Genomic DNA, 57671 nt, shown 5'->3' with positions numbered 1-57671 from the left:
CGTCACCAAAAAGGGCCAGCCGGAGACCGAAGTTGAGTTCCAGACCGGGGCAAAAACCGGCTTTAACAGCCGCAACGACCACGATGAGAACGTATCGGCAGCCGTAAGCGGCGGCAATGACAACGCGTCCGGCCGTCTGTCGGTCTCTTATCAGCGCTACGGCGGCTGGTATGACGGCAACGGCGACGAGGTGATTATCGATAACACCCAGACCGGCCTCCAGTATTCCGACCGTATTGATGTGATGGGCACGGGCACCATCAACATTGACGATCACCAGCAGTTGCAGCTGACGACGCAGTACTACAAGAGCGAGTCCGACGGCAAGCACGGGCTGTACCTCGGGAAGAACTTCTCGGCGGTAACGGGCGATGCCACCGCGTACAACAAGGATAATCTCGACTCTGACCGCGTGCCGGGAACCGAGCGCCATCTGATTAACCTGCAGTACTCCAATACCGACTTCTGGGGCCAGGACCTGGTCGCGCAGATTTACTATCGTGACGAGAGCCTGACCTATTACCCGTTCCCGACCCTGACCAAAGGCGTGGTAACCAGCATCGGCGCGTCGCAGCAGAAAACCGATTTTTACGGCGGCAAGCTGACGCTGAACAGCAAGCCGGTGGACGATCTGACGCTGACCTGGGGTGTGGATGCCGACCACGAAACCTTCGATGCCAACCAGCAGTTCTTTAACCTGAGCAAAGCCGCAGCGAGTGGCGGCATGGAGCTGGACAACGCCTACAACGTGGGCCGCTACCCGGGCTACAGCATCACCAACCTCGCCCCGTTCCTGCAGGCGAGCTACGACATTGACGCCATCACCCTGAGCGGCGGCGTGCGTTATCAGTACACCGAAAACAAGGTGGATGACTTTGTTGGCTACACCCAGCAGCAGGCCATCGCCACCGGAAAAGCCACCTCCGCCGACGCGGTACCGGGCGGGAAAACCGATTACAACAACTTCCTGTTCAACGCCGGGATCCTTGGTCGTCTGACCGAACAGCAGCAGCTGTGGTTTAACTTCTCTCAGGGCTTTGAAATCCCTGACCTGGCGAAGTACTACGGCTCCGGCACTTACCAGCTCAGCAACGGCCACTATCGCCTGCTGAACAGCGTAAACGTCAACGACTCAACGCTGGACGGCATTAAGGTCAACGCCTACGAGCTGGGCTGGCGCTACACCGGCGACAACCTGCGCACGCAGGTCGCGGCGTATTACTCGCTCTCGGATAAAACCATTACCATCAACAAGACGGATATGACCATCAACCTCGAAGACGACAAGCGTCGTATCTACGGGGTTGAAGGCCAGGTGGACTATTTCTTCACCGACAGCGACTGGAGCACCGGCGCGAACTTTAACGCCATCAAGTCTGAAACCCGCGAAAACGGGAAATGGGAGAAGCTGACGGTCGACAGCGCCAGCCCGTCGAAAGCCAGCGCATGGGTGAACTGGGCGCCGGGCGACTGGACCCTGCGCGTGCAGAGCACGCAGACCTTTGACGTGTCTGACGCCGACGGCAAGAAGATTGATGGCTATAACACGGTCGACTTCCTGGGCAGCTACGCCCTGCCGGTGGGTAAGGTCAGCTTCAGCGTGGAAAACCTGCTGGACAAAGACTACACCACCGCCTGGGGCCAGCGCGCGCCGGGGCTGTATAGCCCAACCTACGGTGCACCGGGCCTGTATACCTATAAAGGCCGCGGTCGTACGTTTGGCCTGAACTACTCCGTACTGTTCTGATCCTGCGCGCCGCCTGCGGGCGGCGCTTTTTATTGTGCAATTTGAACGCAAATTTGCCATAAAATCAGCGATTTGCTGAAATTGTCGGCAAACGAACGAAAAGTTTAATTTCCCCCTTTGACAAGGTGAACGCAGGTCGATAATATTCGCCCCGTTCACACGATTCCTCTGTAGTTCAGTCGGTAGAACGGCGGACTGTTAATCCGTATGTCACTGGTTCGAGTCCAGTCAGAGGAGCCAAATTTGAAAAGCCTGCTTTTGAAGCAGGCTTTTTGCTTTTCTGCGTCTCTGAAGTTAACTCAGAATCGCATCCAGCCTGGCAAGCACTTCATTTACAACGGCGTCAGGTATGCGTTCCAGCCGCATGCCGTTCCGGGCAGCCATATCAATGGTTCTGGGCTGGTCACAGCGAATAACGCCCATTGTTTTTGTCCCCGCCCCTTCCAGTGAAACGGTGAAACCTGCTGTACGTGCAAAGTTTCCGCCGCTGGTGACGGGAACCACTACCGGTAGCCGGGTCAGCTTGTTAAACGATGCCTTCGATACGATGAGTACCGGACGTTTTCCACTTTGCTCGTGGCCAGCAATTGGATCCAGTGAAACAAGCCAAATTTCCCCTCTCTCCATTTACAGGATCTCCTTGCCCACCGCAGGCGCATCCATCCATTCCCGATCCTCTTCGCTCATTTCAGCGTGCGGATCGCACTGCGCCAGCAGCTCCTCAAGTGAATAATGAGGCCGTTTCTGAGGTTCGATAATCAGGCAGCCATTATTAATGGTCATGCCAACTTCGCTGTCTGTCGACAGCCCCAGCGTTTTCAGCACGGCGGGAGGAACCGTCAGCATGATGGATCCGCCGACCTTTTTAAGACGAGTTGTATACATAGAGCACCTCCGAATATTATATTTTAATATAACATTCATGGAGGGATATGCACAATTATTCATCAGATTCATGGTGATTTCCTTTTCGTAATGAAGTGGGCAGAAAGTCGTTATCCATCGAAGAACAGTGCAGGTGGGAACGAAGTGCGTAACCAGGAAGGGTGATATTAGAAAACCGTTTTTGCGGTTCAAAGGATTATGGCGGATCGGATAAACGAAATGCGAGGCGGCTTCCGCATCGGGAGAATTATGAGGTCAGTTTGGGGTTCCCCCCTCACGGCTTCATAACGATGCGGCCAAGCGGTTTCGCTGTCTCGGCGTATTCATGGGCCGCGGCGGCGTCAGCCAGGGAGAAAATGCGATCAATAACAACCCGGATGCGCCCTGCTGCTATAGCCTGCAACATCTCGTCCACGCTTGCCCGGACCTCAGGCCTTTCAAAAAGTGGCCCCATGAATACCCCCATGAGCGTCTGGTTAGACTGCATCGCCGGCCACAGGTCGGCTGTCAGGCTGCCACCGCCCGCATTACCGACGAAGACGAGGCGTCCATCCGGCGCGAGTGCAGAGAGCGAGGCAGGCAACGTCGTCCCCACCGGGTCGATGACGAGGTCAACACCGGTGCCGTGGGTGACCTGCCGGACACTGTCCACGACGTCACTCTTTGCCCGATCCACGACGTGAGCGGCACCCAGTTCAAGCAACCGGCTGCTTCGCTGCGTTCCGCTTGCCACGGCGATGACCGTCGCGCCAGCATGTGAGGCAAGCTGAACGGCCGCGAGCCCCACGCCACCCGCTGCTGCCTGAATCAGAACGGTTTCTCCGTTCCGAAGCATGCCTCGTGTGAAAAGGCAATGATGCGCGGTTCCAAAGGAGATCGGTACCGCCGCCGCTTCTGCTGCATCCACCCCGTCCGGTATAAGCCAGGTGCGTTCTGAGGGCACAGCCCAACGTTCCGCATGCGATCCCTGCATGCTAAAAGCCGTCACTCTGTCCCCAACCCTGCGGTTACGGACTTTCGATCCGACGGCAACAACTGTCCCCGCGGCCGCGTACCCGACGATCCATGAAGGAAGAGGCGGCGGAGTTGAGCGGCGATTGATCAGATCGCCCCCTTCAATCGAGATAGCCTCGACAGAAATCAGGACGTCGTCAGGCCCGGCGACCGGATCCGGGACGTCGACATACTGCAGGACGCCGGGAGCGCCTTCTACGTCATAAACCGCTGCCTTCATAAATTTTCCTCTGTCTTGTCTTTTGACCGTCGGAAAGATCCGTAACGCTCAGGGTAGCCTGGCAATCACCTTAATCTCAAACTGGAATCCGTACAGCCACGTCACGCCGATCCCGGTCAAGGTAGGGTAAGGCGCTTCCCCCCAATATTCTGGCAGGATACTCCAGATTGCGTCGAGGTTTGACTCGGGATCGACAACAAAAAGGGTAACGTCAACCACGTCATCGAACGTGCAGCCCGCAGCCGTGAGAACAGCATTAAGGTTATCGAATGCCAGCCGGATCTGCGCTTTTAGATCCTCTTCAGGCGAACCATCCTCCCGGCTACCCACCTGTCCCGAAACAAACAGGAAGCCGTTAGATTTGATGGCGGGTGAATACCGATTGCGCTCATAGAGCGCCTGGCGTCCGAAGGGAAAAACGGCTTCGCGTGTTGTCATGTTAGTACCTTTGTAATGGGGCGAAATCTGCCCGGTGAACATAGAGACACTCTAAGGTGCTAAAGCGGAGGGATAAACAGGCGACTTTGTCCATCATTGTTTGTAATATCCAAACAATCGGTGAAGTGAGAGGATGATGGATGGACCGTTTTGATGCGATGCGCGCCTTTGCTCGCGTGGTGGAGGCAGGCAGCTTCACAAAGGCTGCCCAAACGCTCCATATGAGCAAAACCACGGTGACTCAGCTGATTCAGCAACTGGAAGCGCGCCTGCGCGTCAAGCTGCTCCATCGCACCACCCGTAGGCTCGGCGTCACGCCTGATGGCGCGGTCTACTACGAGCGCGTCATCCGCCTGCTGGCGGACATGGAGGATGCTGAAAACAGCCTCTCCAGTTCGGCGATGACGCCCCGGGGACGGCTACGGGTGGATGTGCCCACGCCTCTCGCCCGCTTCGTGCTGGTGCCCGCGCTACCGGCTTTTCACGCGCGCTATCCTGATATCCAGTTCGATATGGGCGTGAGCGACCGAGTGGTGGATCTGATCGGCGACAACGTGGATTGCGTCCTGCGGGGCGGTGAAATCAGCGACCAGTCCCTGATCGCGCGCCATGTCGGCGATTTGCCAATCGGTGTTTACGTCGCACCGGGTTATGTGGAACGCCTCGGTGCCCCTGCGCATCCGCGAGAGCTGGAAAACACGGACCATCGCATCGTGGGATTCTTGTCCTCACGCACCGGTAAGATTGACCCTCTGATACTGCACCGCGAGAGTGAACGTATTGAAATCAAGGCCAGCTATGTGCTGGCAGTAGATGATGGCAATGCCTACCTCGAAGCTGGGCTAGCGGGATTAGGCGTGATTGCGCTGCCAGTCTATATGGCGGCAGCACATCAGGCTCGTGGTGACTTGATTCCGCTATTTGAACAATGGCGTATTGCTCCAATGCCCCTGTATCTGGCATTTCCGCCGAACCGCCATGTCAACGCGAGGCTGCGCGTTTTTATTGAATGGATCGTTGAATTGATGCAGCAACATGTCCCCACCACTTACAATAAGTGACGACATCCCTGCCCCCTGATTCGGTCAGCGCAGCGCTACCGGGCAAGCCAGCAGCTAAATCTGATAATCAATCGCCACTTCTTCCGGCTCCATCACCTGGCGTTTGATCTCATCCACCGACAGCCCGGCGTTGCAGAGCTCAATAAAACGCCACACATAGTTGCGCTGCAGCTGCCCGCGCTTCAGACCTAGCCATACGGTATTGGCATCAAACAGGTGACGCGTATCCAAACGCACCAGGTTCCCGTCTTCGCGTTCGCCGCTGGACTGTTCCGCCACCAGGCCAATGCCCAAACCCAGCTCGACGTAGGTTTTGATGACATCAGAATCCTGCGCACTCAGCACCACGTCCGGCGTTAGTCCTTTACGGTTGAAAGCCTCGTCTATGCGCGAACGTCCGGTGATCCCCTGGCGGTATGTGATCAGCGGCCATTTCGCAACGTCTTCCAGCGTCAGGGGAGAGACCTGATTCAGCGGATGATCGACCGGAAGCAATAAGCTGTGGTACCAGCGGAACCAGGGGAAGGCCACCAGCAGCGGGTCGTTGCTCAGGCGTTCGCTGGCAATGCCGATATCCGCCCCGCCGTTTTGCAGCAGCACTTCAATTTCCTGCGGCGTGCCCTGGATGAGCTCCAGACGGACGTCGGGGAAAAGTTCGCGGAAGGCTTTAATCACCGGCGGCAGGCTGTAGCGCGCCTGGGTGTGGGTGGTGGCGATGGTGAGTACGCCCGAGGCGTCATTGGTGAAGAGATCCGCCAGACGACGCACGTTGCTGGCCTCGTTAAGGATACGCTCAGCAATGGTCAATAACGCTTTGCCCGGCTCAGTCATGCCGAGCAGCCGCTTGCCGCGGCGGATAAAGATCTCTATGCCCAGTTCCTCCTCCAGCTCACGGATATGGCGGCTGACGCCGGACTGGGAGGTATAAAGCATATTGGCGACCTCGGTCAGGTTGTAGTCCCGCCTGGCCGCCTCACGGATAATTTTAAGCTGCTGGAAATTCACGATTCACTCCGGCACATCTGACATAGCTCTATTGTTAGAGTCAGCTGCGCTGCAGAACAAATAATAAAAACCAGCATCTTATGCTTTTATGGAATATCAGCTCACGAGCTGGAGTTCACGGTTTTCAAGCGACGGCTTGCTGACCAGCGACATCAAAATCTCTTTTACCGCCTGCGCCTGCGGCGACAGAGAACCGCGCGCGGACATGTTCAGCGACAGCGGGAGGCTCATTGACGGCGTGGTGATGCGCGCCATCCAGCCGTTCGCCGCGCTGCACAGCGAACGCGCGGCGGATTCGGGCAGTACGGTGACGCCCATTCCGCTGGCAATGGCCGCGGTCAGCGTGGAGATCGAGTCAATTTCACCGATGATTTTGGCCGTCAGGCGGCGCAGGGAAAACGCTTCGTCCACGCGCACGCGCACGGCGCTGTAGTCGCGCGGCAGATAGAGGTTCATCTCTGCCACGGCGGTGAGGTCTACGCTCTGGCCCGGACATTCGCGGGTGCCCACGAGATAGAGATCTTCCTTCAGCAACGGCTGGCTGGTGATCCCGGCGACCGGAGAGCGATCATAAAGCACCGCCATGTCCAGCTGGCCGTTCAGCAGCTTGTCATTCAGGACGGAACCGCTGTTTTCGTGCAGGTACACCAGCACCTCAGGCAGCTCAGCGCGGACGGCCTGCAGCAGCGGCATGGTAATAGAGGACGCGGCCGTTCCCGGCGCCAGGCCAATAGACACGTGTCCGCTCAGGGTCTGGCCCACGTTATTCACTGCCAGCTGCGCCTGTTCACACTGGCGAAGGATGGTGCGCGCATGGGTATAAAGGATCTTGCCTGCTTCCGTTGGCGTGACGCCGCGTTTGGTGCGGATCAGCAACTGCTGATCCATCTCGCCTTCCAGAGTAGCCACCTGCTGGCTCAGCGCGGGCTGCGCGATGTGCAGCACTTCTGCCGCTTGAGTCAGGCTGCCGATATCGACGATTTTTACGAAGTATTTCAGTCGTCTTAAGTTCATTTTGCCCCCTGTTCGAAATGCTTTGCCGGAACCGGCTGTCGTTGTTGAACAGGTTTTGCAATATGAATGCCACTTTTACCATACAGTCTGAATTGGTCGCTAAGCGCCTGAAAATAAGGAAACCTAATCATGGGGTGTGGTTTTATTACTGAAACAGCAGTTTATGATCTGCCCCATTAGAGGTATTTCCGCACCAAAGCGGTGCATTCCGCTGTCAAAAACATCACTTTGCCGATTTTGTCAGCAAACGATCAAAAGGCGTTAATCCACCCTTTGACAAGCCGAACGCAGGTCGATAATATGCGCCCCGTTCACACGATTCCTCTGTAGTTCAGTCGGTAGAACGGCGGACTGTTAATCCGTATGTCACTGGTTCGAGTCCAGTCAGAGGAGCCAAATTTGAAAAGCCTGCTTACGAGCGGGCTTTTTGCTTTTCTGTGCAAGGTAAATGCAAAACGGCAACCGGGTTGCCGTTTTTAGTGTGTGAACCCTCTCCCGTGGGAGAGGGATGGGGTGAGGGCACCAGCCCGCACAATTGCTTCACATACCAATCTTAACCGGCATCCCCGACCGCCGTTCCAGTTCGGCGCCCGCGCCCTCGTTTATCAGCTGCGTTCGCTGCGCGGCTGAAATGGGCAGAGGCACTTTCCGGGTTGACTCAAATTCCGCGCGGTTACGTGATAATGGCTCGTGAACCTCTACCCACCGGCTGCCGTCCGGCTCCGTGGTCATCTTTACGGGCCGATCGATAAGCTGCACGCGGGTGCCTACGGGAACGTTATCGAAAAGGTATTTAATGTCGTTGTTACGCAGACGAATACAGCCCTGGCTCACCCGCAGCCCGATGCCGAAATTCGAGTTTGTGCCGTGAATGGCGTACAGCCTGCCGATATAAATCGCATACAGCCCCATCGGGTTATCCGGCCCGGCGGGCACGAAGGCCGGGAGCGTTTTACCCTCTGCCGCATAGGCACGGCGCGTGTTCGGCGTCGGAGACCAGGTTGGTCCCTCCTGCTTGCGCTCAACCGCCGTCACCCAGTTACGCGGAGTCTCGCGCCCGGCCTGACCGATGCCGATGGGCAACACTTCCACCGTATTGCTGCCCGGCGGGTAATAGTAGAGACGCATTTCCGCCACGTTCACGACAATCCCCTCGCGGACGGTATCGGGTAAAATCAGCTGCTGGGGAATAGTTAAAGTCGTTCCGGCTTTTGGTAAAAAAGGATCCACGCCCGGGTTCGCTTCCAGCATGTTGCTCAGCCCCAGGCCGTGCTGCGCGGCAAAGTACTCCAGAGGCAGGGTATTTCCCTCGGGGACCACAACCGTAACGGGGTTGCCGACAAGACGACTGCCTTCAGGCGGCAGCGGGTACGTAACAGCCAGCGCACCGGGCGTTACGGCAGCAAGCATCAGCGCGAGCGAGAATAAGCGAATCATAGTTTCCCTGCGATAAAACGAATGGTCACAGGCTAACTATAACTGCCCGCTGCGAAATTTGTCAGAATAGTCACGTGGCGATAACGCTTTGCGAGAAAAACCAGCACAACATGCTGATGAAATAATGCGAGAATAGCGATACCAGACCGGGTCAGGAGGACACAATGCTGGAAAATATGAAAGCCTTCAGAATGGTCGTAGAGTGTCAGGGGTTCCGCGCCGCCGCGATGGCCATGAAACTCTCCCCGGCCATGATCAGCCGCAGAATTGAAAAGCTGGAAAGCGAGGTGAATGCGCAGCTGATTAAACGCAATTCACGTCGCATTTCTCTGACGACGGCCGGTGAGCAATTTTACCAGCGCTGCCTGCTCATTATTGATGAATATGAATCCTGCCTCAGGGATGTCAAAAGCCTCAGTAACGAAATCGGCGGAAATCTCAAAGTGGGTATCCCCCATTCCATCAGCAATCAGCACGTTATTCCGCACCTTGGCGCCTTCCTGGAACGCTATCCCAATCTGAAGCTGGATATCGTGACCGGCAATCACTGTATGGAGCTTTTCAGCCACGGCTTCGATCTGGCGCTGCAGTGTGGCCCACTGCCCGACAGCAACCTTTATTACACGCTGATTGGCTACTGGCGAAAATACACCTGTCTTTCACGCTCCTACGCGCAGCAGCACGGCATTCCCCAGCATCCTGACGATCTGCGCCAGCATACCTGTCTCCTGCATTTTGATAACCACCGCCGCAGCTGGAAGTTTGTGATTGACGATGAGCTGGTTGAAATCCGCCCTCATTACGTCTCCAGAGTGAGTAACAGCCTCGACCTGTGCAATATGGTGCATCACGGGTTAGGGATCTGTTACCTGCCGGAATTCACCGTGAGAGCGGGAATGGAATCAGGAGAAATCATCACCGCCCTTGACGCGTTTATGCCTGCCCCTCTTCCCCTGTATGTGGTGCATATCAATCCTCACCCCTCCCCCAAGGAACAGGCATTCATTGATTTCCTCCGCACGCTTAACCTGGCAACGGCCCCGGCGCCAGCATCCTGAGCGGGTTCAGCAGCGCGATCTCCTCAATGCGCGCCGCATCCAGTCCGGCCTCTCTGAACCAGCGGTGGCTGTCCTCCAGCCACTCGCCGATGTCGGGCTGGCCCGGCTGGCCCAGATCCGAGCTGTAAACCAGGTTATGCACTCCCGTCAGCACCTCACAGAGATCGTCGAGGGGCTGATAGCCTAAATAGACCGTCAGGGCGCACTGCTCCACAAAGAGCCACTCATGTTCGCCGAGCGCGCGCAGTTCCCGGGCGGTAAATCCCGTCATCGGATTCGCCGGCTGGTTCAGCATCAGCCTGCAGCCGCCCACTCGCTCAACGGCCTCAATCAGACGCAGCGTTTGGTCTTTCGTCGCATGTCCTGAGGAGATCACAATGTCATGGTGCCGGGCAAAGTGAATGAGCGTTTTTACGCCTGAACGCAGTTCACCCGCCTCATCAGCAATCGAGAGCGGCTGCCCGGCGAAATGCCGGGCGTACTCGTTGCTGAACGTTCGGGATAACCCGCTTTTATGCGTCGTTGGAACCACGGTCGGCAAGTGCACCAGCAGCCTGGGCGCACCCTCACACTGATACTGGCTCAGCGCCTGGCGGACGACGTTAAGGTTTATCCCCCCGGCGGCGGCATTCAGCACGACCGAGCCAAAGACGGGCAGACCTTGCTCCTGCATTGCCGATGCCAGCGCGCTGACGCTTCCCAGATGGTTCTTAAGCACCACGCCCCCCTGATACTGCGCGTAGCGTTCTCCGGCCTCCATGGCGGAGTAACGCCGCTGGTAGCTGTCCGGGCGCGCGTGATAGTGCACGTCCAGAAAGCGCAAACGGGACGCCCAGTAGTCAAAAAACGGCCGCGTCATGCTTTTGCTTCCCAGGGCACATGGTAGCCAAGCGTTTGTCGGGCTACGTCGAGCGAGGTGCCTTCACGAACAGCGTTGATGATTTCACGCTCCGTTTTTTCTACGTTTTCTGCCCGACGGATCACCTCCTCCAGCTGCTCAGCGGGGATCGCCAGAACGCCGTTCTCATCGCCGAAAATCCAGTCGCCAGGGCAGACCGTTACCCCTTCAATCTGCAGCGCACACTGCACCGCAGTGACCCGCGCACGGTTCTTGCCGGAAACCATATAGATATTGCTGGCGAACAGCGGGTAATTCATCTGACGAATGTCTGCAATGTCCCTGGCTGAGCCGTAGATGACGGACCCGGCGATGCCTTTAAGCACGGCTTTGGTGGTCAGAATATTGCCCCAACTGGTGCAGTCCGTACGGCCGCCATTGTCCACAACGATGACCGCGCCAGCCGGAACCCGATCGATATAGTTCCCGGCATTCATAAACTGATTTTTCTCCGCCACGCAGGCTTCATATTTTACGGTCCAGGCAGGTCCCGCCAGCTTACTGCCCCCGGCCTGCAGCTTAATGCCCGCAAGGCCTCCCGCAATGTATAAACTGTCCAGCGCGTCCGAAACGGCCGCCGTGTCCAGCGCCAGCAGGCGCGACTGAAGCGTTGATTGAATCGTCATTGTCGAATTATCCATGCTGTGTTGTCAGGGTTTTTAAGGCGCACCAGGCGGCATATTCCGGCAGGGTTTGCGCGAGCAGTGTTCTGTTCACTGGAAACGTTATCTGATGCGCCTGACCATCTTGATGACGAACCGACAGGGTCATTTTCCCCAGCCGTGCGTCGCTGTTCAGAAGCTCCGAGAACGACGGGCTGACCGTTACATCCATCTGCACCGTCGGCTCTCCCTGGCGAGGCAGGCCCCCGGCAGGCAAATACGCTGAGAGCGCTGCATCTGGCGTATGCCAGCGGATACTGCACGCATCCCGCAGTATTTCGCCCGCCGTTTTATTACGTTTGCTCACCAGATAGGGACGCAGCGCGCTGTCCAGACTTTGCCTCACCGGAAGCGGTAAAGGCCGGTGTGCAGGGGTTTCGATCTGCACAATGACGTAAGGGCTTTTCCATAAAAAATGACTGTCCCAGTCGGTGGAGGTGGCCAGCGCATTGACGATAGAACCGACCTCGCTCTCGCTGATCCCGATCAGGGTCCAGCAGTGCTTCTGCCTTTCAGGCCCGGTATCTTTGTTATTTGCTAATGCCTCTTCCAGCATCGGCAGCGCCTGGGAAGGCGGCCCGGGCAGAACCACCAGTTGGCTGCCCGCCACGCATGCGCTGAAACCTGGAGCGGTGCCGCAAGCGTTATCCAGAATGGAAGCGCCCTCGGGGAAACGCGCCTGAAGACGGTTTGAAGGATCGTTTTTCACCCCGAACGTCACGAGACGACTCTCAATGGTTTTCCACGTCTCTTCGTCGTGCACAAGCGGCTTGCTCAGAACCTGAGCAATGGCCTCGCGGGTTTTATCGTCAGAGGTTGGGCCAAGGCCGCCGCACATCACAATGAGATCGTCCTGCCCGATACGCCCTGTTACTACCGAGCTTATCTGCGGGATGTTGTCTGCGCAGGTCGCCTGAAATTTGACACGGTAGTGCGCCTCTTCAAGGCATTGACTGATAGCCTGCTGGTTCGTGTTAAGGCATTGCCCGGACAGGAGCTCATCACCAATCGCAATCACGCTGGCCGTTTTAGCGATGGCTGGCTGAACCAGGGCGTCGATTATCGCCTTTGCCATCTCCTCCGTTGTCGCCGGGCCGCCTAAATCGTAGGTCGCCACCTTCCCCTCACGAACAACACGATCGACAGCCTGCTGCAGTTTTTCCGCCTGCGCCTCAAAGCCGAGGTACGCCAGCATTAGCGCAATTGTGTAGAACATCGCACACGGATTGGCTTTTCCCTGCCCCGCCATCCCCGGCGCGCTGCCGTGTACCGGTTCAAAATAGGCCACTTCGCTGCCAATGTTGGCGCTGGGCGCCAGGCCAAGCCCGCCCATCACGCCGGCGGCCAGATCCGACAAGATATCGCCAAACATATTTTCCGCGACAATCACGCCAAACTCGTGAGGCTTACGCACCAGCCAGAGGGCAATCGCATCCACGTTGTGAATATCTGCCCGAATGTCAGGGAAGCGCGCGGCCACTTCCTGAAAGATTGTTGCCGCAAAATGACCGCTTTCGCGCATGACGTTGGGTTTATCGGCAAACGTGACACGTGAAAAGCGGTGTTGGCGGGCATAGTCAAAGGCCGTCTGAAACAGGCGCTCCAGGCCGTAGCGCGTTTGCAGACGCACTGACCATGCCGCCTCTTTCGGGCCATATTTTTCGAGATTCGGGTGTTTAAGCCAGCTGGCCACGTTCTCACCGACACCCTTAAAATCCATACCGGCGTACAGCCCCTCAGTATTTTCCCGAATCACACAGCAGCGGAAAGGACGGCGATCTCCCGTCACGTATTTCACCGGGCGGATGTTGGCATAGAGCCCAAGACGCTGACGGAGCTGAATCACCGGTGAAACATACTCAATGCCTTTCTGCTGGAGCGCGACGGGCAGCGCTTGCTGAGCCTGCACTTTCCCCTTGCTGGTGATGGCGCCCAGCAGCACCGCGTCCGCCTCAGCAATCTGTTCCCAGGTACGTGCCGGCACAGGATTGCCCTCGCGTTCCCAGCAGGACCAGCCTATTTCACCAAAGGTCAGGTTGATGGGGAGATCCAGCGCACCGATAACGGGCAGCGCAGCGTCGCAAACCTCCTGACCAATACCGTCTCCCGGCAAAACCAGAACATTTTTTTTCATAAGGTATCGATCCATTCGTTGAGCAGCGCATTCACCGCAGCGGGATTGTCATTCCACGGACGCATCCCCGCGCCGGGAATACGTTTGTAATAGTGCTGGGTTCGGGGGCTGTGGGTCTGGTTTTCCCATGAGGCCAGCTGGGATTTTTCACCCACAATCGCAAGATAGTTACCGTCATAGGCGGCAATATCTGCGCGGGCATCCATCTTTAACAGCAGTGAGAAGCCGGTGAGCATGCGCTTAATCGCCGCCATTTTCTCTGCATCTGGCAGGGAAAATTTTTCCTGCGGCGCAGGCTGACCTTCGGGCAGGACGTAGTGATGCAGAATATCCATGGCCGAACCGAGTTCACCTTTTTCAAGCAGTGCGATGAGACGCACCAGCCGATGCGTTAATTTCTCGTCGGCAAAACCGGGGGCGCTCACGCTCATGACGCCCGCTACGCCGCGCAAACGGTGTGCCAGCAACTGCACCAGCGTGCCCGCCATCGCAAACCCCACCAGCAGCCAGGGACGTTTGACATGGGCATTTAGCTTCTGGCAAAGCGCGTCAATCGCGCTCTGCGGATCGTCGTGCGTAATCAGGCTCAACGTATCGACGATGGTGACGGAAAAACCTTTTTCTTCGAGCAAGGTAACCAGCGGAGCGCAAAATGCCCCGCCGTCCCAGGCAGGCATGACCGGTGCCAGTATCACCGCATCCTGTAACTTCATGCTGCGGTCCCTGTGATCACGTTTTCAATAGCGCTGAAGACACGCTGACTCTCGGTCGTCAATGACTCTTCAACCATTTTCCGGTTCTCCACGCTGAGATTTTTCACCCCAAGGATCATATCCACTACGCTGCGGTAAGAGGCGTTGTAAAATTCCTTCGAAACCAGCTGATGCACCTGATTAAATATCCACTCCGTGTGATAACGTTCTTTGCCTTCGTTGAAATTACACAGCGACAGCCAGATTTCCATCGCCAGATTTCCCGCCCCTTTTCCCATGCCGGTCAGGGAGCTATCAATAAAGGTCGCGCCGGCCTTTACGGCTTCAATGGAGTTTGCCATTGCCAGCCCCAGGTTATCGTGGGCATGGAATCCCACCTCAAGCGGCGTTGCGCATTTAAGCAGATTAACCAGGCGGGCGGTCTGTTCAGGCCGCAGGCTGCCGTTAGAATCCGCAATGCAAATAATATCGGCCCCGGCGTTCTCACACTGCACTGCCACGTCAACAAGCGTCTTCGCGTTAATTTGGCTGGCGCGCGTAAAGTTCATGCTCACGCGCAGGCCATTTTCTTTCGCCACCTCACACAGTTCCAGCGCGGGTTGGGGATTGTCGGTTTTAATACAGAGCCGAAGCAGCGCAACGCCACATTCCCGCAGGCGAATAATATCCTGCCGGGTAATATTATGGGGGTGGGCAATGACAACTAATTTCGCTTCGGGCACGGCATCATGAATTGCCTGAATATAATTATCAGGCGACATTCCGGTTAAACCAATATCCGCGATGGGTTTAAATGAACCGTTTCGGTAACCTATTTCAATCCATTCAACGCCACTGCTCACCAGTGCGCGCACATGCTTAATTGCGTAGTCTACGGGAAAGCTGAAATTGTTTTGATACCCGCCATCCCTTAATGTGACATCTATATTATTAATCATTGATATTACTCTCTTTACTGGAGACAAATTCCATAAACCCATATTGACCAAAAACATATACAAGGAAACCAACAACGCAGACGCAGGCAATAATCAGCGCGGTCATGACGGGAGCATGGGCTGAAAGTTTGCCAATCAGGAAGGTTGCGAGCGCTGCGCTTCCGAGCTGTAAGGCTCCCATTACACCCGAAGCGGTACCCGACGCCTTCGGGTGCGCCGCGATGGCAGACGCCGTGCCCAACGGCAGCAAAAATCCATTGCCAAAGGTCAGAATGCCGATGGAGAGAATGCTGGTAAACAAAGGCACAGGGCTTAAGTACATCTGAAGTGCAAAAATAATGCCGCCGAGGACAAATATGCGATACCCAAGGCGAATGGTCTCTTCAATACCCGCCTGACGAGATCTCTTCTTAGCGATCAGATTCCCCGCCACGTAGCTTACGGATAGCAGAATATAGGTGTAACCGATATAAAGCGGCGAAAGCCCGAGTTTGCCCAGCAAAAAGGGGGACTCTACGATATAGGAAAAATAGGCTGCATAAGCAAAACAGGGAATCGCGGCATAAAACAAAAACTGCCGGTTTCTTAACACCACAAGCGTATTGACCATGGCCGCCACCGCGCTCAGCTTTTGCCTTTTCTCAGGCGGTAAGGTTTCGCGCAGTGCGGTGAGGCACAGTCCCAGCGTCATGACGATAAACAAGGTCAAAAAGATAAAACAGGATTTCCAGCCGAAGTGTTGGGTTAACACGCCGCCGATCATGGGTGCAATGGCCGGCGACATACCCACAAAGGGAAATATGACAAGATAAAGCTGAGCCGAAGACTTCTTATCCAGCATGTCATTAATAATCGCCCGGCTGACGGTGATACCAGCGCAGGAGCCGATGCCCTGTAATAAGCGTAAAATAAGCAGCTCATTAATATGAGTAGAGTAAATAACACCTACCGTCGAAACCAACCAGATTAACAGCCCCGCAATAAGCGTTTTCTTTCTCCCCAGGCTGTCGCTTAACGGCCCGTACACCAGCTGTGAAAACGCAACGCCAAATAAAAACAGGGCGATAGCATCCTGTATTTGCGCCTCCGTGACCTTATAAAATAATTGCATTTCGCTCAGTGCAGGCAAAAAGATATCGGTAGATATTAATCCGCCCACGGACAGGCATGCAATTAATACCACCAGGGGCATAGATAGCTTTTTATTCATATTCGTATAAACCAGGAATTGGGGTAATACGAATTTATCGGAAGCGCTTCACAATGAGAACAATAATAAACTAAACGGTCTGTTGCACATTAGTAAACGAACGTTTTCTGTCGATAAGATAACGGTAGCGGCGCAACCATCAACCGCATGCGGCGGAAAAGAGAAAGCCTGGGCTCAGGCTTTCTCAGTTTACGCTATCACGCCTAGGTTTTGCGCCACCGGCGCGTCAGCACTTTCTCCGCCTCGACAATAAGGAACATCACAAAACCAATCAGGAAGGTGATGACCCAGTAGCGGAACGGCAGCGCTTCGGTGCCAAACAGCATCTGCATGAAGGGTGCGTATATGATAAGAAGCTGTAGCGCCAGCAGTACGCCGCTCACGATCCAAATCCCTTTATTCGCCAGCAGGCCTTTGCTCAGCGAGAAGCCGTCATTAACGCGGCAGTTGAGCATGTAGAACCATTGCGCAGTGACCAGGGTTTGCAGCAGCACGGTGCGGATAAATTCCGCCGAGTAGCCGCGCGGCTGTAGCCAGGCTTCGAGCACGAAGGCGCTGATGGCAATCATCAGACCGACAAACACCACGCGCCAGATGGCATAGCCGTCCATCACGTGGAGATTCGCCTTGCGCGGTGGCCGGTTCATGATGTCCTTCTCACCCGCTTCAAACGCCAGGCCAAACGACAGCGTTGCCGACGTCGCCATGTTCATCCACAGGATCAGGACCGGCGTCAGGGGGATCAGATTCCCCGCCAGCAGCGCGATGATGATCAGCAGAGCCTGCGCGATGTTGCTGGGGATAACGAACAGAATGGTCTTTTTCAGGTTATCGTAAACCCGACGCCCCTCGTGCACCGCACGGGCAATGGTGGCAAAGTTGTCATCCGTTAACACCATGTCGGCGGCTTCCTTGGTGACTTCCGTCCCCTTAATCCCCATGGCGATACCCACATCCGCCCGCTTGAGCGCTGGGGCATCATTTACGCCATCCCCGGTCATGCCCACGACTTCCTGTTTACTTTGCAGGGCCTGCACCAGGCGGAATTTATCCTCCGGGCTGGTTCGGGCGAAAATATCGTACTGCTGCGCGGCGTCGCTCAGCTGACGATCGTCCATCGCCTCCAGCTCACGTCCTGTAATCGCGCTTGCGGCGTTACCAATCCCCAACATTTGCCCAATGCTCATTGCCGTTTGCGGGTGGTCGCCGGTGATCATTTTCACGCGGATCCCGGCCTGCAGACAGTCGGCAATGGCGGTAATGGCCTCCGGACGCGGCGGGTCCATCATCCCTGCAATACCCAGCAGGATCACGCCATCATGCAGGTCCGGATGATCCAGCTCGCGTTGCCCCTCGCGGGCAGGTTTCCAGGCCGCAGCCACCATGCGCAACCCTTCCCGGGCGTACTCTTCAATTTTACCTTCCCAGTAAGGCTGATCGAACGGCTGCAGTCCGTCATTCGTCTGCTGGTACTGGCAGAGGCGGAACAGGACGTCCGGCGCGCCGGTGATTAAAATCGCCTCTTCATCACCCAGCCGGTACAGCGTGGACATGTATTTATACTGCGAATCAAACGGGATTTTACTGCGCATTTCCGTCTCAAGCGGCGGGAGCGGAATTTTCGCTGCCAGCACCTTCAGCGCGCCCTCGGTTGGTCCCCCGGTGATTTTCCACAGCCCCTGCTCGTCTTTAATCAGCTGGCTGTCATTGCAGAGGTCAATGGTGCGCAGGTAGCGTTCCAGCAGGGAACCCTGCGTCACGCTGACGGGCGTCGGGTCATCTATGGGGTGAATATTCCCCACCGGTTCGTAGCTGTCGCCCTCCACGCGATAGGTCGTGTCAGCGGTAATCACCGCTTTGACCGTCATTTCATTCATCGTCAGGGTGCCGGTTTTATCCGAGCAGATGACCGTCATTGCGCCCAGCGTTTCCACCGTAGGCAGCTTGCGAATGATGGCCTTGCGACGCGCCATGGCCTGTACGCCAAGCGAAAGGATGATGGAAATGATGGCCGGCAGGCCTTCCGGCACGGCGGCAACGGCGAGGCTGATAAGCGACAGCACCAGTTCAGAAACCGGCATATCCCGGAACAGGAGGCTAAAGACAAACAGTGCCACCATCATCACCAGGATAGTGATGAAGATGGTCTTCCCGAGCTTATCCATCTGCACCATCAGCGGCGTGCGGTGCTTTTCAATGTCGGACATCATCTGATTGATGTGGCCAAGCTCGGTCTCGCCCCCGGTTGCCACCACCACGCCTTTACCGCCGCCGGAGCTGACGGTGGTACCTGAGTAGAGCAGATTATACCGGTCACCTAAAGGCAGTTCCCCGCTTAACGCATCGCTGTTTTTCTCAACAACGGTGGATTCGCCGGTCAGGATGGCCTCCTCCACACGCAGGTTATGCGCTTCAATTACTCGCAGGTCCGCAGGGATACGATCCCCGGCGCGGATCACCACGATATCGCCAGGCACCAGCGCCGTTGTAGGGATCGTTTCATGATTCCCCTGCCGTACCACCACGGCTTCGCTCGAGAGCATATTGCGAATACTCTGCAACGATTTTTCAGCATTGCTCTCCTGAATATGGCCAATCAGCGCGTTGATGATGGCAACCCCAAGGATGACAAACATGTCTACCCAGTGCCCCATAAAGAGCTTAAGCAACGCGGCCACCAGCAATACGTAAATCAATACATCGTTAAAATGCGCCAGGAAGCGCAGCCAGCCGGGTTTACCCTTTTTTTGCGGTAACGCATTCTCACCATGCTGCTGAAGGCGGGCGGATGCCTCAGTGCCGCTAAGTCCTTCCGGGGTGGAGTGGATATTAGACAAGGTTTCGTCAACGGTTTGTTGATAGTACGGACGTTCAGGTTTTCCTGTTTTCATCGTTCCTTCCTCAGGTTCTATTCAGAAATCACCTTGCTTTCATGTAATTAACGAATAACGAAAACAGGAACGTGGGCGTAACGCACAATACTTGCCGCCTCTGACCCTAACAAATGGGTTTGAATATTTGGATTTCGAGAACCGACAATAATCGCGCCAGCAGCAAGTTCGTCCGCCAGCTTAATAACCTCATCACGAACATTCCCGCTACGAACATGGAGATGAACACGTTCTTCCGGCAGATTCAATTTTTTGACCAGATCGGCCAGCTTTTCTTTCGCATTATTAATCATATATTCATCCATCTTACGCGCATCTGAAATAAACCCACGCGTCAGTTCGGCTGAAAATTTGGGCATGACGTGAAGCAAATGAACGTCACCCGATGCGCTTTGTGCCAGAAACTGTGCATGCTGCAACGCTTTATCCGCCAGGCTTGTCTCGTAGACATCCACCGGAACGAGAATGTTTTTATACATATCGAGCATCCTTTTTTATAACCAACACGAGAGTGAGTGAAGCTAAAAAACGCATTAAATGCAGGAGGTTGCCATTAATGCCAGCTACGGTAAAAAGAGATGATTGATATTAAACGTAGCACAGGAATATCAGGTTTAGCGCGCCCCCACTGATAATGGTTATTTAACATTTCGCTTTTCGCCGACTATGCTCATAGTCAGCCACCGCTTCCGGCTCATGGAGGAATTTATGTATGGTTTAAGCCTGCTCCGCCTGGGTATGTTCATTGCGCTCGCCATTATCGCCAGCACGGCGATTGGTTTATTTACCTATATGGTCGTCACTGTTCTGGCCGAATAGTGTCACCCCCTGCCCTTGCTACGGAATAAATAAAACAGTTATTTATTAGGGGAATACATTGAACCGCTACTTCTCTCTTCTACCATTCGTTTTATTAACGCTCACGGCGTGCGACCCGAAACCGGAGCAAGCCTCCCCCCTGCCGCGAATGGTAAAAGTGGCGGAGGTGGCTGTCCCCGGTCACGCCCAGCAGCGCGTCTTTCCCGCCCGCATTGAATCGGGCGATGCCACAGACCTTTCCTTCAAGCGTGCAGGTCAAATTGAAGCGCTCGATATACGCCAGGGCGCAGCCATCAAGCAGGGGCAACAGCTTGCCAGATTGAACGCCCGTGAGGCCCAGCAGCGGGTTAACGACAGACAAACGGCAGCGACGCTGGCCCAGCGGCAATTCGATCGCTTCCAGACGCTGGCGGGCCGCCAGGCGATTTCGAAAGCAGAAATGGATGTGCAGCGTGCAAACCGCGATTCGGCGAATGCGGCGCTTCAGATTGCCAGAGAGGAACTGAATCAGATGACGCTCGTCGCCCCCTTCAGCGGGACGGCAGCCAGCGTACATGTACGAAACCATCAGGTGGTGTCTGCCGGTCAGCCCATTGCTACCCTAACCCGGACCGATCTGCTGGACGTGGTGTTTAGTATTCCTGAGAACCTGTTCAAAACCCTTGATATCCGCAACGCGCAGTATCGCCCCGTGGTGAGAATTAACGCCATTCCGGATCGCGAATTTACCGCCGTCTACAAAGAACATTCGGGCAGCAGCGACAGCAATACCCTGACCTGGCAGGTGATACTTACCATGCCGCGGCCAGATGATTTTCCCGCCGTCGGCGGCGTAAGCGGTACGGTGACCATCAATTTAAGCAACCTCCCGGCGGGCGCGGATGCTCAGGCGCTGGTCGTACCGGTTGAGGCAGTCTTTAACCCGGACAACAGCCCGCGCAATGAGCCGCACGTCTGGGTCGTAACGGGCGAAGGCGACACGCTGCATCTTGAAGACCGCAAGGTCAGCGTGGGGCAAGTGAGTACCGAAGGCGTGGTGATTACCAGCGGGCTTAAGGCGGGCGAGCGCGTGGTGGCCGCAGGCGTTGGGGAGCTCCATGCTAACCAGCCGGTGCGTATCTGGACGCGTGAACGGGGACTGTAATGGATATCTCTCGTCAATTTATTAATAACCCTGTTCGCGTCTGGCTAACGATCCTGCTGCTGGGCATCGGGGGTATTTTCGCCCTGTTGAATATCGGCAGGCTGGAAGATCCCGCCTTTACCATTAAAACCGCAGTGGTGGTCACCCACTACCCCGGCGCATCCGCTCAGCAGGTTGAAGAGGAGGTGACGCTTCCGCTGGAGAATGCCCTTCAGCAGTTGCCTTATCTGGACAACGTGAGCTCCATCTCTTCAAACGGTCTGTCGCAAATCACCGTTAATATCGCTTCTCGCTATCACTCGAACGAGCTGCCGCAGATTTGGGATGAACTGCGCCGCCGCGTGGGCGATGCCTCGCGTCAGTTTCCGCCCGGCGTCGTCACGCCTTTTGTGAATGACGATTTCGGCGACGTCTTTGGCTTCTTCTTCGCCATTTCCGGAGATGAATTCAGTAATCCTGAACTGGTGAGATATGCGGAGCAGCTGCGCCGGGAGTTGATTCTGATCCCCGGCGTCGCGAAGGTCGCCATCGGCGGGGCCATTAACCAACAGGTCAACATCGATATCTCCCTGACCAAAATGGCCGCGCGGGGCATTACGCTGAACCAGCTTTCCGCCCTGCTCAGCAGGCTTAACATCGTTTCCAGTGCCGGAGAAATTACCTCCGGCACCGAATCCATTCGCCTGCACCCGACCGGTGAGTTCGAGAATCTTGATGAACTGGCGGATATCATCATCACGCCTTCCGGCACCGGGGCGGCGACGCGTCTGCGGGATATCGCCACGCTGTCGCGCGGGCTGAACGAATCGCCGGCCAGTATCTACCATGCCAACGGCAAAAAAGCCGTCACCATGGGCGTCTCGTTTATTCCCGGCGTGAACGTTATCGACGTGGGCCACGCGCTGGAGGCGAAGTTAAACCAGATGTCGGCGGAAAAACCGGCGGGCATACAGATAGACCTGTTTTACGATCAGGCCGCCGAAGTAGGCCATTCCGTTAACGGTTTTATTATTAACTTCCTGATGGCGCTGGCGATTGTCATCGGCGTGCTGCTGATCTTTATGGGCGTACGCAGCGGGATCATCATTGCGTTTTCTCTCGCGCTTAACGTGCTGGGCACGCTGCTGATTATGTATCTGTGGGGCATTGAGCTGCAGCGCATATCGCTCGGGGCGCTGATTATCGCCCTCAGCATGCTGGTGGATAACGCCATCGTGATTGTCGAAGGGGTGCTGATCGCCCGACAGCAGGGCTCCCCGCTGTTAACCGCCGTGAACAACATCATCCGCCGCTCCGCCCTGCCGCTGCTGGGGGCGACGGTGATTGCCATCCTGGCGTTTGCCCCTATCGGGCTGTCGCAGGATTCCACAGGGGAATATTGTAAATCCCTGTTCCAGGTGCTGCTGATTTCCCTGATGCTGAGCTGGTTATCGGCGCTCACCCTCACCCCGGTGCTGATTAAGTGGTGGTTGTTTAAAAACGACAGCGCGCCCGATAAAACCGACGAGTCAGATCCTTACGATAAACGACTCTACCGCGCCTACCAGCGCCTGCTTAACACGCTGCTGCACCATAAGGCACCGACGCTCATTGTCATGGCTGCGCTGCTGGCAGCGTCTGTCTGGGGCTTCGGCGCCGTGCGGCAAAATTTTTTCCCGTCGTCTAATACGCCGATTTTCTTTGTCGACCTCTGGTTACCCTACGGTACCGATATTAAATGGACCGAGAAAATGACCGGCGATATTGAAAAGACGATCAATGGCCAGCCGGGCGTGGAGACCACCGTCTCAACCATCGGTCAGGGAAGTATGCGGTTTATTCTGACCTACAGCGGGCAGCGGCAGTACGGCAACTATGCGCAGATCATGGTGCGCATGGACGACCAGCGCAACATCTCTGCCCTGACGCGCCACGTGGACGAGTACATCGCGCGAAACTATCCGCAGGTCAACGCCAGCACCAAACGGGTGATGTTTGGCCCCTCCGGCGACAGCGCCATTGAAGTGCGTATTAAAGGCCCGGATCCTGACAGGCTGCGCCTGATTGCCAGCCAGGTGGACGATATTCTGGCGCGCGACCCGGCCACGGGCAGCGTCCGGAACGACTGGCAGAACCGCAGCAAAGTGATCCGCCCGCAGTACGTCGCCGCGCTGGGACGCGAGCTTGGCGTGGATAAACAGGACGTCGACAACGCGCTGGAGATGAATTTCTCCGGCAGCCGTGCGGGGCTATATCGGGAAGGGAGTGACCTGCTTCCCGTGGTGGTGAGGCCCCCGGAAAGCGAAAGGCTGGATGCCAGTCATCTGAACAACGTGCTGGTGTGGAGCCAGACGCGGCAGCAGTATATTCCGCTGAGTAACGTCGTCAGCCGCTTCTCGCTGGAGTGGGAAGATCCGCTAATCCTTCGACGCGACCGCTCGCGGGTACTGACGGTTCAGACGGACCCGGATCCGCTGAGCCAGCAAACCTCCGGCGACATTCTCGCCCGCGTGAAGCCGCAAGTGGATGCCCTTAGCCTGCCACACGGCTACAGTATCGAGTGGGGAGGCGACGCGGAAAACTCCAGCGAAGCGCAGCAAGGGCTATTCACTACGCTGCCTCTCGGGTATCTGGTGATGTTTGTGATTACGGTTCTGATGTTCAGCTCGGTAAAAAATGCCGTCGCTATCTGGCTGACCGTACCGCTGGCGCTGATTGGCGTCACGCCGGGATTTTTAATTACCGGTATTCCCTTTGGCTTTATGGCGCTGATAGGTCTGCTGAGCCTGAGTGGCATGCTGATCCGCAACGGCATCGTGCTGGTGGAAGAAATCGAACAGCAGAAAACGCAAAAGGATCAGCACAGCGCGATCGTTTATGCCGCCACCTCGCGCCTGCGCCCTATCCTGCTCACCGCGTTCACTACCGTACTTGGCCTGGCTCCGCTACTGCTGGATGTTTTCTTCCAGAGCATGGCCGTTGTGATTATGTTTGGACTGGGGTTTGCTACAATCCTGACGCTACTGGTACTCCCCGTTATCTATGCGTGTTTCCATCGTAAGGACGAAGCCAAACAACAATGAATGCGACAGGGCTGAACATTATCAAGACGCTGGGCTGCATGACGGCGGTTACCTTCTTCACCATCTACAATACCTGGGATCATTATGATTATGACTATCACTGGATCCTGGGGTTTTTAACCTTTATCTCGACCATCGCCACGCCGCTGTTTTTTGTGGTGTCGGGCTATCTCGACGGACAATCGCGGCACGGCACCCGCTGGCAGCTGAGTAAAATTAAAAGCCTGGTGATTGTTTTTCTGTTCTGGATAACGATCTACTACCTGTGGGAGCCTTATCAGCGTGGGTATCTGATTCAGCCCTGGTTTGTGTTCGCCTTTATGGTGATTTATACCTTTCACGCGGCAGTTGAGTGGCTTAGCCAGCGGAGAGCGCTGTTCTGCGGCGCGATTGCTGCCCTGCTGCTCTTTTCCTACGGATACGATCTGCTATCGGCGCTTTATCCTGAAACGCACGTCCTTTCTCTGTCACCGCAGTATCGGCTGTGGACATGGCTGCTGTTTTATCTGACGGGGCAACTCTTTTGCGACCCGAAAATTGCCGAGTGGATTAGCCGCAAAAATGTGGTCAGGGCGGCGATTGTCGCCATCCCCTTTATCTATCTCTTCACCTGGTTTTACGAGCGCCACTTCTTCTTCGCGCTGTTCAAGGCGGACAGAAACGCCTTTATTCTCACCGGCTCTCAAATTTACATTTTGATCATCGCGCTGGTAATTGCGGCGAACGGCGTGCGCTTTCGCCGCAACGCTGAATTTAAGGAGTCCATTCTGGCCGCCATCAGCAAAACGATGACAGGCGTGTACATTGTGCACTACTCGGTGTTTCATCTGCTGACGGCGCTGATACCGGTGACCTCTCTCGGTATGAAGCTGGCACTGATTGTGCTCACTTTCATTACCTCTGTTCTCTTCTCCATGCTGGTATTGTCTAACGCCGTGGCAAAAAAGGTGATCACCCTTTAAAAGCCTAAGCGCAGCCAGGCAAAGAGCACGTTACCGTTGTTATACGTCCCGGGAATATAGGTGAACTGGACGGTAACGCGCTTATACCCGGCCGAAAACAGCGGGAAGATGAACGGTAGCGGGACATAGTTTGCAAAATCATCTCGCGCCGTGATGCCCGCCGCGGCACCGAGTCCAAGCCGGAAATCTTTGGCATTATCCAGATACCAGCCCTTCTCCCAGCCATAGCCCATCGCGGGCTGCCATTCGTTGTGCGAGTCCTTGAACATCATCGCAAACAGCGCGCTCCAGTTGCCCTCTTCGTTATAGCGGGAAACGCCCAGTCCGCCGCCCCACGGCATTTCATTGTAATTGTCGGTTTTTTCTTTGTCGTACATGAAGCGGGCATGCCAGCTCAGAAACGGCAGGTACAGATCGTAACGTTGTGGCTGAGTCCAGGTTTGCGAAACATCGTCCGTTAGCGCATTCCACCAGCCGCTGATGCGCTGTTCGCCGTAGACGCTGGGTTCCGCATGAAGCGGCGTGGCGAATAAAAACAGAACCATCAAGAGTGCCGAAAAGGTGCGTTGCATCGTGATTCCCTCAGCTTAAGTCACGCAGCGGTCACTATTACTGTAAACCATTCAGCAGGTAACGGAGCCAGGCAGACATAATTATAGCGCTGTAGGTGCAGATGAAATTTATTTATTCAGCGCCTTCCGGAAAGATAAAAACGTTTTCTCAGGCGTTCTGTCGCGGTAGTCTCATAGGTTCCGTTTACAGGACGGACGCAAAGTGAGTGACCTTTTCTTATACCAATAATTAAAAATCAGTACGGACAGGACAACTATGGACTCCACCCTCATCTCCGATCGTCCCAACGAGGAGACACCTTCGCTCAATCGCGCCCGCCGCGCCGCCCTCGGCAGCTTCGCGGGTGCCGTCGTCGACTGGTATGATTTTCTGCTTTATGGCATTACCGCCGCGCTGGTATTTAACCGCGAATTCTTCCCCCAGGTCAGCCCCGCGATGGGCACCCTCGCCGCCTTTGCCACCTTCGGCGTCGGGTTCCTGTTTCGCCCGCTCGGCGGGGTGATCTTCGGCCACTTTGGTGACCGCCTCGGCCGCAAGCGCATGCTGATGCTCACCGTCTGGATGATGGGGATCGCCACCGCGCTGATTGGCATTCTTCCTTCGTTTTCCGCCATTGGCTGGTGGGCGCCGGTGCTGCTGGTCACTCTGCGCGCCATTCAGGGCTTCGCGGTGGGCGGTGAATGGGGCGGCGCGGCGCTGTTATCTGTTGAAAGCGCGCCGAAAAACAGGAAAGCGTTTTACAGCAGCGGCGTGCAGGTGGGGTACGGCGTGGGCCTTCTCCTCTCCACAGGGCTGGTATCGTTAATCAGCCAGCTCACCACCGACGAGCAGTTCCTGAGCTGGGGCTGGCGCATTCCGTTCATCTTTAGCATCGTGCTGGTCATCGCCGCGCTGTGGATCCGCAACGGGATGGAAGAGTCCACGGAATTCGAACAGCAGCAGCGGGAAAAGCCGGTTGCGAAAAAACGGCTGCCGGTAATGGAAGCGCTGGTTCAGCATCCTGGCGCTTTTCTGAAAATTATCGCCCTGCGCCTCTGTGAACTGCTGACGATGTATATCGTCACCGCGTTTGCCCTGAACTACTCGACGCAGAACCTCGGTCTGCCGCGCGAGCTGTTCCTGAATATTGGCCTGCTGGTCGGCGGGATTAGCTGCCTGACGATTCCCTGCTTCGCCTGGCTGGCTGACCGGTTTGGCCGCCGTCGCGTCTATATCACCGGGGCGCTGATTGGCACCCTCAGCGCCTGGCCGTTCTTTATGGCGCTCGAAGCACAGTCGGTCTTCTGGATCGTCTTCTTCGCCATCATGCTCGCCAACATCGCCCACGATATGGTGGTCTGCGTGCAGCAGCCGATGTTTACCGAGCTGTTTGGCGCAAGCTATCGCTACAGCGGTGCGGGCGTGGGCTACCAGGTGGCAAGCGTGGTCGGCGGTGGATTTACGCCGTTTATTGCCGCCGCGCTGGTCACCTTCTCCGGCGGAGACTGGCACAGCGTGGCGATCTATCTGCTGGCCGGCTGCCTGCTGTCGGCGGCGACGGCGCTGCTGATGAAAGAGACGAGCCACGCCTGATCTCCCTTTTGTTTCACGGGCGTGTGACATACTATCGGGTAGAGTCGCACACCTGTGGAACAAGGAGACAGAGATGAATAATAAGGGCTCCAGCCTGACCCCGGCTCAGGCGCTGGAAAAACTCGACGCGCTGTATGAACAGTCCGTCAATGCGCTGCGCAGCGCCATTAGCGAATACATCGAAACAGGGAAACTCCCCAATCAAAAGGCCAGAAACGAGGGCCTTTTTGTTTATCCATCGCTCTCTGTGACCTGGGACGGCAGCGCCAGCACAACGCCGAAAACCCGCGCCTACGCCCGTTTTACCCACTCCGGCTGCTACAGCACCACCGTCACCCGCCCTGCACTGTTCCGCCCTTATCTTGAAGAACAGCTCACGCTGCTGTACCAGGACTACGGTGCGCATATTGCCGTTGAGCCCTCACAACATGAAATCCCGTATCCCTACGTGATTGACGGCTCGGCGTTAACGCTTGACCGCTCCATGAGCGCGGGATTGACCCGCCACTTCCCAACGACGGAACTTTCGCAGATTGGCGATGAGACGGCAGACGGGATTTATCACCCGGCAGAATTTTCTCCCCTGTCGCATTTTGACGCACGCCGCGTGGACTTCTCGCTGGCGCGCCTGCGCCACTACACCGGTACGCCAGCCGAGCATTTCCAGCCGTTTGTGCTCTTTACCAACTACACCCGCTACGTTGACGAGTTCGTCCGCTGGGGCTGCAGCCAGATCCTCGACCCGGAAAGCCCGTACATCGCGCTGTCCTGCGCGGGCGGGATCTGGATCACCGCCGAGACCGAAGCGCCCGAGCAGGCCATCTCCGATCTGGCGTGGAAAAAGCACCAGATGCCGGCCTGGCACCTTATCACCGCCGACGGTCAGGGCATCACCTTGATCAACATCGGCGTGGGTCCGTCAAATGCCAAGACCATCTGCGACCATCTGGCGGTCCTGCGCCCTGACGTGTGGCTGATGATTGGCCACTGCGGCGGCCTGCGCGAAAGCCAGCTGATTGGCGACTACGTGCTGGCCCACGCCTATCTGCGTGATGACCACGTGCTGGATGCGGTGCTGCCGCCGGATATTCCTATCCCGAGCATCGCCGAAGTGCAGCGCGCGCTGTATGACGCCACTAAAGAGGTCAGCGGCATGCCGGGTGAAGAGGTTAAACAGCGCCTGCGCACCGGTACGGTCGTCACAACGGATGACCGCAACTGGGAGCTGCGTTACTCCGCCTCCGCGCTGCGGTTCAACCTGAGCCGGGCGGTGGCGATTGATATGGAGAGCGCCACCATTGCCGCCCAGGGGTATCGCTTCCGCGTTCCTTACGGCACGCTGTTGTGCGTCTCCGATAAGCCGCTGCACGGTGAAATTAAGCTGCCGGGTCAGGCCAACCGTTTCTATGAAGGGGCAATATCCGAACATCTGCAGATTGGCATTCGGGCCATCGACCTGCTGCGAGCGGAAGGTGACAGACTGCATTCGCGCAAGCTGCGTACCTTCAACGAGCCGCCGTTCCGCTAATAGCAATAAGGAAAAAACATGCACACCCCTACACCGCTCTCTGCCCTGCGCCACTGGCTTGAGGCAAGTCATCTCGACGGGATGATTGTCCCGCGTGCGGATGCCTGGCAGAGCGAATACTGCGCGCCCTACGACGAAAAGCTGGCCTGGCTGACGGGCTTTGACGGCTCTGCCGGCGTCGCGCTGGTGCTGAAAAACAAAGCGCTGCTGTTCGTCGACGGGCGCTATCAGGTGCAGGCCCGCGTTCAGGTGAATATGGATGAGGTTGAGATCCACCATCTGCACAACGAGCCGCTGGCAGACTGGCTGGCGGCAAACGTTGAGGCGGGCACGCGTATCGGTTTTGACCCACTGCTGATGACCAACTCAGAGTTCACGCAGCTGTCAGCCACGCCGTGCGAGCTGGTGCCGCTGAATGCGTCACCGTTTGACGCCTTATGGACCGATCGCCCTGCCGCACCGGCGGGGCTTATACGTGAAATGCCGGTAGAGACAAGCGGTGAAAGCAGCGAGGACAAACGTCAGCGCATTGCCGCCGTGCTGGCCGCGAACAATGCTGACTATCTGGCCGTTACGCTGCCGGATAACATTGCGTGGCTGCTCAACGTGCGCGGCTCGGATATTCCCACCAGTCCGGTACCGCTCTCCTTTGCCCTGCTGAGTCGTGACGGTCACGTTGAGTGGTTTGTTAACGACAATAAGCTCAGCGCCCTGCCTGACGAAGTGCGCAATGCGTTCACCATTGCGCAGCAGGACACCTTTATTGAACGCTGTCAGCAGCTTGCTGAAGGGAAGCGGGTGATGGTTGATGCCGATTCCGCCCCCGTCGCCCTGCGCTTCGCCATTGAACCACGGGGAGAAATTGTCTGGCGAACCGATCCCATCACCCTGATGAAAGCTACCAAAAACCCGGTCGAGCTGGCGGGTTATCGCGCGTGTCATCACCAGGACGGGGCCGCGTGGGTCAACTTCCTCGCCTGGCTGAGCCGCGAAGTGCCGCGTCGTGCAGCGGCCGGACAACCGCTCACCGAGCTGGAAGTGCAGGCTCAGCAGCTGGCATTCCGCAAACAGCAGCCCGGTTTTATCGAGCAGAGTTTTGCGACTATCTCTGCCTCCTCCAGCAATGCGGCGATGTGTCACTACCATTCGAGCGAGGCCAGCAATAAGCCCATCGGCCATGACCATTTTTACCTGAACGATTCCGGCGGTCAGTATGCTAACGGCACCACCGACGCCACGCGCACGCTGGCGTGGGGTAAGGTCGACCCCCAGCTGCGCCTGCACTACACCGCCGTGCTGAGAGGCTTCCTGTCGCTCATTACCCTGCAGTTCCCTTCCGGGACTCAGGGGCATCAGCTGGATGCGTTTGCGCGTCGCCCGCTGTGGGAGATGGGGCTGGATTATGATCACGGCACAGGACACGGCGTGGGGCACCAGCTTCTTATCCATGAGAACCCGCATCGCATCGCCAAAAAGGTCAACCCGTGGCCGTTGGTGGCAGGCAATATCATGACGATTGAACCGGGATACTATCTGGGCGACAGCCACGGTATTCGCATTGAAAACCAGGTGGAGATTGTGGAGAGCCGCCCGGGGTTCTGCAGATTTGCCTCGCTGACGCTCATCCCGATTGATTTAAGCCAGGTGGAATTGCATCTGTTGAGCGAGCAGGAAAAGCAGTGGCTGGATGAGTATCATCAGCAGGTACGTGAGGCGCTGTCACCGCTGGTTAATAGCGAGGCGCGTTCGTGGCTGGTTGGAGCGACGGCACCGATTGGCGTGTAATTTCGCGCGGTCCGGTGCCCTCACCCCATCCCTCTCCCACGGGAGAGGGAGCAAACACTAAAAACGGCAACCAAGTTGCCGTTTTGCGTTTACCTTGCTCAGAAGAGCAAAAAGCCTGCTTTAATAGCAGGCTTTTTAAATTTGGCTCCTCTGACTGGACTCGAACCAGTGACATACGGATTAACAGTCCGCCGTTCTACCGACTGAACTACAGAGGAATCGTGTGAACGGGGCGCATATTATCGATGCTCCCCTGGGATGTCAAAGGCAGAATGCAGATTTCGGATCGTTTGCCGATTTATTCTCCACTTCGCGCAATTGTCAGGCATTCTGTCGCGGATATTTCCACAGCCAGCGCCCGCTGACCATACGCCAGTAGAACAGCGCCCCACGCACGGCCCAGTCAAGGAACATCCCCAGCCAGACGCCAACCACGCCCCAGCCGAGCACCACGCCCAGCGTATAGCCCGCCACAACGCGACACCCCCACATGCCGAGCATGGACACCCACATAGCAAAACGGGCATCGCGCGCCCCTTTTAGCCCGGCGGGCAGCACCCAGGATGCCGCCCAGATGGGCATAAAGGCGGCGTTGAGCCAGATGAGGATCTTCACCACCTCTTTAACATCCTCTTCGTGGGTATAGAACGCGGCCATCAGCCCGGCAAACGGCGCGGTTCCCCAGGCGATCAGCGTCAGCCCTATGGTCGACAGCCAGAAGACGTGCCGCAGCTGCCGCTCCGCCTGACCTATCTGCCCTTTCCCGAGCCGTTTGCCCGTGATGATGGTTGATGCCGAACCCAGCGCGTTACCCGGCAGGTTAATCAGCGAGGCGATGGAAAAGGCAATAAAGTTACCGGCGATAACGTCTGTCCCCATCCCGGCAACAAACATCTGCGTCAGCAGCTTCCCGCCGTTAAACAACACGGATTCAATGCTCGCGGGAATGCCGATTCCCATCACTTCCCAGATAATGGCGAAGTTAAAGGGCCGGAAGTAGCTCTTGAGCGTAAGACGCAGCGAAGGCGTAATTCCCGTCATCAGTACCCCGATGATGGCCGCCGCACCGATATAGCGTGAAATGGTTAACCCCAGCCCCGCTCCTACGAACCCCAGCCCATCCCACGAGAACACGCCGTAGATCAGCACGCTGCTGATAATGATATTCAGGATATTCATCCCGCCGTTGATCAGCAGCGGAATTTTAGTGTTGCCCGCCCCACGCAGCGCGCCGCTGCCAATCAGCGCAATGGCCGCCGCCGGATAGCTTAAAACGGTCATCTCCAGGTAGGTCAGCGCCAGGTCTTTAACCTCGTTGGTGGCCTCCCCGGCGACAAAGTCAATAATCTCTTTACCGAAATAGTGGATCACCGCCGCCAGAACAATCGAAAAAATGGTCATGATCATCAGCGACTGGCGGGCCGCCTCGCGCGCACGTTTGGGGTCAAGCTTGCCGAGGCTAAAAGCCACCACCACCGTCGTACCGAGGTCTATGGCAGCAAAAAATGACATCACCACCATGTTAAAGCTGTCCGCCAGCCCGACCCCCGCCATCGCCTCTTTCCCCAGCCAGCTCACCAGGAAGGTGCTCAGGACCCCCATCAGCAAAACGCAGGTATTTTCCAGGAAGATAGGCACAGCGAGAGGGGTGATTTCACGCCAGAACAGGACACGATAGCTTTTACGTTTTGCATACCACGGCGTGCGCTCTATCGCCTGGCGTAAGGAGGCAGTGACGTTCAAAATGGACCTTAGCGAGAAAAGTTGAAACTCCATTTCAAATGATGGGGGAGAAAAGCTAATCCTGCAAAGTATTTTCCTGAAAAAAGATGTGTGGAATTACAACAAACTGACGACAGAATCAGCAATCAGTCGATTTTCCCTAAGATCAGGTTTGACAAAAGTTTTTTCGCCGCTAAGATAAGCCTCCACAACGATTCCTCTGTAGTTCAGTCGGTAGAACGGCGGACTGTTAATCCGTATGTCACTGGTTCGAGTCCAGTCAGAGGAGCCAAATTTAAAAAGCCTGCTTTTAAAGCAGGCTTTTTGCTTTGCGGATAAAGGAAAATGAACGCTCTGTTTGTCTACGGCACACTGCGCCCGGGCCACGCTAATGCGCATATTCTTGAAAACATCGGCGGGGAATGGCTGGCCGGTTCCGTATCCGGTACGTTTTACGAACGCGGCTGGGGTGCGGCGGCGGACTTCCCGGGGATTATCCTCCACCCCGATGGACCGCGTGTCGAAGGCTATCTGTTTATCTCTGATAACCTTCCCGCACACTGGCAGATGCTGGATGAATTTGAAGACGGCTATGACCGGGTTGAGGTCACAGTGACCACCCTTAAAGGTGGGCAGGTTAAGGCCTGGATTTATCAGCTACAGCCGCGCTCTGAATCATAAAAAAAGGCTCTCTGTCACCAGAGAGCCTTTTTCACTATTCGCTGCGATTACTCGCTTTTTGCTTCGGCGTTTTTAATTTCGCCCATCACTTTCAGCTTCTTGGAGATGTCGCGACGCTCTTTGGACAGCTCAGCGTTTTTGATGATGTAGTCATCAACGCGGTCTTCATAGTCGCTCTTCATGCTAGCGATGATGCCCTGAATAGCTTCAACGCTCATGCCTGGCTTGATGTAGTCGCTCAGGTTATCGAGCAGCAGAACACGTTTCTGGTTGTCACGGATCTTCTTCTCAACGTCCTGGATTTCACGCTGCAGCTTGTTTTTGCGGCGGAACAGGCGGACGAATTCCAGAACATCCTGGAACGAAGGCTTGGTAGTTTCCATTTTTACACCCCTGATAATGTGAGATTCGGATTCGTTAAAGCAACCGTTGTAACAATAACCTTACTGACAGCGGCTGCGAATGACAATGAGTATATCGTTTAAAGCTATCATAACCCCAATTGCTGCTGAATCGAAGCAGCAGCCGTCACATACGCCTTTTATTTGCGCAGCGCGCGGCAAATAAGGTGCGATAACAGCTCAAGCTGCCGCGCCAGTTCCAGGCTCAGCCAGACGTAGCCATGAATAGGCGTTTCCGCCACGTTATCGCCCTGACGTTCATTGATTAGCTGCTTCAGCTCCGCGACGATCTCATTCAGCCGCTCGCTGTTGACCAGTATCGGCTGCGGGTTCCCTTCATAGAGCGCATGAGCGATGGTCAACAGCGTTTGCTGCGTCATCTGCTGGGTCTCTTTGAGGGTCTGCGCGTTAAGCATCAGCAGATGGCTCGGACGCGAGGCCCAGTGGGCATTGATTTGCAGTTCAAGCATGCAGACCAGATTGCGGCTTACCGTCTGGATGGCTTCGAAAATCGCTTTCTGAATATGGGTTTCTTTGCTGGCGGGCGCGATCAGGCCGCGCATTTTAACCACGTCGTTGAGGATCGTTTGCAGATGTTTTTCCAGCCGGGGACGCTCAACCAGATTCGGGGAAAAACCGGCCTGATAGACGCGGTTAAAGGCGGTGACGTAGTTAGCCATCTGAATACGCCAGTGCAGAAAAGCACGCTGCGGCCAGATACCAGTGAAGAGCATGGCCAGCAGTGACCCCAGGATGACATCCCCGCTTCGCCACAGCGCCGTGGTCATATCCCCGGCGGGCGCACCGACAACCACCGCGAGAGTAATACCAATCAGCAGCGCCTGATAAGGCCGCTTACCCAACGCCAGCCAGCCGCAGAGGAACATGGCAGCACCGCACCACGCCAGCATCACGGGAAATGAGATGAGTTCCAGCTTCAGGGCAATAAGCCCCAGGGCAGATCCAAGAACGGTACCGCCTATCCGCTCGAAGGCGCGAGGAACAACGTTCCCCCAGAATGAGATAGGCCCCATCACCACCACCAGCGTGATCAGTGGCCACGTTCCCTCCGGTACATCCAGCAACCGGACCAGTACAAAGGTCAACACGAAAGCCAGCGCGATGCGACTCCCGTGCACCACGCGGTAATGTTTGTACAAGCGAATTTCAAATGGGGTTAATGATTTGTCGGGACGCACACCCGCTCTCCAGCAACACGGCAAATCACAATTGTACTGTGTTTTCAGCCGGGCGGATCGCACCCGGCTGAAAAACCCTTCATATTGCAGGCTTAAACCGTTTTGTGCTCTACCGCGATATACATTTCAATGTCCCAATAGCCGTCCGCATTGCCGTCGTTAAGATAGCGTTCGAAGCAGGGTTTGAGCGCCATCTGGTATTTACTGTCCTGCAATAAAGAATTGAAGAACTGATACCACGGCGTCGCAAAGTCGTAGTTTTCCACGCGCGCCGTCGCCACGGCGTAATCCCCGCCAGCGATTTCCGTCATCATGACGCCTTCGCTGTTTTCCGGGATAACGAAATCATCCGGTACCGTAACGGCCGTATCGCAGCGCAGTTTTTCTGCCGGGACCTCATCGGGGTTATCGTAGTAGACCGCAACCCACTCCAGCGGCTCAATGTGACGCCCGTCCACCCACATAACCAGCTGTTCAAAGCCCTGCTTAACCGTTTTTTCCCACGGCCCAACAAGATGAAAACCCGCAATCTTACGTTTCTGTTGCTGCTTGATGCTGTAGTCCATGCTGCCTCCGTTTATTACTGTATATTTATACACTATAAAGCTGGATTACTATTATCGGCAAACGAGGAGTGTTTATTATGTGAGCAGACTCGCAACCCTGCCAGTCTGCCCATCAGCGGTTAAAGCGTGTGGTGAAGATAATCGCTCAGGCGTGAGAATACGCCTCCCTTATCAACGGCTTCCAGAGTGACCAACGGCCAGTGCGCCACGACCTTGTCGCGATCGTAGAGCTGGATCTCCCCAACCCGCTGATGCGCGGCAATCGGCGCTTCCAGCTCTTTTTTATCCAGAACGTATTTAGCCTTGATGTTCTGCACTTCCGCTTTCGGTAACGCCAGCCAGAAGTCCTGATCCGTCCCCAGATTTATCTGTTCTTTATCGCCGTACCAGATACGCTCTGTCCCCACTTTTTTACCGTTATGCAGGATCTGCACCGTATCGAAGTTCTGCTGTCCCCAGTGCAGAAGCTTACGCGCCTGGTCTTCGCGCCCTTTGGGGCTGTCGGCCCCCATCACCACCGCGATTAAACGACGCTGTCCGTCAACGGCAGACGCAATCAGGTTAAAGCCCGCACCCGAGGTGTGCCCCGTTTTCAGTCCGTCCACGTTCATGGTTTTATCCCACAGCAGGCCGTTACGGTTCTGCTGAGTGATCCCGTTCCAGGTGAGGCTCTTTTCGCTGTACATATGGTAAAAATCAGGCTCACCGTGAATGATAGCCCGGGAGAGCACGGCCAGATCGTAAGCGGAGCTGTGCTGCCCTGGCGCATCCAGCCCGTGGACGGTTTCAAAGTGCGTATCGCGCAGGTTCAACTTCTGCACGTAGTCGTTCATCATCTTCACAAACTGCGGCTGCCCGCCCGCCACGTGGTCGGCCAGCGCCACGCAGGCATCGTTGCCGGAATCGACAATCAGACCGCGGCTTAAGTCACGCACGGAGACGCGATCGCCCTCTTTCAGGAACATCAGCGACGAGCCGTCAAAAACCGGGTTGCCTTTGGCCCACGCGTCACGCCCTACGGTGACAATGTCATCCGGCCTAATACGGTGCCTGTCAATGGCCCGATCGACTACATAGCCCGTCATTAGCTTAGTGAGGCTCGCCGGATTACGTTGTTGATGTTCGTTGCCCGCCGTTAAAATTTGACCAGTCGTGTAGTCCATCAGCACCCAGGATCCCGCCTGAATGGCTGGAGGCTGCGGCGAAAAATCCAGTGGCTCAGCCGCAAAAGCAGATGAGACACTCGAAGCGAGTAAAGAAACAGCAATAAACAGACGGCGTTTCAACGGTATATCCTCAGGTCATTAAAAATCGATGACCTTTTTACGGGAGTTCTGATGTCGTTACCTGGCTTAATTGCAAAAAAATGTGACAGAACGCAGGTTTTCCGCTGAAGTTCCCTCGCAAATTTACGCCATGCCGGCGCTTTTTATTCGGTCTGACCCGCGCGATCGTTTACCATAGTGGCGTCATTTTTTAACAGGATGGTATTACTGGTGTCTGACTCTGCCGCACGCCCGACTTTTTTATTCCACGACTACGAAACCTTTGGCACGCATCCGGCGCTGGACAGACCGGCGCAGTTTGCCGCCATCCGTACCGACGACGAATTCAACATCATTGGCGAGCCCGAGGTCTTTTACTGCAAACCGGCTGATGACTACCTGCCGCAGCCCGGCGCGGTGATGGTCACCGGGATCACACCGCAGGAAGCCCGGGAAAAAGGCGTTAACGAAGCAGAGTTCGCCCGCCGCATCCACGATCTGTTTACCGTTCCCAATACCTGCGTGGTTGGCTACAACAACATCCGTTTTGACGATGAAGTGACGCGCAACATCTTCTATCGAAACTTCTACGATCCGTACGCCTGGAGCTGGCAGAACCGCAATTCACGCTGGGATCTGCTCGACATTATGCGCGCCTGTTATGCCCTGCGTCCTGAAGGCATTAACTGGCCGGAAAATGAGGAAGGGCTGACGAGCTTCCGGCTGGAGCACCTGACGCGCGCCAACGGCATCGAGCACAGTAATGCCCATGATGCGATGGCGGATGTCTATGCCACCATTGCCATGGCGAAGCTGGTGAAAACCGCGCAGCCCCGGCTGTTTGAATATCTGCTGAGCCACCGCGGCAAGCAGAAGCTCATGACCCTTATCGACGTACCGCAGATGAAGCCCCTGGTGCATATCTCCGGCATGTTTGGCGCCTGGCGCGGCAATACCAGCTGGGTTGCCCCGCTGGCCTGGCACCCGGATAACCGAAATGCGGTCATCATGGTGGATTTGGCGGGGGATATTTCGCCGCTGCTGGAGCTTGACAGCGATACCCTGCGCGAACGGCTTTACACCCCGAAAAATGAACTCGGGGACCTGCCTGCGGTGCCGGTCAAACTGGTGCATATCAATAAATGTCCGGTGCTGGCGCAGGCGAATACGCTGCGTCCGGAAGATGCCGACAGGCTGGGCATCAACCGTCAGCACTGTCTGGATAACCTGAAAGTGCTGCGCGATAACCCACAGGTGCGCGAGAAAGTGGTCGCTATTTTTGCCGAGGCGGAGCCGTTCGTGCCGTCCGAAAACGTGGACACCCAGCTCTACAACGGCTTCTTCAGCGATGCCGACCGTGCAGCCATGAATATCGTTCTGCAAACCGAGCCGCGTAACTTACCGGCGCTGGACATCACCTTCGCCGATAAGCGCATCGAAAAGCTGATGTTTAATTACCGGGCGCGCAACTATCCCGGCACGCTGGACGAAGCAGAACAGGCGCGCTGGCTGCAGCATCGTCGTAACGTGTTTACGCCAGAATATCTGCACAGCTACGCGCAGGAGCTGGAGATGCTTTACGGCCAGTACGAAGGGAATACAGAGAAGCAGACGCTGCTGAAAGCGTTGTTCCAGTACGCGCAAGAGATAGTGTGAAATTCAGATATAAAAAAACCGGAGCCTTTGAACTCCGGTTTTTTTTCGCCCGTTGGCGCTGCGCTTACGCGACGTCTTCGTACTGAGGAACCGGGTTACGGAAGCTCTTCGTGACGCAAGCCAGGTAAACCAGACCGATACCAGCCCAAATCAGGCCAAGCACCATTGAACTCTCTTCCAGGTTAACCCACAGCGCGCCCACGGTCAGGGCACCGCACATCGGCAGGAACAGATACTGGAAGTGATCTTTCAGCGTCTTGTTACGCTTTTCACGGATCCAGAACTGAGAGATAACCGACAGGTTAACAAAGGTGAACGCCACCAGCGCACCGAAGTTAATCAGCGCCGTTGCCATCACCAGGTCAAAGTTAATCGCCAGCAGCGCAATAGCACCGACCAGGATGATGTTCATCGCCGGGGTACGCCATGTTGGATGAACATAACCGAAGAAGCTTTTCGGGAATACGCCATCGCGGCCCATTACGTACATCAGACGCGCAACGCCTGCATGCGCGGCCATACCGGACGCCAGTACGGTGATGGTGGAGAAGATCAGCGCGCCGACCTGGAACGCTTTACCCGCCACATACAGCATGATTTCCGGCTGAGATGCATCCGGATCCTTGAAGCGAGAGATATCCGGGAAGTACAGCTGCAGGAAATAGGTCGAGAAAATAAAGATCAGACCGCCAATCAGCGCCGTCAGGAAAATAGCACGCGGAATCACGCGCTCTGCATCTTTGGTTTCTTCAGACAGGTTGCTGATCCCATCAAAACCGGTAAAGGAGAAGCACAGAATGGTTGCCCCGGTAATCATTGGGATCACATGGGCATCACCAGACCAGAACGGCTTGCTGCTCGCCAGTGTGCCCGCGCCTTCGCCATGGAACACGCCGTAAATGACCATGCCAAGAATAACGGCAATCAGGACAACCTGAAGCACGACAATTACGGAGTTAAAGTTGGCAACGGACTTGATGCTGCGCAGGTTAAAGGCAGTCATAAAGGCTACCAGCGCCACGACGAACATCCAGGAGGGAATCGACGGCACCAGCGCTTCAAAATAAATTTTTGCCAGCAGAATGTTGATCATCGGCGCGAACAGATAGTCGAGCAGCGACGACCAGCCCACCATAAAGCCAACCGTCGGGCTGATGGATTTCTGGGCATAGGTGTAGGCGGAACCGGCAGACGGATAGCGACGCACCAGTTTACCGTAGCTTAGCGCGGTGAACAGGATCGCAATCAGCGCGAAGCCGTATGCCGTCGGCACATGACCGTCTGTGAGGCCTGATACGATACCGAATGTATCGAACAGCGTCATCGGTTGCATATAGGCCAGGCCCATCATAACAACCGGAATCAACGTAAGCGTTTTACGTAATTCCACGCGAGAGGTGTTTGGAGTTGCGTTATGCGACATAGTTATTCTCCTTTACGGTGATAACCGCCACGTAAGCGAAAAATTGCCCCATTTCTTTCTTCCTCAGCGACAACAACTGTCGGATTTTAGTAAATATCTATCCGGTACGAAGCCCGGCCTCTTGGTTTTTAGTTTCGTTTCGTACATGCAAAAAAAAATAACCGACGCCTTTTATATCGTCGATTATTCATTTGGTTGCAGCGGCGGCATTTTGCCCCACATCGGATACAAAAGGCAATACTTTGCAACGCACCGGGTATTTTTCTTTTTGCTAACTGGCTGATTTCTCGACGCTACCCTGAGAGTAAACGTCGGCGATAGCACTATTTGCTAAAATTTCGTCCCGCCACCAGGCGCTGGCCAGCCCGGCGGTTTGTTCGTTCCAGCCCACCCATACCGACTCGTTACTGCTTTGAGCAAGTACCTGTTTTTCAACAAGCGCACCGCTGTCAATAAAGCGCTGCGCCAGATAGCGGGGTAAATAGCCACAGCCCAGACCGCTAATTTGCAGTTCCAGCTTGGTTTTAAAGTCAAAAACGGTGATGGCCTCCTGCTCATCCAGCAATTGCGAGGAAACCGCACATTCCGCGCGCGAGCTGTCCCCCACGACAATCGCGCGGTAGCCCTTTATGACGCGACGGTTAAGAGGCTCAGGTTCCTGAGCCAGCGGATGATGGGGCGCCACGGCAAATACCTGCTCCAGCACGCCGAGTCGGGCAAAACCAAATTCGCTCAGCTGAGGAGGCTCATGCAGTGCACCGACAAAAATGTCCGCCCTGCCCTGCGTTAAGGCATCCCAGGAACCGCCCAGCACGCCGTTGATGAAAATCAGCCTGGTGACGCTGTGATGCTGGTAAAACGTTTCAATCAGCGGCGTCAGGAGAGAAAATGGAAAGGTGTCATCCACGCCAATCACCAGCTCGTTCTCCCATCCCTGATGGAGCTTGACGGCCTGCTTTTCCAGCTCGCGAACGGTATGCAGAACGTCACGGCCTTTTTCCAGCAGCATCTGTCCGGTGCGGGTAAAACGGGCGCGGTGCCCGGTGCGATCGAGGATCTGGATATTGAGATCGCTTTCCAGTTTTTGAACGGTGTAGCTCAACGCCGAAGGGGTTTTGTAGAGCTTTGCCGAGGCTGCCGCAAAGCTTCCCTCTTTTTCCAGTGCATCCAGAATAATAAGAACATCCAGCAGCGGTTTCATGCTCGCCCCCTCTGGTGTGCGATTGTCTCCGCTGCGGGACTTATTCCATGGGCATCACCAGCGGATCGGGATACTGATACTCAAACCCCAGCTCATGACAAATGCGATTGCCATCAACAATTTTACCTTTACTGTCATCCTTTGCCTCACCGAAAACCGGCGCCGCCAGGCCCAGCTGACGTGCCATCAGCGGGTAAAACGTCCTGCGCGCCGGATGAGACGGTGCACATATATTATAGATGTGTCCGCCTTTTGGAGCCTGTAAGAGTAGCTCAATCGCGCCAATAACATCCTCCAGATGGACAAGATTCACGCCATGCTGACCGTCGGGCGCCGTCTTTCCGGCGAAGAAGCGTCCCGGATGGCGACCAGGGCCCACCAGCCCCGCCAGACGAACGATATCGACCTGCGTGCCGGGAAGATTATGCAGCCAATCTTCCAGCTCTTTCAGGACCTGACCGCTCGCGGTAACGGGACGGCGCTCGGAACCCTCTTTCACTACGCCCTCAGCATCGCCATAGACCGACGTCGAGCTGGTAAAAATAATGCGCGGAACGTGATGCGCCAGCGCGCTGTCGACAATCTCCTGCATCGCCTGCAGATAAAATGATTCACCCGGGCCACTGCGCCGCGCGGGTAGCGTTATCACCAGCGCATCCACGTTCATCAGCGTGTCCAAATCGTCCGCATCACACACCAGTTCCGGTTCCAGACGCAGTTCAACGCCATCAATACCGCACATTCGCGCCGCTTCGACCCCATCTCGGGTGGTCTTGCTCCCGGTCACCTGCCAGCCTTTCGCGGCTAATGACATCGCCAGCGGCATTCCCAGCCATCCTAAACCGACAATCGCGACCTTTTTCATGCGAATTCTCCTGACTCTCACTCGTCTTTCATAAGGCTACGCCAGCCTGGCAGAACACACAATTCATAGCATCAATATGAAATGAATTAATGATCAAAAAAAGCCCTTGCAATATGTCGTACAACTGGTTTAGGTTAAAAGACATCAAATGAATAAGCATTCATCGAGAATTTATATGACACGCGTTCAATTTAAACACCACCATCATCACCATCATCCTGACTAGTCTTTCAGGCGATGTGTGCTGGAAGACGTTTGGATCTTCCAGTGGTGCATGAACGCATGAAAAAGCCCCCGGAAGATCTTCTTCCGGGGGCTTTTTTTTGGACCGAATTCAGACAGGTTAAAACAGGTTAACGAGGAATAAAGAATGTTAGATAACTCACGCTTACGCATAGCTATTCAAAAATCAGGCCGTTTGAGCGACGACTCACGCGAACTGCTGGCCCGCTGCGGGATTAAAATTAACCTGCACACCCAGCGCCTGATTGCTCTGGCTGAAAACATGCCCATCGACATTCTGCGCGTGCGTGATGACGATATTCCCGGCCTGGTCATGGATGGTGTCGTTGACCTCGGCATCATCGGTGAAAACGTGCTGGAAGAAGAGCTGCTGACCCGCCGCGCGCAGGGCGAAGATCCGCGTTACTTCACCCTGCGTCGTCTGGACTTCGGCGGCTGCCGCCTGTCGCTGGCAACACCGGTTGATGAAGCGTGGGACGGCCCGGCCGCGCTGAACGGCAAACGTATCGCCACCTCCTACCCTCACCTGTTGAAGCGCTATCTCGACCAGAAAGGCGTGCAGTTTAAATCCTGCCTGCTGAACGGCTCCGTTGAAGTGGCACCGCGTGCGGGTCTGGCAGACGCCATCTGTGACCTCGTCTCTACCGGCGCGACGCTGGAAGCGAACGGTTTGCGCGAAGTGGAAGTGATCTACCGCTCTAAAGCGTGCCTGATTCAGCGCGATGGCGAGATGGCCGACGCCAAGCAGCAACTGATCGACAAACTGCTGACCCGCATTCAGGGCGTCATTCAGGCGCGCGAATCGAAATACATCATGATGCACGCCCCAACCGAACGTCTGGAAGAGGTCATCGCTCTGCTGCCTGGCGCTGAGCGCCCAACCATCCTGCCGCTGGCAGGCGATCAGCAGCGCGTGGCGATGCACATGGTGAGCAGCGAAACCCTGTTCTGGGAAACCATGGAAAAACTGAAGGCGCTGGGCGCAAGCTCCATTCTGGTGCTGCCTATTGAGAAGATGATGGAGTAATGGCCATGAGCTTTAACACAATCATCGACTGGAATACCTGTAGCGACGCACAGCGTCGCGAGCTGCTGATGCGCCCGGCGATTTCCGCCTCAGAAAGCATCTCACGCACCGTGGCGGAGATCCTGGATAACGTCAAAGCCCGTGGCGATGACGCGCTGCGTGAATACAGCGCGAAGTTTGATAAGACGGAAGTCGGCACGTTACAGGTTACCGAGCAGGAAATCATTGATGCCACCGATCGTCTGGGTGACGAGATCAAACAGGCGATGGCCGTCGCGGTAAAAAACATTGATACCTTCCACACCGCGCAGAAGCTGCAGACCGTGGATGTCGAAACCCTGCCCGGCGTACGCTGCCAGCAGGTGACGCGCCCGGTTGCATCAGTGGGGCTTTATATCCCCGGCGGTTCAGCGCCGCTGTTCTCGACCGTATTAATGCTCGCCACGCCGGCGCGTATCGCCGGATGCCAGAAAGTGGTGCTTTGCTCACCGCCACCGATTGCCGACGAAATCCTTTATGCGGCGAAGCTGTGCGGGGTGCAGGCGATCTATAAAGTGGGCGGTGCGCAGGCGATTTCTGCCCTGGCATTCGGGACTGAATCCATTCCGAAGGTCGACAAAATCTTTGGCCCTGGCAATGCGTACGTGACCGAAGCCAAGCGCCAGGTCAGCCAGCGTCTGGACGGCGCGGCCATCGATATGCCTGCCGGTCCGTCTGAAGTGCTGGTCATTGCCGACAGCGGCGCAACGCCTGACTTCGTGGCCTCCGACCTGCTTTCACAGGCGGAACACGGCCCGGACTCACAGGTGATCCTGCTGACGCCGGATGCCGATATGGCGAAACGCGTGGGTGAAGCCGTCGAGCGCCAGCTTGCCGACCTGCCCCGCGCCGACACGGCACGCCAGGCGCTCGCGGCCAGCCGCCTGATTGTGGCGCGCGATCTGGCGCAGTGCATTGCCATCTCCAACCAGTACGGCCCGGAGCACCTGATTATTCAGACCCGCAGCGCGCGCGATCTGGTCGACAGCATCACCAGCGCCGGCTCGGTGTTCCTCGGCGACTGGTCACCGGAATCCGCGGGGGATTACGCCTCCGGCACTAACCACGTGCTGCCGACGTACGGCTATACCTCTACCTGCTCCAGCCTTGGCCTGGCGGATTTCCAGAAACGCATGACCGTGCAGGAACTCTCCCGCGAAGGGTTTGCCTCACTGGCCTCCACTATTGAGACCCTGGCCGCCGCCGAGCGACTGACCGCCCACAAAAATGCCGTGACGCTGCGCGTTGCAGCCCTGAAGGAGCAAGCATGAACATTGAAGAGTTAGCCCGCGAAAATGTCCGTCGCCTGACGCCTTACCAGTCTGCGCGTCGTCTGGGCGGAAACGGGGACGTCTGGCTGAACGCCAACGAATTCCCAACTGCGGTGCAGTTTGAGCTGTCGCAGCAAACGCTGAACCGCTATCCGGAGTGTCAGCCGAAGGCGGTTATCGAAAACTACGCGCAGTACGCGGGCGTGAAGCCGGAGCAGGTGCTGGTCAGTCGCGGCGCGGATGAGGGCATTGAGCTGCTGATCCGCGCGTTCTGCGAGCCGGGCAAAGACGCGGTGATGTACTGCCAGCCTACCTACGGCATGTACAGCGTCAGCGCCGAAACCTTCGGCGTGGCGTGCCGCAACGTGCAGGCGCTGGAGAACTGGCAGCTCGATTTGCAGGGCATTGCAGACAATCTCGATGGCGTGAAGGTTGTCTTCGTCTGCAGCCCAAATAACCCAACCGGGCAGATTATCAACCCGCAGGATATTCGCACCCTGCTGGAGATGACGCGCGGTAAAGCCCTGGTGGTCGCGGATGAAGCCTATATTGAGTTCTGTCCGCAGGCAACGCTGGCAGGCTGGCTGAAAGAGTATCCGCACCTGGTTGTGCTGCGCACGCTGTCGAAAGCCTTTGCCCTTGCAGGTCTGCGCTGCGGATTCACGCTGGCGAATAAAGAGGTTATCGACCTGCTGCTGAAAGTGATCGCCCCGTACCCGCTCTCAACGCCGGTTGCCGATATTGCGGCACAGGCGCTGACGCCGCAGGGCATAAATGCAATGCGCGAGCGCGTGGCGCAAATTCTGGCGGAGCGTCAATATCTGGTGACAGCCCTGAAGGATATTCCCTGCGTGGAGCAGGTGTTCGACTCGGAAACCAACTATATCCTGGCGCGCTTCACCGCCTCCAGTGCCGTATTTAAATCTTTGTGGGATCAGGGCATTATCTTACGAGACCAGAATAAACAACCTTCCCTGAGCGGATGCTTGCGCATTACCGTAGGCACCCGCGCAGAGAGCCAGCGCGTGATTGACGCCCTGAAAGCGGAGAAAGTATGACCCAGAAGATCCTTTTCATCGATCGTGACGGCACCCTTATTTCGGAGCCACCAGCCGATTTTCAGGTCGATCGATTCGACAAACTGGCTTTTGAACCGGACGTGATCCCGGTGCTGCTTAAGCTGCAGAAAGCCGGATTTAAGCTGGTGATGATCACCAATCAGGACGGTCTGGGTACTGACAGCTTCCCGCAGGCGGACTTTGACGGCCCGCATAATCTGATGATGCAGGTGCTGACCTCTCAGGGCGTGGTATTTGATGAAGTGCTGATTTGCCCGCACATGCCGGCCGACGAGTGCGACTGCCGTAAGCCAAAGGTGAAGCTGGTAGAGCGTTACCTGGCTGAAGATGCGCTGGATAAAACCAACAGCTATGTCATCGGCGATCGCATCACCGATATCACGCTGGCGGAAAACATGGGCATCGCGGGGCTGCGCTACGACCGCAACAACCTTAACTGGGCGAAAATTGGCGAGCAGCTGACAAAGCGCGACCGCTATTCCCACGTTGAGCGCAACACCAAAGAGACGCAGATTGATGTGAAGGTCTGGCTGGACCGTGAAGGCGGCAGCAAGATCCACACCGGCGTCGGTTTCTTCGACCATATGCTGGATCAGATTGCCACCCACGGCGGCTTCCGCATGGAGATCGCGGTAAAAGGCGACCTTTACATTGACGATCACCACACAGTGGAAGATACCGGCCTGGCGCTGGGTGAAGCCCTGAAGCTGGCGCTCGGCGACAAGCGCGGCATCAACCGTTTCGGCTTCGTCCTGCCGATGGACGAGTGCCTGGCGCGCTGCGCCATGGACATTTCAGGTCGTCCGCACCTGGAATATAAAGCTGATTTCACCTACCAGCGTGTGGGCGATCTCAGCACCGAAATGGTGGAGCACTTCTTCCGTTCATTGTCCTACACCATGGGCCTGACGCTGCATCTGAAGACCAAGGGCAAAAACGATCACCACCGCGTGGAGAGCCTGTTTAAAGCCTTTGGCCGTACGCTGCGCCAGGCGATCCGCGTGGAAGGCGATGCCCTTCCCTCATCAAAAGGAGTGCTGTAATGAACGTGGTGATTCTGGATACCGGATGCGCCAACCTCAACTCCGTAAAATCGGCCATTGCGCGCCACGGCTATGAGCCGGTGGTAAGCCGCGATCCGGACGTTGTCTTGCGCGCCGATAAGTTATTCCTGCCGGGCGTTGGCACCGCGCAGGCCGCGATGGATCAGATTCGCGAACGCGAGCTGGTCGATCTGATCAAAGCCTGTACCCAGCCGGTGCTGGGCATTTGCCTGGGCATGCAGCTCCTGGGCCGTCGCAGCGACGAGAGTAACGGCGTTGACCTGCTGGGCATTATCGACGAAGACGTCCCAAAAATGACCGACCACGGTCTGCCTCTGCCGCATATGGGCTGGAACCGCGTTTACGCCAAAGCGGGCGACCGGTTGTTTCGCGGCATCGAAGACGGCGCGTACTTTTACTTCGTGCACAGCTACGCCATGCCCGTAAACACCAATACCATCGCCCAGTGCAATTATGGCGAGGCGTTTACTGCGGCGGTACAGAAAGACAATTTCTTCGGCGTGCAGTTTCACCCGGAGCGCTCTGGTGCCGCGGGTGCGCAGCTGCTGAAAAACTTCCTGGAGATGTGATGATTATTCCCGCTTTAGATTTAATTGACGGCACGGTTGTCCGTCTCCACCAGGGCGATTACGGCCAGCAGCGAGACTACGGAAACGACCCGCTGCCGCGTCTGCAGGATTATGCCGCTCAGGGGGCCCAGGTGCTGCATCTGGTGGATTTGACGGGCGCGAAAGATCCGGCGAAGCGCCAGATCCCGCTGCTTAAACAGCTTGTTGCTGGTGTTGACGTGCCCGTACAGGTCGGCGGCGGCGTTCGTACGGAAGAGGACGTTGCGGCGCTGCTGGACGCTGGCGTGGCGCGCGTGGTGGTAGGGTCAACTGCCGTGAAAGATCCTGACACGGTGAAAGGCTGGTTCCGCCGCTTTGGCGCCGACGCCCTTGTACTGGCGCTGGACGTGCGCATTGACGAGCAGGGTAAAAAGCAGGTTGCCGTCAGCGGCTGGCAGGAAAACTCCGGCGTGACGCTGGAAGAGCTGGTCGATATCTATCTTCCCGTTGGCCTGAAGCACGTGTTGTGTACCGATATTTCCCGCGACGGAACGCTGGCGGGCTCTAACGTCTCGCTGTATGAAGAGGTCTGCGCGCGTTATCCGCAGGTAGCCTTCCAGTCTTCAGGCGGCATTGGTGATATAGACGACGTTGCCGCGCTGCGCGGTACAGGTGTACAGGGTGTGATTGTGGGCCGGGCCCTGCTGGAAGGTAAATTTACTGTGACGGAGGCGATTCAATGCTGGCAAAACGGATAATCCCTTGCCTGGACGTACGCGACGGTCAGGTCGTGAAAGGCGTGCAGTTCCGCAACCACGAAATCATTGGCGACATCGTTCCGCTGGCAAAACGCTATGCCGATGAAGGCGCAGACGAGCTGGTATTTTACGATATTACCGCTTCCAGCGATGGCCGCGTGGTCGACAAAAGCTGGGTGGCGCGCGTGGCGGAAGTGATCGACATTCCGTTCTGCGTAGCGGGCGGGATTAAGTCCGCTGACGACGCTGCCAAAATTCTCTCTTTTGGTGCCGACAAGATTTCCATCAACTCCCCTGCTCTGGCCGAGCCGGAGTTGATTACACGCCTGGCCGATCGCTTTGGCGTGCAGTGTATTGTGGTTGGAATCGACACCTGGTATGACGCCGCAACGGGCAAGTACCACGTCAACCAGTACACCGGCGATGAAAGTCGTACCCGCGTCACCCAGTGGGAAACGCTCGATTGGGTGCAGGAAGTGCAAAAGCGTGGCGCAGGCGAGATTGTTCTCAATATGATGAACCAGGATGGCGTGCGTAACGGTTATGACCTCGAGCAGCTGAAGAAAGTGCGCGCGGTCTGCCACGTTCCGCTGATTGCCTCCGGCGGCGCAGGCACCAAGGAGCATTTCCTGGAAGCCTTCCGCGATGCGAACGTGGACGGTGCCCTTGCCGCCTCCGTGTTCCACAAACAGATTATCAATATTGGTGAGTTAAAAACGTACCTGGCCGACCAGGGCGTGGAGATCAGGGTATGTTAACAGAGCAACAACAGGCGCAGCTGGACTGGGAAAAAACTGACGGATTACTGCCGGTGGTTGTACAGCATGCCGTCTCGGGCGAAGTGCTGATGCTGGGTTATATGAACCAGGACGCGCTGGCAAAAACGATCGACAGCGGCAAAGTGACGTTTTTCTCGCGTACGAAGCAGCGCCTGTGGACCAAAGGGGAAACCTCGGGGCACTTCCTGAACGTGGTCAGCATGACGCCAGACTGCGATAACGACACCCTGCTGGTGCTGGTAAACCCAATCGGCCCAACCTGCCATAAGGGCACCAGCAGCTGCTTTGGCGAGACGAGTCATCAGTGGCTGTTTCTGTATCAGCTGGAGCAGCTGCTGGCGGAGCGTAAATCGGCGGATCCTGAGAGCTCCTATACCGCGAAGCTGTATGCCAGCGGGACTAAGCGCATTGCGCAGAAGGTGGGAGAAGAAGGCGTTGAGACGGCGCTGGCCGCGACCGTACATGACCGGGAAGAATTGACGAATGAAGCATCGGATTTGATGTATCACCTGCTGGTGCTGCTGCAGGATCAGGAGCTGGATTTGACGGCGGTGATTGAGAATCTTCGCAAACGACACAAATAAAAAAACCGGGGATTAATTATCCCCGGTTTTTTTAAATCTGCAAATCAGGCTTTTGGTTTGTAGTTGCGCAATGCATTACGCCCCAGAACCACACCAGAGCCAATCATACCGCCCAGCAGCACGGCTAGAACAAGAATAACCGCTTTCTTAGGACTATCGCGACGAACGGGCAGATCCGGCTTCATAACGTAACGATAAACGTGGATAGTGTCAGGATTCACGTTCAGGTTCTGGATGTCCAGCAGGTTTCGTTTAGTCTGATAATATGCGGTAGAGAAGATCAGCGGGCGCGACGCTTCATTGTCTATCATCGATTTCAGCCCTTCACTTCCCAGCAGGAACATCGTTTCCTGAGTGACATCCTGGGTTTGCTGAATCTGTGGCGAGGAGATTTTCGCCGCTTCAGCATTCTTCAATGCTTCTGCAATCTGTTTAATACGCAGATCTTTCTGCTCCTGAGCGACCTTCTCCTGGCTAACCAGAGAATCGTTCAGCGTTTTAATCTGCTCCTTGATATTGTCCTTGAGGTCAAGGGCAAGTTCTTTTGCCGTCTGTTCATCAATCTGCTGGATGTACTGCGCCAGCTGCTTTTGCGCCGCTTCAGCTGATGTACTGGCATAGGAGACGCTTAACGGCAGCGGCTGCCCTTTAACAGCAGGCTCAATAGTCAGTTTTTCAGGCACATCCTGGTTGTCCAGCGCCTGGGATAACGCAGAGAAAGAGGCGTTAAAACGGTCAATCGCGCGCGTTTGAATGTCCAGCATTGAAGGAGCTGCGCTGCCGTAGAGGATGTTCAATGCGTTTGAGTAGGTCGCTATCTGCGCTGCATCAGGTTGGGCAATGATCGCGCTTGAGGTCCACTTTTCCTTAGCAATTGAAAGATATCCCACGGCCAGGGCAATAAAAACAACAACAAACGTTGCTATCATCCACTTTCCACGCCACAGCTGTAACACTAAATCAAGTAAATCAATTTGCTCAGGGTCGTTGCTTCGGCTGACCTGGCTATTGTTGTTTTGCGTCATACAATCCCTAACTGATGAAAAAGGGGAAACATAATTATGTTTGCATAGTTTATCTATTACTGCGGATTTTTCTATAAGAATCCGATGAGTTATATCGGAAAGATGCGTTATGTAACTCGCTCCCCTTCGCGCTATCATAGACACCATGTGATGCGTTATCGCATCTGTAAGAATAAGGGTTTAAGAGGGAAAATATGAAATTTCTGGTCACCGGTGCAGCAGGTTTTATCGGTTCGAATGTCAGTAAACGCCTCATTGAGGCCGGACATCAGGTTGTCGGTATTGATAACCTGAATGACTACTACGATGTCAACCTGAAACTGGCGCGTCTGGAACGGATACAATCAGAGCGTTTCACCTTTCACAAGCTTGAGTTAGCAGACCGTGAAGGCATGGCTGCGCTTTTCGCCAGTGAAAAGTTTGATCGCGTCATTCATCTGGCTGCACAGGCAGGCGTTCGTTACTCCCTGGAAAACCCGCACGCCTATGCGGATGCCAATCTTATTGGCCATCTCAACGTGCTGGAAGGGTGTCGCCATAACCACGTTCAGCATCTGCTTTATGCCTCGTCCAGCTCCGTATATGGCCTCAACCGTAAAATGCCGTTCTCTACTGATGATTCCGTGGATCACCCCGTTTCACTCTATGCTGCGACCAAAAAAGCCAATGAACTGATGTCGCACACCTATTCGCACCTGTACAACTTGCCGACCACCGGACTGCGCTTCTTTACCGTATACGGTCCGTGGGGACGCCCGGATATGGCGCTGTTTAAATTTACTAAGGCAATGATTGAAGGCAAAAGCATCGATGTCTATAACTACGGGAAGATGAAGCGCGACTTTACCTACATCGATGATATTGCTGAAGCGATTATTCGTCTGCAGGATGTTATTCCCCATCCTGACGCAAACTGGACCGTTGAGACCGGCTCACCGGCAACCAGTTCAGCACCTTACCGCGTTTACAACATCGGTAACAGCTCCCCAGTAGAGCTGATGGACTACATCACAGCACTGGAAGACGCGCTGGGTAAAAAAGCCGAGAAAAATATGTTGCCGCTCCAGCCGGGCGACGTACTGGAAACCAGTGCCGACACGAAAGCGCTGTATGACGTGATCGGTTTCAAACCACAAACCTCGGTTAAAGACGGAGTGAAGAACTTCGTTGAATGGTACCGCGAGTTTTACAAGGTCTGAAAATAAAAAACCCGGCAAATCAGCCGGGTTTTTTCATCATGAAAGAGATTTAGTCGCTACCGAAGAGATCGCGGGTATAGACTTTGTCAGCGACGTCAGCCAGCTCTTCCGCCATGCGGTTCGAGATAATGACATCCGCTTCTTTTTTGAAGGCATCCAGATCGCGGATCACACGGGAATTGAAGAACTGATCTTCCTGCATGGCAGGCTCATAGATAATGACCTCCACGCCTTTCGCCTTGATGCGCTTCATAATCCCCTGAATGGAAGAGGCGCGGAAATTATCGGAACCGCTCTTCATGATCAGACGGTACACTCCCACCACTTTCGGCTGGCGCGCAAGAATGGAATCGGAGATGAAATCTTTACGCGTACGGTTAGCGTCAACAATCGCCGATATCAGGTTATTCGGCACGGCCTGGTAGTTCGCCAGCAGCTGCTTGGTATCTTTTGGCAGGCAATAGCCACCGTAGCCAAATGACGGGTTGTTATAGTGGTTGCCAATACGCGGGTCGAGGCAAACCCCTTCAATAATTTGGCGGGTGTTCAGCCCAAGACTTTCTGCATAGCTGTCGAGCTCATTGAAGTACGCAACTCGCATTGCCAGATAGGTGTTTGCGAAAAGCTTAATCGCCTCCGCTTCGGTGGAGTCCGTGAACAGCACCGGAATATCTTTCTTCACTGCGCCTTCCTGCAGCAGTGCGGCAAAGCGTTCAGCACGCTCAGAGCGTTCGCCAATAACGATACGCGAAGGATGCAGGTTATCGTAAAGCGCTCTCCCCTCACGCAGGAACTCTGGCGAGAAGAAGATATTATCAATACCAAACTTTTCTTTGATGGATTTGGTAAAGCCGACAGGAATGGTCGATTTAATAACCATCACCGCATCAGGATTAATCGCAATAACATCTTTGATAACCGCTTCTACGGTTGAGGTGTTGAAATAGTTGGTTTTTGGATCGTAGTCAGTAGGCGTCGCAATGATGACGTAATCCGCATCGCGGTATGCATCTTCTTTATCTGTCGTGGCGCGGAAATTCAGCGGTTTATTGCTGAGATAGTCCTGGATTTCTTTGTCGACAATCGGCGATTTCTTCTGATTGAGCATATCCACTTTGGCCTGCACGATATCCAGCGCAACCACTTCATGGTTCTGAGCAATCAGAATGCCGTTAGAAAGACCGACATACCCTGTTCCGGAAATTGTTATTTTCATTCGCTAATGACTTCTTTTAGTTAACTGTATTGATGGCCGGCAGACCATCGCGATAAACATAACTGTTGGGCTTTGTACCTCCTGACAAACAGAACTGTCAAGGCAAACCAGGAGTAATCACAACGAGCGGGATGAGATTCAGACTACTTCGAATAATGGCCGGCATTTTTTGCATAAAAAAACCCGGAGACAAGCTCCGGGTTGGTATTATTGCGAAGGTTTTAACTCACTCCATCCATTCGGTATGGAACACACCTTCTTTATCCGTGCGCTTGTAAGTATGCGCACCAAAATAGTCACGCTGTGCCTGGATCAGGTTGGCAGGCAGAACAGCAGCACGATAGCTGTCATAATAAGCTACTGCCGCAGAGAAGGTTGGAACCGGGATTCCGTTCTGTACGGCGTAGGCAACCACTTCACGCAATGCCTGCTGGTATTCATCCGCAATCTTTTTGAAGTACGGGGCCAGCAGAAGGTTGGCGATACCCGCGTTTTCAGCATAGGCATCGGTGATTTTCTGCAGGAACTGCGCACGAATGATGCAACCCGCGCGGAAGATCTTCGCAATCTCACCGTAGTTCAGATCCCAGTTGTTCTCGTCTGACGCCGCACGCAGCTGAGAGAAGCCCTGCGCGTAAGAGACGATTTTACCCAGGTACAGGGCGCGACGAACTTTCTCGACGAACTCAGCTTTGTCACCGGCTGGTTTAGCCTGAGGGCCAGACAGCACTTTAGAAGCCGCAACGCGCTGCTCTTTCAGAGAAGAGATATAACGCGCAAAGACGGATTCGGTGATCAGAGACAGCGGCTCGCCCAGATCCAGAGAGCTCTGGCTGGTCCATTTACCGGTACCTTTGTTCGCTGCTTCATCCAGAATCACATCAACCAGGTATTTACCCTCTTCATCTTTCTTCGTGAAGATATCTTTGGTGATGTCGATCAGATAGCTGTTCAGCTCGCCTTTATTCCACTCGGTAAAGGTTTCAGCCAGCTCTTCGTTAGAGAGATTCAGGCCGCCTTTCAGCAGGGAGTATGCTTCTGCGATCAGCTGCATATCGCCGTATTCGATGCCGTTGTGCACCATTTTGACATAGTGACCAGCACCGTCCGGACCGATATAAGTCACACACGGCTCACCATCTTCCGCAACAGCAGCGATTTTAGTCAGGATTGGCGCAACCAGTTCGTACGCTTCTTTCTGGCCACCAGGCATGATTGATGGACCTTTCAGCGCGCCCTCTTCACCACCGGAAACACCGGTACCGATGAAGTTGAAGCCTTCAGCGGACAACTCACGGTTACGACGAATGGTGTCCTGGAAGAAGGTGTTACCGCCATCAATGATGATGTCACCTTTTTCAAGGTAAGGCTTCAGGGAGTCGATAGCAGCATCGGTACCCGCGCCCGCTTTCACCATTAACAGGATACGACGAGGCGTTTCCAGGGACTCAACGAACTCTTTCACCGTATAGAAAGGAACCAGTTTCTTGCCTGGATTCTCGGCAATCACTTCTTCGGTCTTATCACGGGAGCGGTTGAAAACGGAGACGGTATAACCACGGCTTTCGATGTTGAGCGCCAGGTTGCGCCCCATCACTGCCATACCGACAACGCCGATCTGTTGCTTGGACATTACATACTCCTGTCAGGTGTGGATACCCCGCCGGAATGCGAACGACGGGTAAAGTAAAAAACATGTTAACTCAAGGGTGAGGTAAGAGGGTAGCAAATGATGCACTGATCACATAACTGCATATTTTCTAGTGAATTATCGGCTGAGAATCTCAGTATGCACCATCACGATGTAACACAACCTTCACCGTCTTAAACAAAATGGCAATATCATTCCAAAGAGTCCAGTTTTTGACGTACCATGCATCAAAATAGACGCGTGTATCGTAATCAACGTCGTTACGACCACTCACTTGCCATAATCCTGTCATACCCGGCTTCGCCATCAGATAATAATCAACATCATCACAGTAACGCTCCAGTTCGTCAGAAATGATAGGTCGCGGACCAACCAGGCTCATTTCACCTTTAAGCACGTTGAATAATTGCGGTAATTCATCAAGGCTGGTTTTACGAATAAAACGCCCCACAGCGGTAATACGTGGATCATTCTTTAATTTAAAATCTTTTTCCCACTCAGCCCGCGCCTCCGGATCGCTATCCAGAAGCTCTTTTAACACTTCCTGAGAATTCATCACCATTGAGCGGAATTTGTAGCACGGGAATAACTTACCGTTTCGCCCTACACGCTGATGACCATAAATGGCTGGCCCACCATCACGTGTCACTTTGTACCACAGGTAAACCATGAGCGGTGATGCGACTAACAATATTAATGAAGAGCAAACAATATCGAAAGTACGCTTAAGAAAACGAGAGGTCCTTTTGGCAAGATTGTTTTGTATCCTCAATAACATCACTTCATGGCTAAAAATGAAGGACATATCGGTATTATATAAGGGCAATCCGCGGAAAGAAGGCACAACTGTAACTGAACGACAATGGTGTTTAGATAACTCACGAAGCCATAATTGTGTTTTATCAAGCTCGGTATATTCATAGGCAAGTATATAATGAATATCTCCGGTACGATTTAAACTCCAAATTTTTTCTACATCTTGTATTACAGGTAGTGAACAAATCTCAGATGATGCAGCATCAGTATCAAAGAAAGCCACAACATTAAAACCCATCATCTCTTCGCTCTGCAGAGCATTGTATGCACCGATTGCATTTTCACCACACCCAAGAATGACGGTTGTTTTTTTCCAGATCCCTAATTTATTTAGCAAGTGCTTTGTTAGTACACGGAACAAGGGCACCAAAATCAGCGCAAACGACCAGCAAAACACCCAAACATAACGAGAAAATTGCCATTTTGTAAACGCAATCAGCGCCAAATCAAACACGGCAAAAATCACAATTGTCCGAATAATTTCTTTTAATTCATACCAAAATGGTTTGCGATAAGTGTAATGACGCAAACGTATCCAAAACCATCCTACACAGACGATTGAAAGTATGAAATGCGAAATGAAGCGCAAGTCTAATTGTTCTTGCGGAATAAAACGCTGAACCTCATTAAAAATTAAATATACGCACCCTAAAGATAGCCACAACGCTACATTGAAAAAAAATAAATCCGAAATAGCCAATAATATCTTAAATAACTGTGGATTATACTTGTTATCAATACTATCCATTAAACTCACGCCCTCTAAATGGGTACCAAATAGCCAAGTTAAGCGTTCCCGAGATAAACGCTTAAGGTCTACTATATTTAAAGATTTTACCCAACCTGCATTTCGATATTAGCAAGGACAGTTTCAACAAGTTTGTATGCTGCGTCTTGAGAGTCAGCCTCTGCATAACAACGTAACTCAGGAGCATTGCCTGAAGGGCGCAAATGTACAATACTATTATTGTCCAATGTAATTCGCAACCCATCAGTAATATCCGAGTTCAATATCTGACAATCATTTAATCCGATATACTCCATAAACTTAACGTGGTCTGATAGTCCTAAATTAATTAATGACACGCTTGTTAGAGAATCTACATTTTGTAATCTATTGGAATGGGTATAACGTGCTGGCAGTTGTGAAACAAGTTCACCAATACCATTATCTTTTGCTCTATAAAGTAGCATAATAGCAGGGAGGACTGCATCACGAGTTGGTAACGCTCTAAGCAAATGCTGGTTAATAAAGACATCACTGCCCAATAAAAAACCACCATTAGCTTCAAAACCTACAACACAATTATAATTTGCAGCTAGCTCCGCAAATGCAGCAATAACATAAGGAGAACCAATTTTGGTTCGCATCACATGCTTAAAGTAATTATGTGAAGAAATGATACTATTACAACTTACAGGAACCGCTACAGCATCCGCGGTTAATTCCAGTGAACATAATAAGCCTAAAACATCACCTCGCAACCAATTTCCATTTTCATCTGCGATAAGAGGTCTGTCACCATCTCCATCAGTAGAAAATATTGCATCTAGCTGTAATTCCTTTGCCCATTTTATTGCCTTACGACTATCATCTTCACTTACTGCTTCAGTATCAATAGGGACAAATTCATCACTTCTGGCTAAACTGATAACAGTAGCACCTAAAGCATTAAACAAAGGCTTATAAAGATCCCGGCCTGCACTTGAATGCTCATAAATGCCAATACGTTTATTTTTCAGAAATGGTGTTGAAAATAACGAGGTATATCGTGCAATATAATTTTCAGCGGCAAGCGAGGAAGTCAACAACTCTTCTGTCTTAATGTATCCGAATGAAGCTTCAGCTTGAACAATAGCATTTTCATCCTCTTTAGTAATTTCACCGTCAGGTCTATAAAACTTTAGGCCATTGCGATCAAACGGGATATGACTACCCGTGATCATGATCGCAGGCACATAATCTGACATAGATTGATAAGCCAAGGCTGGAGTAGGTACAACCCCATAGAATACAGTATCAATTCCTTTGTCCTTTAGCGCCGCGGCACAAGCCTGAGCCATTTGGTAGCTGCTTGGTCTATTATCAATTGCAAGTGCTATTGTATCGAACGAAAATTGTTGCTGCATTACGGTCAGGAATGAAACAGTAAAAGCAGCACAAACTTCAGGTGTAAAATCGCTAACAAGACCACGGGCACCGCTAGTTCCAAAAGCAATGCCTGAATTTTTGATAATATCTCGACTATTATAAACCAGGTTCATTTATCTCTCACTCTGAATATCCAAAACGCGTTTCCATGCGAATAATATCATCCTCGCCAAGGTAATTTCCTGACTGGATTTCGATAAGCTCTAACGGGATTACGCCAGCGTTTTCAAGTGCATGGACAGTATTAACGGGTATAAATGTTGATTCATTTTCTGAAACTAAAAAAGTCTTTTCGTCTTTTGTAACACGAGCGGTACCCGACACGACTATCCAGTGTTCTGCTCTATGCTTATGCAGTTGTGCGACAAATTTTTCACCCGGTTTAACATTTATACGTCTGACCAGGTAATTAACACCATTGTCAATTACAGTATATTTCCCCCACGGGCGAAACACTTCTAAATGATGTAC

52 protein-coding genes, 4 tRNA genes and 1 other annotated feature (1 of these 57 running past the window's edge) are annotated in these 57671 nt (G+C 54.6%); of the genes, 24 read left to right on the top strand and 32 right to left on the bottom strand.

All coding sequences use genetic code 11. The annotated features are described in order from the left end of the window. Both URZ40_RS15765 and URZ40_RS15760 read left to right on the top strand, forming a co-directional pair. A protein-coding gene (locus tag URZ40_RS15765) for a TonB-dependent siderophore receptor (RefSeq protein ID WP_320720809.1) crosses the window boundary here: on the top strand, nt 1-1747 show its 3' portion. Its footprint begins 443 nt before the window's first position; only the last 1747 of its 2190 coding nucleotides appear in the window; its start codon lies beyond the left edge, outside the window; its stop codon occupies nt 1745-1747. Between the two features lie 164 nt (nt 1748-1911). Then, nucleotides 1912-1987 (top strand) — tRNA-Asn (locus URZ40_RS15760). Nucleotides 1988-2041: 54 nt separating this feature from the next. Here the strand turns inward: URZ40_RS15760 and URZ40_RS15755 are convergent. The 4 genes from URZ40_RS15755 to URZ40_RS15740 all read right to left on the bottom strand — a co-directional run bounded on the left by URZ40_RS15755 (nt 2042) and on the right by URZ40_RS15740 (nt 4304). Next, complete coding sequence (locus tag URZ40_RS15755) at nt 2042-2374, bottom strand: type II toxin-antitoxin system PemK/MazF family toxin (protein ID WP_213327933.1); 333 nt, start codon at nt 2372-2374, stop codon at nt 2042-2044. Then, on the bottom strand, nt 2375-2632 hold the full coding sequence (locus URZ40_RS15750) for an AbrB/MazE/SpoVT family DNA-binding domain-containing protein (protein ID WP_320720808.1): 258 nt from the start codon (nt 2630-2632) through the stop codon (nt 2375-2377). Nucleotides 2633-2906: 274 nt separating this feature from the next. Next, complete coding sequence (locus URZ40_RS15745) at nt 2907-3866, bottom strand: zinc-binding alcohol dehydrogenase family protein (protein ID WP_320720807.1); 960 nt, start codon at nt 3864-3866, stop codon at nt 2907-2909. Between the two features lie 48 nt (nt 3867-3914). Continuing rightward, a complete protein-coding gene (locus tag URZ40_RS15740) occupies nt 3915-4304 on the bottom strand; it encodes a RidA family protein (RefSeq protein ID WP_320720806.1) in 390 nt (129 codons plus the stop codon). A 140-nt stretch (nt 4305-4444) separates the two neighbouring features. Between URZ40_RS15740 and URZ40_RS15735 the strand changes: the two genes are divergently transcribed. Then, nucleotides 4445-5365, top strand: a complete 921-nt coding sequence (locus URZ40_RS15735) for a LysR family transcriptional regulator (protein ID WP_320720805.1) — start codon at nt 4445-4447, stop codon at nt 5363-5365. A gap of 54 nt (nt 5366-5419) precedes the next feature. Here URZ40_RS15735 and cbl read toward each other — a convergent pair whose 3' ends face one another. Together cbl and nac are read right to left on the bottom strand one after the other, a co-directional pair. Then, nucleotides 5420-6370, bottom strand: a complete 951-nt coding sequence (cbl, locus tag URZ40_RS15730; protein ID WP_023336219.1) for an HTH-type transcriptional regulator Cbl — start codon at nt 6368-6370, stop codon at nt 5420-5422. Between the two features lie 96 nt (nt 6371-6466). After that, nucleotides 6467-7384 (bottom strand): nitrogen assimilation transcriptional regulator NAC, encoded by a 918-nt coding sequence (gene nac / locus URZ40_RS15725; RefSeq protein ID WP_316379448.1) that lies wholly within the window; start codon nt 7382-7384, stop codon nt 6467-6469. A gap of 320 nt (nt 7385-7704) precedes the next feature. Here nac and URZ40_RS15720 point away from each other — a divergent pair. Then, nucleotides 7705-7780: transfer RNA gene (locus URZ40_RS15720), tRNA-Asn, on the top strand. Between the two features lie 144 nt (nt 7781-7924). On the opposite strand, the gene ldtA is transcribed toward URZ40_RS15720, so the two are convergent. Then, nucleotides 7925-8821 (bottom strand): L,D-transpeptidase, encoded by an 897-nt coding sequence (gene ldtA / locus URZ40_RS15715; RefSeq protein ID WP_320720803.1) that lies wholly within the window; start codon nt 8819-8821, stop codon nt 7925-7927. A 164-nt stretch (nt 8822-8985) separates the two neighbouring features. On the opposite strand from ldtA, the gene URZ40_RS15710 reads away from it, so the two are divergent. Continuing rightward, nucleotides 8986-9879, top strand: coding sequence for a LysR family transcriptional regulator (locus URZ40_RS15710; RefSeq protein ID WP_316379447.1), 894 nt, complete (start codon nt 8986-8988; stop codon nt 9877-9879). Here the strand turns inward: URZ40_RS15710 and URZ40_RS15705 are convergent. The 8 genes from URZ40_RS15705 to URZ40_RS15670 form a co-directional block, all read right to left on the bottom strand. After that, on the bottom strand, nt 9845-10738 hold the full coding sequence (locus tag URZ40_RS15705; RefSeq protein WP_320720801.1) for a DUF6282 family protein: 894 nt from the start codon (nt 10736-10738) through the stop codon (nt 9845-9847). The two genes, URZ40_RS15710 and URZ40_RS15705, sit on opposite strands and share 35 nt — an antisense overlap. After that, nucleotides 10735-11403, bottom strand: a complete 669-nt coding sequence (locus tag URZ40_RS15700; protein ID WP_320720800.1) for an RraA family protein — start codon at nt 11401-11403, stop codon at nt 10735-10737. Before URZ40_RS15700 ends, URZ40_RS15705 begins: the two co-directional genes overlap by 4 nt. 7 nt (nt 11404-11410) lie before the next feature. Next, complete coding sequence (locus tag URZ40_RS15695) at nt 11411-13573, bottom strand: isocitrate/isopropylmalate dehydrogenase family protein (protein ID WP_320720799.1); 2163 nt, start codon at nt 13571-13573, stop codon at nt 11411-11413. After that, nucleotides 13570-14286: an alpha/beta hydrolase gene (locus URZ40_RS15690; RefSeq protein WP_320720798.1), complete on the bottom strand. Its 717-nt coding sequence runs from the start codon at nt 14284-14286 to the stop codon at nt 13570-13572. Before URZ40_RS15690 ends, URZ40_RS15695 begins: the two co-directional genes overlap by 4 nt. Next, nucleotides 14283-15281, bottom strand: coding sequence for a 3-hydroxy-3-methylglutaryl-CoA lyase (locus URZ40_RS15685; RefSeq protein WP_226857695.1), 999 nt, complete (start codon nt 15279-15281; stop codon nt 14283-14285). Before URZ40_RS15685 ends, URZ40_RS15690 begins: the two co-directional genes overlap by 4 nt. Next, nucleotides 15217-16434, bottom strand: coding sequence for a multidrug effflux MFS transporter (locus tag URZ40_RS15680; protein WP_163329808.1), 1218 nt, complete (start codon nt 16432-16434; stop codon nt 15217-15219). The genes URZ40_RS15685 and URZ40_RS15680 overlap by 65 nt, the downstream gene beginning before the upstream one ends. Before the next feature lie 203 nt (nt 16435-16637). After that, nucleotides 16638-19325: a cation-transporting P-type ATPase gene (locus URZ40_RS15675; protein WP_320720797.1), complete on the bottom strand. Its 2688-nt coding sequence runs from the start codon at nt 19323-19325 to the stop codon at nt 16638-16640. Between the two features lie 47 nt (nt 19326-19372). After that, the gene (locus tag URZ40_RS15670) at nt 19373-19804 is read right to left on the bottom strand and encodes a universal stress protein (RefSeq protein WP_116338886.1); all 432 of its coding nucleotides are present in this window, start codon (nt 19802-19804) and stop codon (nt 19373-19375) included. 398 nt (nt 19805-20202) lie between these two features. Here URZ40_RS15670 and URZ40_RS15665 point away from each other — a divergent pair, with 398 nt between their 5' ends. Genes URZ40_RS15665 through URZ40_RS15655 form a run of 3 tightly spaced genes read left to right on the top strand, consistent with a single transcriptional unit; the run spans nt 20203 to nt 25312 of the window. Then, complete coding sequence (locus tag URZ40_RS15665; RefSeq protein WP_316379443.1) at nt 20203-21288, top strand: efflux RND transporter periplasmic adaptor subunit; 1086 nt, start codon at nt 20203-20205, stop codon at nt 21286-21288. Beyond that, a complete protein-coding gene (locus tag URZ40_RS15660) occupies nt 21288-24350 on the top strand; it encodes an efflux RND transporter permease subunit (RefSeq protein ID WP_320720796.1) in 3063 nt (1020 codons plus the stop codon). The genes URZ40_RS15665 and URZ40_RS15660 overlap by 1 nt, the downstream gene beginning before the upstream one ends. After that, the gene (locus tag URZ40_RS15655; RefSeq protein WP_320720795.1) at nt 24347-25312 is read left to right on the top strand and encodes an acyltransferase family protein; all 966 of its coding nucleotides are present in this window, start codon (nt 24347-24349) and stop codon (nt 25310-25312) included. The genes URZ40_RS15660 and URZ40_RS15655 overlap by 4 nt, the downstream gene beginning before the upstream one ends. On the opposite strand, the gene pagP is transcribed toward URZ40_RS15655, so the two are convergent. Continuing rightward, a complete protein-coding gene (pagP, locus tag URZ40_RS15650; protein ID WP_116338879.1) occupies nt 25309-25884 on the bottom strand; it encodes a lipid IV(A) palmitoyltransferase PagP in 576 nt (191 codons plus the stop codon). The two genes, URZ40_RS15655 and pagP, sit on opposite strands and share 4 nt — an antisense overlap. Before the next feature lie 256 nt (nt 25885-26140). Between pagP and shiA the strand changes: the two genes are divergently transcribed. From shiA to URZ40_RS15635, 3 genes are all read left to right on the top strand, one after another. Beyond that, the gene (gene shiA, locus URZ40_RS15645) at nt 26141-27457 is read left to right on the top strand and encodes a shikimate transporter (protein WP_320720794.1); all 1317 of its coding nucleotides are present in this window, start codon (nt 26141-26143) and stop codon (nt 27455-27457) included. 73 nt (nt 27458-27530) lie between these two features. After that, nucleotides 27531-28985, top strand: coding sequence for an AMP nucleosidase (locus tag URZ40_RS15640; RefSeq protein ID WP_320720793.1), 1455 nt, complete (start codon nt 27531-27533; stop codon nt 28983-28985). Between the two features lie 18 nt (nt 28986-29003). Then, complete coding sequence (locus tag URZ40_RS15635) at nt 29004-30770, top strand: aminopeptidase P family protein (RefSeq protein ID WP_320720792.1); 1767 nt, start codon at nt 29004-29006, stop codon at nt 30768-30770. 142 nt (nt 30771-30912) lie between these two features. Here the strand turns inward: URZ40_RS15635 and URZ40_RS15630 are convergent. Beyond that, nucleotides 30913-30988: transfer RNA gene (locus tag URZ40_RS15630), tRNA-Asn, on the bottom strand. A 103-nt stretch (nt 30989-31091) separates the two neighbouring features. Next, nucleotides 31092-32546, bottom strand: coding sequence for a multidrug efflux MATE transporter EmmdR (gene emmdR / locus URZ40_RS15625; protein ID WP_162874933.1), 1455 nt, complete (start codon nt 32544-32546; stop codon nt 31092-31094). A gap of 162 nt (nt 32547-32708) precedes the next feature. Between emmdR and URZ40_RS15620 the strand changes: the two genes are divergently transcribed. Continuing rightward, nucleotides 32709-32784, top strand: a tRNA-Asn gene (locus URZ40_RS15620). A gap of 53 nt (nt 32785-32837) precedes the next feature. Then, entirely contained in the window at nt 32838-33173 is a 336-nt protein-coding gene (locus tag URZ40_RS15615; RefSeq protein WP_163329805.1) for a gamma-glutamylcyclotransferase family protein, read from the top strand. 47 nt (nt 33174-33220) lie between these two features. Here the strand turns inward: URZ40_RS15615 and URZ40_RS15610 are convergent, their stop codons facing one another. The 4 genes from URZ40_RS15610 to dacD all read right to left on the bottom strand — a co-directional run bounded on the left by URZ40_RS15610 (nt 33221) and on the right by dacD (nt 36625). Continuing rightward, nucleotides 33221-33556: a DUF496 family protein gene (locus URZ40_RS15610; protein ID WP_010432067.1), complete on the bottom strand. Its 336-nt coding sequence runs from the start codon at nt 33554-33556 to the stop codon at nt 33221-33223. Between the two features lie 158 nt (nt 33557-33714). After that, nucleotides 33715-34773 (bottom strand): FUSC family protein, encoded by a 1059-nt coding sequence (locus URZ40_RS15605; RefSeq protein WP_316379439.1) that lies wholly within the window; start codon nt 34771-34773, stop codon nt 33715-33717. A gap of 92 nt (nt 34774-34865) precedes the next feature. After that, nucleotides 34866-35339 carry a DNA gyrase inhibitor SbmC gene (gene sbmC, locus URZ40_RS15600; protein ID WP_116338867.1) on the bottom strand — a complete coding sequence of 158 codons (474 nt, stop codon included), beginning with the start codon at nt 35337-35339 and terminating at the stop codon, nt 34866-34868. A 119-nt stretch (nt 35340-35458) separates the two neighbouring features. Further along, entirely contained in the window at nt 35459-36625 is a 1167-nt protein-coding gene (gene dacD / locus URZ40_RS15595) for a serine-type D-Ala-D-Ala carboxypeptidase DacD (RefSeq protein ID WP_320720791.1), read from the bottom strand. Between the two features lie 198 nt (nt 36626-36823). Here dacD and sbcB point away from each other — a divergent pair, with 198 nt between their 5' ends. After that, complete coding sequence (gene sbcB, locus URZ40_RS15590) at nt 36824-38260, top strand: exodeoxyribonuclease I (RefSeq protein ID WP_407065514.1); 1437 nt, start codon at nt 36824-36826, stop codon at nt 38258-38260. 64 nt (nt 38261-38324) lie between these two features. Here sbcB and plaP read toward each other — a convergent pair whose 3' ends face one another. The 4 genes from plaP to URZ40_RS15570 form a co-directional block, all read right to left on the bottom strand. Continuing rightward, the gene (gene plaP, locus URZ40_RS15585; RefSeq protein WP_008499462.1) at nt 38325-39683 is read right to left on the bottom strand and encodes a putrescine/proton symporter PlaP; all 1359 of its coding nucleotides are present in this window, start codon (nt 39681-39683) and stop codon (nt 38325-38327) included. Further along, nucleotides 39673-39735, bottom strand: coding sequence for a membrane protein YoeI (gene yoeI / locus URZ40_RS15580; protein WP_099458931.1), 63 nt, complete (start codon nt 39733-39735; stop codon nt 39673-39675). Before yoeI ends, plaP begins: the two co-directional genes overlap by 11 nt. A gap of 219 nt (nt 39736-39954) precedes the next feature. Then, a complete protein-coding gene (locus tag URZ40_RS15575; protein ID WP_163329803.1) occupies nt 39955-40884 on the bottom strand; it encodes a LysR substrate-binding domain-containing protein in 930 nt (309 codons plus the stop codon). Nucleotides 40885-40924: 40 nt separating this feature from the next. Further along, nucleotides 40925-41749, bottom strand: a complete 825-nt coding sequence (locus URZ40_RS15570) for an SDR family oxidoreductase (protein WP_320720790.1) — start codon at nt 41747-41749, stop codon at nt 40925-40927. Between the two features lie 175 nt (nt 41750-41924). Here URZ40_RS15570 and hisL point away from each other — a divergent pair, with 175 nt between their 5' ends. The 9 genes from hisL (at nt 41925) to hisIE (ending at nt 49141) form a co-directional block, all read left to right on the top strand. Continuing rightward, nucleotides 41925-41975 carry a his operon leader peptide gene (gene hisL, locus URZ40_RS15565; RefSeq protein WP_001364200.1) on the top strand — a complete coding sequence of 17 codons (51 nt, stop codon included), beginning with the start codon at nt 41925-41927 and terminating at the stop codon, nt 41973-41975. After that, nucleotides 41951-42074: a sequence feature (His leader region), on the top strand. It overlaps the preceding gene by 25 nt. A gap of 45 nt (nt 42075-42119) precedes the next feature. Then, entirely contained in the window at nt 42120-43019 is a 900-nt protein-coding gene (gene hisG, locus URZ40_RS15560; protein ID WP_003859492.1) for an ATP phosphoribosyltransferase, read from the top strand. A 5-nt stretch (nt 43020-43024) separates the two neighbouring features. After that, nucleotides 43025-44329, top strand: coding sequence for a histidinol dehydrogenase (gene hisD, locus URZ40_RS15555; protein WP_320720789.1), 1305 nt, complete (start codon nt 43025-43027; stop codon nt 44327-44329). Continuing rightward, nucleotides 44326-45387, top strand: coding sequence for a histidinol-phosphate transaminase (gene hisC, locus URZ40_RS15550; RefSeq protein WP_320720788.1), 1062 nt, complete (start codon nt 44326-44328; stop codon nt 45385-45387). Before hisD ends, hisC begins: the two co-directional genes overlap by 4 nt. Continuing rightward, nucleotides 45384-46451 (top strand): bifunctional histidinol-phosphatase/imidazoleglycerol-phosphate dehydratase HisB, encoded by a 1068-nt coding sequence (hisB, locus tag URZ40_RS15545; RefSeq protein ID WP_047647361.1) that lies wholly within the window; start codon nt 45384-45386, stop codon nt 46449-46451. The genes hisC and hisB overlap by 4 nt, the downstream gene beginning before the upstream one ends. Further along, entirely contained in the window at nt 46451-47041 is a 591-nt protein-coding gene (hisH, locus tag URZ40_RS15540) for an imidazole glycerol phosphate synthase subunit HisH (RefSeq protein ID WP_320720787.1), read from the top strand. The genes hisB and hisH overlap by 1 nt, the downstream gene beginning before the upstream one ends. Further along, a complete protein-coding gene (gene hisA / locus URZ40_RS15535) occupies nt 47041-47778 on the top strand; it encodes a 1-(5-phosphoribosyl)-5-[(5-phosphoribosylamino)methylideneamino]imidazole-4-carboxamide isomerase (RefSeq protein WP_320720786.1) in 738 nt (245 codons plus the stop codon). Before hisH ends, hisA begins: the two co-directional genes overlap by 1 nt. After that, nucleotides 47760-48536, top strand: coding sequence for an imidazole glycerol phosphate synthase subunit HisF (gene hisF, locus URZ40_RS15530; protein ID WP_320720785.1), 777 nt, complete (start codon nt 47760-47762; stop codon nt 48534-48536). Before hisA ends, hisF begins: the two co-directional genes overlap by 19 nt. Next, a complete protein-coding gene (hisIE, locus tag URZ40_RS15525) occupies nt 48530-49141 on the top strand; it encodes a bifunctional phosphoribosyl-AMP cyclohydrolase/phosphoribosyl-ATP diphosphatase HisIE (protein WP_163329797.1) in 612 nt (203 codons plus the stop codon). Before hisF ends, hisIE begins: the two co-directional genes overlap by 7 nt. A 44-nt stretch (nt 49142-49185) precedes the next feature. Here hisIE and wzzB read toward each other — a convergent pair whose 3' ends face one another. After that, nucleotides 49186-50166, bottom strand: a complete 981-nt coding sequence (gene wzzB / locus URZ40_RS15520) for an LPS O-antigen chain length determinant protein WzzB (protein ID WP_316379433.1) — start codon at nt 50164-50166, stop codon at nt 49186-49188. Nucleotides 50167-50360: 194 nt separating this feature from the next. Between wzzB and URZ40_RS15515 the strand changes: the two genes are divergently transcribed. Beyond that, nucleotides 50361-51365 carry an NAD-dependent epimerase gene (locus tag URZ40_RS15515; protein ID WP_316379432.1) on the top strand — a complete coding sequence of 335 codons (1005 nt, stop codon included), beginning with the start codon at nt 50361-50363 and terminating at the stop codon, nt 51363-51365. A gap of 49 nt (nt 51366-51414) precedes the next feature. Here URZ40_RS15515 and ugd read toward each other — a convergent pair whose 3' ends face one another. From ugd to URZ40_RS15490, 5 genes are all read right to left on the bottom strand, one after another. Continuing rightward, entirely contained in the window at nt 51415-52581 is a 1167-nt protein-coding gene (ugd, locus tag URZ40_RS15510) for a UDP-glucose 6-dehydrogenase (RefSeq protein WP_063409310.1), read from the bottom strand. Between the two features lie 226 nt (nt 52582-52807). Next, a complete protein-coding gene (gene gndA, locus URZ40_RS15505) occupies nt 52808-54214 on the bottom strand; it encodes an NADP-dependent phosphogluconate dehydrogenase (protein ID WP_320720784.1) in 1407 nt (468 codons plus the stop codon). Between the two features lie 151 nt (nt 54215-54365). Then, nucleotides 54366-55796, bottom strand: coding sequence for an undecaprenyl-phosphate galactose phosphotransferase (locus tag URZ40_RS15500; protein WP_320720783.1), 1431 nt, complete (start codon nt 55794-55796; stop codon nt 54366-54368). An 86-nt stretch (nt 55797-55882) separates the two neighbouring features. Beyond that, the gene (locus URZ40_RS15495) at nt 55883-57313 is read right to left on the bottom strand and encodes a phosphomannomutase (protein WP_320720782.1); all 1431 of its coding nucleotides are present in this window, start codon (nt 57311-57313) and stop codon (nt 55883-55885) included. Nucleotides 57314-57320: 7 nt separating this feature from the next. Further along, a partial coding sequence (locus tag URZ40_RS15490; protein WP_320720781.1) for a cupin domain-containing protein occupies nt 57321-57671 on the bottom strand: 351 nt, incomplete at its 5' end.

This window comes from Enterobacter sp. 296B2, assembly GCF_034106185.1.
Classification (GTDB): domain Bacteria; phylum Pseudomonadota; class Gammaproteobacteria; order Enterobacterales; family Enterobacteriaceae; genus Enterobacter; species Enterobacter cloacae_N.
The sequence above is the reverse complement of the archived record's forward strand: the minus strand, read 5'-3'. Positions and strand labels throughout refer to the sequence as shown.

Excerpts from the sequence above, each read along its gene's own strand:
- URZ40_RS15570 (WP_320720790.1), bottom strand. The coding sequence starts at position 41,749 with ATGAAAAAGGTCGCGATTGTCGGTTTAGGATGGCTGGGAATGCCGCTG.
- wzzB (WP_316379433.1), bottom strand. The coding sequence starts at position 50,166 with ATGACGCAAAACAACAATAGCCAGGTCAGCCGAAGCAACGACCCTGAG.
- URZ40_RS15710 (WP_316379447.1), top strand. The coding sequence starts at position 8,986 with ATGCTGGAAAATATGAAAGCCTTCAGAATGGTCGTAGAGTGTCAGGGG.
- shiA (WP_320720794.1), top strand. The coding sequence starts at position 26,141 with ATGGACTCCACCCTCATCTCCGATCGTCCCAACGAGGAGACACCTTCG.
- URZ40_RS15745 (WP_320720807.1), bottom strand. The coding sequence starts at position 3,866 with ATGAAGGCAGCGGTTTATGACGTAGAAGGCGCTCCCGGCGTCCTGCAG.
- URZ40_RS15705 (WP_320720801.1), bottom strand. The coding sequence starts at position 10,738 with ATGACGCGGCCGTTTTTTGACTACTGGGCGTCCCGTTTGCGCTTTCTG.
- URZ40_RS15635 (WP_320720792.1), top strand. The coding sequence starts at position 29,004 with ATGCACACCCCTACACCGCTCTCTGCCCTGCGCCACTGGCTTGAGGCA.
- hisD (WP_320720789.1), top strand. The coding sequence starts at position 43,025 with ATGAGCTTTAACACAATCATCGACTGGAATACCTGTAGCGACGCACAG.
- URZ40_RS15515 (WP_316379432.1), top strand. The coding sequence starts at position 50,361 with ATGAAATTTCTGGTCACCGGTGCAGCAGGTTTTATCGGTTCGAATGTC.
- gndA (WP_320720784.1), bottom strand. The coding sequence starts at position 54,214 with ATGTCCAAGCAACAGATCGGCGTTGTCGGTATGGCAGTGATGGGGCGC.
- hisH (WP_320720787.1), top strand. The coding sequence starts at position 46,451 with ATGAACGTGGTGATTCTGGATACCGGATGCGCCAACCTCAACTCCGTA.
- URZ40_RS15740 (WP_320720806.1), bottom strand. The coding sequence starts at position 4,304 with ATGACAACACGCGAAGCCGTTTTTCCCTTCGGACGCCAGGCGCTCTAT.
- URZ40_RS15640 (WP_320720793.1), top strand. The coding sequence starts at position 27,531 with ATGAATAATAAGGGCTCCAGCCTGACCCCGGCTCAGGCGCTGGAAAAA.
- hisA (WP_320720786.1), top strand. The coding sequence starts at position 47,041 with ATGATTATTCCCGCTTTAGATTTAATTGACGGCACGGTTGTCCGTCTC.
- ugd (WP_063409310.1), bottom strand. The coding sequence starts at position 52,581 with ATGAAAATAACAATTTCCGGAACAGGGTATGTCGGTCTTTCTAACGGC.
- URZ40_RS15670 (WP_116338886.1), bottom strand. The coding sequence starts at position 19,804 with ATGTATAAAAACATTCTCGTTCCGGTGGATGTCTACGAGACAAGCCTG.
- URZ40_RS15660 (WP_320720796.1), top strand. The coding sequence starts at position 21,288 with ATGGATATCTCTCGTCAATTTATTAATAACCCTGTTCGCGTCTGGCTA.
- URZ40_RS15575 (WP_163329803.1), bottom strand. The coding sequence starts at position 40,884 with ATGAAACCGCTGCTGGATGTTCTTATTATTCTGGATGCACTGGAAAAA.
- URZ40_RS15675 (WP_320720797.1), bottom strand. The coding sequence starts at position 19,325 with ATGAAAACAGGAAAACCTGAACGTCCGTACTATCAACAAACCGTTGAC.
- URZ40_RS15735 (WP_320720805.1), top strand. The coding sequence starts at position 4,445 with ATGGACCGTTTTGATGCGATGCGCGCCTTTGCTCGCGTGGTGGAGGCA.
- sbmC (WP_116338867.1), bottom strand. The coding sequence starts at position 35,339 with ATGGACTACAGCATCAAGCAGCAACAGAAACGTAAGATTGCGGGTTTT.
- URZ40_RS15685 (WP_226857695.1), bottom strand. The coding sequence starts at position 15,281 with ATGTTTTTGGTCAATATGGGTTTATGGAATTTGTCTCCAGTAAAGAGA.
- URZ40_RS15750 (WP_320720808.1), bottom strand. The coding sequence starts at position 2,632 with ATGTATACAACTCGTCTTAAAAAGGTCGGCGGATCCATCATGCTGACG.
- hisG (WP_003859492.1), top strand. The coding sequence starts at position 42,120 with ATGTTAGATAACTCACGCTTACGCATAGCTATTCAAAAATCAGGCCGT.
- plaP (WP_008499462.1), bottom strand. The coding sequence starts at position 39,683 with ATGTCGCATAACGCAACTCCAAACACCTCTCGCGTGGAATTACGTAAA.
- nac (WP_316379448.1), bottom strand. The coding sequence starts at position 7,384 with ATGAACTTAAGACGACTGAAATACTTCGTAAAAATCGTCGATATCGGC.
- URZ40_RS15695 (WP_320720799.1), bottom strand. The coding sequence starts at position 13,573 with ATGAAAAAAAATGTTCTGGTTTTGCCGGGAGACGGTATTGGTCAGGAG.
- URZ40_RS15655 (WP_320720795.1), top strand. The coding sequence starts at position 24,347 with ATGAATGCGACAGGGCTGAACATTATCAAGACGCTGGGCTGCATGACG.
- ldtA (WP_320720803.1), bottom strand. The coding sequence starts at position 8,821 with ATGATTCGCTTATTCTCGCTCGCGCTGATGCTTGCTGCCGTAACGCCC.
- URZ40_RS15690 (WP_320720798.1), bottom strand. The coding sequence starts at position 14,286 with ATGAAGTTACAGGATGCGGTGATACTGGCACCGGTCATGCCTGCCTGG.
- URZ40_RS15500 (WP_320720783.1), bottom strand. The coding sequence starts at position 55,796 with ATGGATAGTATTGATAACAAGTATAATCCACAGTTATTTAAGATATTA.
- URZ40_RS15700 (WP_320720800.1), bottom strand. The coding sequence starts at position 11,403 with ATGACGATTCAATCAACGCTTCAGTCGCGCCTGCTGGCGCTGGACACG.
- hisF (WP_320720785.1), top strand. The coding sequence starts at position 47,760 with ATGCTGGCAAAACGGATAATCCCTTGCCTGGACGTACGCGACGGTCAG.
- hisIE (WP_163329797.1), top strand. The coding sequence starts at position 48,530 with ATGTTAACAGAGCAACAACAGGCGCAGCTGGACTGGGAAAAAACTGAC.
- hisB (WP_047647361.1), top strand. The coding sequence starts at position 45,384 with ATGACCCAGAAGATCCTTTTCATCGATCGTGACGGCACCCTTATTTCG.
- URZ40_RS15680 (WP_163329808.1), bottom strand. The coding sequence starts at position 16,434 with ATGAATAAAAAGCTATCTATGCCCCTGGTGGTATTAATTGCATGCCTG.
- pagP (WP_116338879.1), bottom strand. The coding sequence starts at position 25,884 with ATGCAACGCACCTTTTCGGCACTCTTGATGGTTCTGTTTTTATTCGCC.
- emmdR (WP_162874933.1), bottom strand. The coding sequence starts at position 32,546 with ATGGAGTTTCAACTTTTCTCGCTAAGGTCCATTTTGAACGTCACTGCC.
- URZ40_RS15610 (WP_010432067.1), bottom strand. The coding sequence starts at position 33,556 with ATGGAAACTACCAAGCCTTCGTTCCAGGATGTTCTGGAATTCGTCCGC.
- URZ40_RS15495 (WP_320720782.1), bottom strand. The coding sequence starts at position 57,313 with ATGAACCTGGTTTATAATAGTCGAGATATTATCAAAAATTCAGGCATT.
- URZ40_RS15755 (WP_213327933.1), bottom strand. The coding sequence starts at position 2,374 with ATGGAGAGAGGGGAAATTTGGCTTGTTTCACTGGATCCAATTGCTGGC.
- hisC (WP_320720788.1), top strand. The coding sequence starts at position 44,326 with ATGAACATTGAAGAGTTAGCCCGCGAAAATGTCCGTCGCCTGACGCCT.
- sbcB (WP_407065514.1), top strand. The coding sequence starts at position 36,824 with ATGGTATTACTGGTGTCTGACTCTGCCGCACGCCCGACTTTTTTATTC.
- URZ40_RS15615 (WP_163329805.1), top strand. The coding sequence starts at position 32,838 with ATGAACGCTCTGTTTGTCTACGGCACACTGCGCCCGGGCCACGCTAAT.